Here is a 57671-nt window from a genome sequence, read left to right as displayed (position 1 = left end):
CCCGATTCCGGCGGTACCTGGACCTTGCCGCGCCTGGTCGGTATGGCCCGCGCCAAGGCATTGGCCTTGCTCGGCAACCGCTTGAGCGCTGAACAAGCCGAGCAATGGGGCTTGATCTACCGCTGCGTGGAAGACGCCGAACTGCGCGATGAAGCGCTGAAACTCGCCCAACACCTGGCCACGCAACCGACCTACGGTCTGGCACTGATCAAGCGCAGTCTGAACGCCAGCCTGAGCAACACTTTTGATGAGCAGCTGGAGCTGGAAAAAGACCTGCAACGCCTGGCCGGGCGCAGCGAGGATTACCGTGAAGGCGTCGGCGCCTTCATGGAAAAACGCAGCCCAAGCTTCAAGGGGCGCTGAGTCATGACTGCACTGAACATTGATGCGCGCATCGCGGTGATCGGCGCCGGGGCCATGGGTGCCGGGATCGCACAGGTCGCGGCGCAGGCCGGCCACACCGTACTACTGCTGGACAATCGCCCCGGCGCGGCGGCGCAAGCCATCGAGGGCATTGCCCGACAACTGGGCAAACGCGTCGACAACGGCAAGCTCTCGGCCGAATCGCGCTCGTCCACCCTCGCCCGCTTGCTGGCCGTGGAAGCCATCGAAGCGCTGGCGGATTGCGAACTGGTGATCGAAGCCATTGTCGAGAACCTTGAGGTCAAACGCGCCCTCTTCCGCCAACTGGAAGAGATCTGCGGTGTGCGCTGCATTCTGGCCAGCAACACCTCGTCGCTGTCGATCACCAGCATCGCCGCGCAGCTGAATCACCCGCAACGGCTGCTCGGCCTGCACTTCTTCAACCCGGCGCCGGTCATGGCGCTGGTGGAAATCGTCTCGGGACTGGCCAGCGATCCGGTCTTGGCCGCGTGCCTGTACGACACCGCCAAGGCCTGGGGCAAAAAACCGGTACACACCCGTTCGACACCGGGCTTCATCGTCAACCGTGTGGCCCGGCCGTTCTACGCCGAAAGCCTGCGCCTGCTTCAGGAAGGCGCTGCCGACTGCCCGACACTGGATGCGCTGATGCGCGATGCCGGTGGCTTTGCGATGGGCGCTTTCGAACTGACCGACTTGATTGGCCACGATGTGAACTATGCGGTGACCTGTTCGGTGTTCGACGCCTATTACGGCGACACGCGCTTCTTGCCTTCATTGATCCAGAAAGAACTGGTGGACGCCGGGCGTCTGGGGCGCAAAAGCGGCCAGGGCTTTTACAGCTACGCCGAAGGTGCCGTGCGGCCGCAGCCGACCACCCTCAGCAGCGAACAGACCGTTGAAACCTGTGTGGTCGAAGGTGATCTTGGGATCGCCAACGCGCTGATCCCACGCCTGCATGAACACAAGGTCGAGGTCATTCAGCGCGACGGCCAAGGCCTGCTGCGAGTCGGTGACGCGGTACTGGCGCTGAGCGACGGGCGCATGGCCTGTCAACGCGCCAAGGAAGACGGGTTGCGCAATCTGATCCTGCTTGACCTCGCATTCGATTACAGCAAGGCCAGCCGCATCGCGATCAGCTACGCAGCCGGCATAGAGCCATCCGCGCTCGATCACGGCATCGCGCTGCTGCAACGGGCCGGATTCACCGTCAGCGCACTCAGCGACAGCCCGGCCCTCGCCGTTTTGCGCACCGTTGCCATGCTCGCCAACGAAGCCGCCGACGCCGTGCTGCAAGGCGTGGCGTCGGCCGCCGACATCGATCTGGCGATGCGCGCCGGGGTCAACTATCCACAAGGGCCACTCGCCTGGGCGGATGCCATCGGCCTTTCGCACGTGCTCAAAGTGCTGGAAAACCTGCAAGCCAGTTACGGCGAAGAACGCTATCGGCCGTCGCTGCTGTTGCGTCGTCGCGTCGCCGAAGGGAGAACTTTTCATGACTAACCACGAAGCGATGAACTTGGCCAGCGACTGCGCAAAATCCCTGTTCGACCGCGACACCGCCAGTCAGGCGATGGGCATGCGCCTGCTCTCGGCGGCACCCGGCTGTGCCTGCGTCGGCATGAGCGTGCGTGCCGACATGATCCAGGGCCACGGTACCTGCCACGGCGGCTACCTGTTTGCGCTTGCCGATTCGGCGTTTGCCTTTGCCTGCAACAGCTACAACGAAGCCACGGTGGCCATCGGTTGCAGCATCGACTACATCGCCCCGGCACACCTGGGCGACACCTTGACTGCCGACTGCACCCAGCAAAGCCGCTCCGGTCGCACCGGCAACTACGACGTTCGTATTGAAAACCAACTGGGCCGGCTCATCGCGCTGTTCCATGGCAAATCCTACAAAGTGCGCGGCGCAGTACTGCCGCAGGAGAACCCGAATGAATGACGCCTTGATCATCGACGCGGTGCGGACCCCGATTGGTCGCTATGCCGGTGCCTTGAGCAGCGTGCGCGCCGACGACCTCGGTGCGGTGCCGCTGCGCGAACTGCTGCGCCGCCACCCGCAGGTCGACTGGACTGCTGTGGATGACGTGATTTATGGCTGCGCCAACCAGGCCGGCGAAGACAACCGCAACGTCGCACGCATGTCGGCGCTGCTGGCCGGATTGCCGGTCAGCGTACCCGGCACCACGCTCAATCGTTTGTGCGGTTCCGGCCTGGATGCGATTGGCACCGCAGCACGCGCCATTCGCTGTGGCGAGGCCGGGCTGATGCTGGTCGGCGGCGTCGAATCGATGTCCCGCGCGCCGCTGGTGATGGGCAAAGCCGAGCAGGCATTTTCCCGTGACGCGCAGATGTACGACACGACCATCGGCTGGCGCTTCGTCAATCCGCTGATGAAGAAAGCCTACGGCATCGACTCCATGCCAGAGACGGCAGAGAACGTCGCCGAGCAGTTCAACATCTCCCGCACCGACCAGGACGCCTTCGCCCTGCGTAGCCAGCAACGTGCCGGCGCGGCCCAGGCCAGCGGCCGTCTGGCTAAAGAAATCGTCGCGGTAGAAATCCCCCAGCGCAAAGGCCCGGCCAAAGTCGTCGAGCACGATGAGCACCCACGCGGCGATACCACGCTGGAACAATTGCAGAAACTCGGCACGCCGTTCCGCGAAGGCGGCAGCATCACCGCCGGCAACGCCTCCGGGGTCAACGACGGTGCCTGTGCGCTGCTGCTGGCCAGCCCCGAAGTTGCCAAACGCCACGGCCTGAAGGCGCGCGGCCGGGTGGTCGCCATGGCCACCGCCGGCGTCGAGCCGCGCATCATGGGCATCGGCCCGGTGCCAGCGACCCGCAAGGTGCTGGAACTGGCCAACCTGAGCCTGGCCGACATGGACGTGATCGAACTCAACGAAGCCTTCGCCGCGCAAGGCCTGGCCGTACTGCGCGAGCTGGGCCTGAGCGATACCGATCCACGGGTCAACCCTAACGGCGGCGCGATTGCCCTCGGTCATCCGCTGGGCATGAGCGGCGCACGGCTGGTGACCACCGCCTTGCATGAACTGGAAGAACGTCAAGGCCGCTACGCCCTGTGCACCATGTGCATCGGCGTTGGCCAGGGTATTGCGCTGATCATTGAGCGCTTATCCGACTAAAGAACCGCGATTCCCGGGGAGCCGAGAGGTATCCTTGGGGCATGCACTCAAAGCCCCGCCGTAGCGGGGCCGGAACACAACAATAATTCGAGTGAAGTTATGAACATGCCAATTGCCAAAGCCGTGCTTGATCCTGTGCTGGACCCGCTGGAAACCGCCAGCATCGACGAATTGCGTCAACACCAGCTGGATCGCCTGCGCTGGAGCCTGAACCACGCTTACAACAATGTGCCGCTGTACCGTCAGCGCTTCGATGCCCTGGGCGTGCACCCGGACGACCTCAAATCGCTGGAAGACCTGGCGAAGTTTCCGTTCACCACCAAGACCGACCTGCGCGATAACTATCCCTACGGCATGTTCGCCGTGCCGATGAACGAGGTGGTGCGCCTGCACGCCTCCAGCGGCACTACTGGCAAACCGACCGTCGTCGGTTACACCCAGAACGACATCGACACTTGGGCCAACGTGGTCGCCCGCTCGATTCGCGCGGCCGGTGGTCGTCGCGGTGACAAAGTGCATATTTCCTATGGCTACGGCCTGTTCACCGGCGGTCTCGGTGCCCACTACGGTGCTGAACGCCTGGGCTGCACGGTGATTCCGATGTCCGGCGGCCAGACCGAGAAACAGGTGCAACTGATTAAGGATTTCCAGCCGGACATCATCATGGTCACACCGTCCTACATGCTCAACATCGCCGATGAAATCGAGCGCCAGGGCATCGACCCGCACAAACTGGCCCTGCGCCTGGGCATCTTCGGCGCCGAGCCGTGGACCGGCGAACTGCGCAGCGCCATCGAAAACCGCCTGGGCATCACCGCGCTGGACATCTACGGCCTGTCGGAAATCATGGGACCGGGCGTCGCCATGGAATGCGCTGAAACCAAGGACGGCCCGACGATCTGGGAAGACCACTTCTACCCGGAAATCATCGACCCGATCACCGGCGAAGTGCTGCCGGACGGGCAGATGGGTGAGCTGGTGTTTACGTCGCTGAGCAAAGAAGCGTTGCCGATGATCCGTTACCGTACCCGCGACCTGACACGCCTGCTGCCGGGGACTGCGCGGCCGATGCGACGGATCGACAAAATCACCGGACGCAGCGATGACATGCTGATCATTCGCGGGGTTAACGTGTTCCCGACGCAGATCGAGGAGCAGGTTCTGAAAATAAAACAACTTTCAGAATCTTATGAGATCCATCTGTATCGCAATGGCAACCTGGACAGCGTGGATGTGCATGTGGAGCTCAAGGCCGAACATCAGCATTTGAGCGATGAACAGCAGAAGGCTGTTTGTGGCGAGTTGAGTCGGCATATCAAGACGTATATCGGGATCAGTACGCGGGTTGTTTTGCAGCCAATGCATTCGATCAAGCGCTCTGAGGGCAAGGCTTGTCACGTGATGGACAAGCGCCCGAAAGCATGACTGCTGCACCTTTATGGCCCCGCTTATGCGGGGTTTTTTTTGGGCTGAACGTACACGCCCCTGTAGGAGCTGGCTTGCCAGCGAAGACGACCTGGCAGCCGACCATTTTCAATCGGGTGTACATATCCATTTCTGCGGTAACGACAGCTGGCGGTTTCGCTCTTACAGCGAGTCCCTTTTCCAAACGCCGAAAAGGAACCAAAAGGCTTTGCCCCTCCATTCGGTACCTCGCCAAGGCTCGGCATGCCCTCACTCCGGCATTGCTCCGGGGGCCCGCCGCCATCGGCCATCCATGGCCGGGGGCGGCTACCGCGGCATCCATGCCGCGGTGCCCCCTACACAACGCCTGCGTTCGGCCTCTGGGAAAGGGGCAACAGATCAAGATCAAAAGCCGAAGCAACAGCAACTGCAAGATCAACAGCTTCGCGAGCAAGCCCGCTCCCACAGTTGGACAGGGTACATCCCTGAGAGATGGGTCGGCTGCCAGACCGCCTTCGCTGGCAAGCCAGCTCCTACAGTAGATCGGCGTACGGCTTTTGCTTCTCACCACTCATCAGGCCGAGCGTTAGCTCGCCTGCAGCTTTTGATTTTGACGCACCGCCCCCTCGAGAGGCCGAGTGGAGGTTCTGCGCAGTGGGCAACCCGGCATGGATGGCCGATGGCGGCGGGCCCACGGAGCAGGACCGGAGCGAGGGCATGCCGAGCCTGGGCGAGGCACCGAACGAAAGGGGCAAGAGCCCTTGGTTACTTGGGGCTTTTCCAAGTGACTCGCTGTAAGAGCGAAACCGCCAGCCGCCGTTACCGCAGAAACGGATATGCCCCCCAACAATTCAGCCCCCAAAAACAACCACTCATCCCAAAGCGATACAAAAACACATACGACACCATATTTTATGTTTGATATTAAATTCTGTATCGCTTATAAAGTTCTCCATGCCATCAAACAGATTCACGGCGGGAGACCCCCATGTACGCACAGCTCGTAGAAACCGGCGTAAAGCGCATCAAAGACCTGTCGGAGATGTCCGAACAGGAACGCGCCTTCCAGGAAAAAATCGATTCAGAAATCAAGATCGAAGCCAAAAACTGGATGCCTGATGCCTATCGCCAGACCCTGATCCGGCAGATTTCCCAGCACGCCCACTCGGAAATCGTCGGCATGCTGCCCGAAGGCAACTGGGTCACCCGCGCGCCAACGCTCAAACGCAAACTGCAATTGATGGCCAAGATTCAGGACGAAGCCGGCCACGGCCTGTACCTCTACAGCGCCATGGAAACCCTGGGTGCCGACCGCGATGAAGAGATCGCCAAGCTGCACAGCGGCAAGGCCAAGTATTCGAGCATCTTCAATTACCCGACGCTGAACTGGGCCGACATGGGCGCGGTGGGCTGGCTGGTGGACGGTGCCGCCATCGTCAATCAGGTGGTGCTGCAGCGCACCTCGTATGGCCCCTACTCCCGGGCCATGGTGCGGATCTGCAAGGAAGAAAGTTTTCACCAGCGCCAGGGCTACGAAATCCTCCTGACCATGATGCGCCACGGTAATCAGGCGCAAAAAGACATGGTCCAGGACGCGATCAACCGCCTGTGGTGGCCGGCGCTGATGATGTTCGGCCCGAGCGACGAACACTCGCCGAACAGCGCACAGTCCATGGCCTGGAAAATCAAGCGCCAGAGCAACGACGAACTGCGCCAGCGCTTCATCGACCAGACCATCCCGCAACTGGAGCTGCTGGGCTGCACCTGCCCTGACCCGGACTTGAAGTGGAACGCCGAAACCGGCCACTACGACTTCGGCGAGATCCAGTGGAGCGAATTCTACGAAGTGCTCAAGGGCAACGGCCCGTGCAATCAGGAACGCGTCGCCACCCGCCGCAAGGCGATTGAAGACGGTGCCTGGGTTCGTGAAGCAGCCGTCGCCCACGCCCGCAAACAACAGAACAAGAACGCCGCCTGATCGGCCACCTGATGTGGAGTCATTGAAATGTCTGAATGGACCCTTTTTGAAGTCTTCGTGCGCAGCAAGCACGGCCTCAACCACAAGCACGTCGGCAGCGTGCACGCCGCCGATACCACCATGGCCATCGAGAATGCGCGCGAGTTGTACACCCGGCGCAGTGAAGGCGTGAGCCTGTGGGTCGTGCCGTCGGCGTTGATCACCGCTTCGTCGCCGGATGAAAAAGACCCGCTGTTCGATCCGTCGGACGACAAGGTCTACCGCCACGCCAGCTTCTACGAGCTGCCGGTCGAAGTCGGGCACATGTGAGGTCGACCATGAATAACCAGACTGATCTGATCGAATACCTGCTGCGCCTCGGCGACAGCGCTCTGATCCAGGGCCAGCGCCTGTGCCAATGGTGCGGCAAGGCCCCGGCGCTGGAAGAAGAACTGGCGTTGATGAACGTCGGCCTCGACCTGGTGGGTCAGGCGCGCAACTGGCTGGAATATGCCGCCGAACTGCTGAACGACGGCCGCAATGCCGATGACCTGGCGTTCCGCCGTGACGAGCGCGCCTACCGCAACCTGTTGCTGGTGGAACAGCCGAACGGCGATTACGCGGTGACCATCCTCAAGCAGTTTCTCTATGACGCCTGGCATCTACAAGTGCTCAGCGGCCTGAGCCAATCCAGTGATGAGCGCATCGCCGGGATTGCCGCCAAAGCCGTCAAGGAAGTCACCTATCACCTGCGCCGCTCCGGCGAATGGGTAGAGCGTCTGGGAGACGGCACCGAGGAAAGCCATCGCCGGATGCTCGCCGCGATCCCCGAGGTTTGGCGCTTCACTGTTGAACTGATCGCCGCCGACGACAGCGAACAACGCCTATGCGACGCCGGCATCACCCCGGACACCACGCAAGTCGCCGCCGCCTGGCAAGCCAAGGTCAACGCAATTTTCGCCAGCGCCACCCTGCCCGTGCCGGCCGCGCCCAGCCATTTCTACCTGAATGCACGCAAGGGGCTGCACACCGAACACCTCGGCATTCTGCTGGCCGAAATGCAGTTCCTGCCACGAGCGTACCCCGATGCGACCTGGTGAGTTGATCGCCAGCGATCTAGGTGCCCGGCCGGCGCAACCGACCGACTTGGCCGCCGCGTGGGCGACCCTGGCGCAGGTCATGGACCCGGAAGTGCCGGTGGTCAGTGTGGTCGACCTCGGTATCGTGCGCGATCTCGACTGGCAGGCCGGGCACTTGCACGTGGTGGTCACGCCGACCTACTCCGGCTGCCCCGCCACCGAAGTGATCGAAAGCGATATCCGCGAAGCCCTGGAACTCGCCGGTTTCAAGGCTCCGCAACTGGAACGCAAATTGACCCCGGCGTGGACCACGGACTGGATCAGCGCCAGCGGTCGTGAACGCTTGCGCGCCTACGGCATCGCACCGCCCGAGGGCAGCACCAGTAAGCGCAGCCTGCTCGGCGAAAGCCCGGTGATCGTCTGTCCGCAGTGCGGCAGCGCCCACACCGAAGTGCTCAGCGAGTTCGGTTCCACCGCGTGCAAGGCGCTGTACCGCTGCGTCGATTGCCGGGAACCGTTCGACTATTTCAAGTGCATCTGAGCGGCAATCGGCCGTCCCAGCTGGAGAACAACAATGAGTAAATTTCACAGCCTGACCATCAAGGACGTGCGCACCGAGACCCGTGATGCGGTGTCCATCGCCTTCGAGATTCCGCAGCACCTGCAAGACAGTTTTCACTTCACCCAGGGCCAGCACCTGGTGATGCGCACGCAGCTGGATGGCGAAGAAGTGCGCCGCTCCTACTCGATTTGCACCGGGGTCAACGATGGTGAACTGCGCGTCGCTATCAAGCGTGTGGCTGGCGGGCGATTTTCGGCGTTTGCCAACGAGCAATTGAAAGCCGGACAGAGCCTGGAAGTCATGCCGCCCGCCGGACACTTCTGCGTCGAACTCGATCCGGCTCGCCATGGCAACTACCTGGCGGTCGCAGCCGGCAGTGGTATCACGCCGATCCTGTCGATCATCAAGACCACCCTGGAAACCGAACCGCACAGCCGCGTCACCCTGCTGTACGGCAACCGCTCCAGCTCCGGCGCGCTGTTTCGCGAGCAACTGGAAGACTTGAAAAACCGCTTTCTGCAGCGCCTGAATCTGATCTTCGTGTTCAGCCGCGAGCAGCAGGATGTCGACCTGTACAACGGCCGGATCAACGCCGAGAAATGCGAGCAACTGTTCAGCCGCTGGCTCGACGTCAATGCCCTCGATGCGGCCTTCATTTGCGGCCCGCAGGAAATGACCGAAACCGTGCGCGACAGCCTCAAGGCCAAGGGCATGGCGCCGGAACGCATCCACTTCGAACTGTTTGCTGTCGCCGGTAGCCAGCAAAAACGCGAAGCCCGCGAGGCCGCCCGGCAAATCGATGCAGCGGTCAGCCAGATCACCGTCATCAGCGACGGCCGTGCCCTGGCGTTCGACCTGCCGCGCAACAGCCAGAGCATCCTCGACGCCGGCAATGCCCAAGGCGCCGAACTGCCCTACTCGTGCAAAGCCGGCGTGTGCTCGACCTGCAAGTGCAAGGTCATCGAAGGCGAAGTGGAAATGGACAGCAACCACGCCCTGGAAGACTACGAAGTGGCCGCCGGCTACGTGCTGTCGTGCCAGGCATTTCCGATCAGCGACAAAGTGGTGCTGGATTTCGACCAGCTCTAATCCAACACCAACCCCGTAGGAGCTGGCTTGCCAGCGAAGAGGCCCTTGAAATCACCGTTGATTTTCAGGCCGCCTTCGCTGGCAAGCCAGCTCCTACAGGGGAGTAACACCGTTCCACCTCACAACAAAAACAACAAAGGACGCCACCATGAGCCCCCAAGACGTAGAACTCATCCGCCAGAACCCGGATTTCATCCAGTTGGTACGCCGCAAACAGAACCTGTATTGGTCGCTGTCGCTGATCATGCTGGTGATCTATTTCGGCTTCGTTTTGCTGGTGGCGTTTTCCCCCGCCACCCTCGGCCAATCCCTGAGCGGCGGCGTGACCACCGTGGGCATGCTGGTGGGTGTGGTGATTGTGGCGCTGGCCTTCGCACTGACCGGTTTCTACGTCTATCGCGCCAACAACGTGATCGATCCGCTCAACGAAAAACTGAAACAGGAGTGCGCCCGATGAGCCGTCTTCACGCGTTATTCCTGCTGCCACTGGCCTTTGTCGCTGACTTTGCGGCAGCGGCCGACGGCGCGTCCCGTCCGCTGAACTGGAACGCGATCGGCATGTTCCTGGTGTTTGTGCTGTTCACCCTCGGCGTGACGCGCTGGGCCGCGTTGCGCACCCGTTCCGCCAGCGATTTTTATACCGCGGGCGGTGGCATGACCGGTTTCCAGAACGGCCTGGCGATTGCCGGCGACATGATTTCCGCGGCGTCCTTCCTCGGCATCTCCGCGATGATGTTCCTCAATGGCTATGACGGTTTGCTGTACGCACTGGGCGTGTTGGCGGGCTGGCCGATCATTCTGTTTTTGATTGCCGAACGCTTGCGCAATCTGGGCAAATACACCTTCGCCGACGTGGTCTCCTATCGCCTGGAACAAACCCCGGTGCGCCTGACCTCGGCCTTCGGCACCCTGACCGTGGCCCTGATGTACCTGGTGGCGCAGATGGTCGGTGCCGGCAAGCTGATCGAGCTGCTGTTCGGCATCGATTACCTCTACGCGGTGATGCTGGTGGGCGTGTTGATGGTGTTTTACGTCACCTTCGGCGGCATGCTCGCCACCACGTGGGTACAGATCATCAAGGCCGTCATGCTGCTGTTCGGCACCACGTTCATGGCCTTCATGGTGCTCAAGCACTTCGGTTTCAGCACTGAAGCGATGTTCGCCGGCGCCACCGCGGTGCACGCCAAGGGCAATGCAATCATGGCCCCCGGCGGCTTATTGTCGAACCCCATCGATGCGATCTCGCTGGGACTGGGCATGATGTTCGGCACCGCCGGTCTGCCGCATATCCTGATGCGTTTCTTCACCGTCAGCGATGCCAAGGAAGCGCGCAAAAGCGTGTTCTACGCCACAGGTTTTATCGGCTACTTCTACTTGCTGCTGATCATCGTCGGCTTCGGCGCGATCGTCATGGTCGGCACCGATCCAGCATTCCGCGATGCCAGCGGTGCGATCATCGGCGGCGGCAACATGATTGCCGTGCACCTGGCTCAGGCCGTGGGTGGCAACCTGTTCCTCGGCTTCATCTCGGCGGTCGCCTTCGCCACCATTCTGGCGGTAGTTGCGGGATTGGCATTGTCCGGCGCTTCGGCGGTATCCCATGACTTGTATGCCTGTGTGATGCGCAAAGGTCAGGCCACAGAGCAGCAGGAAATCCGCGTCTCGCGAATCGCCACGCTGTGCATCGGCGTCCTGGCAATCATCCTCGGCCTGTTGTTCGAATCGCAGAACATTGCCTTCCTCTCCGGCCTGGTGCTGGCCATCGCCGCGTCGGTGAATTTCCCGGTGCTGTTCCTCTCGATGTACTGGAAAGGCCTGACCACCCGTGGCGCGGTGACCGGCAGCCTGACGGGGTTGATCTCGGCGATTGTCCTGCTGGTGCTGAGCCCGGCGGTGTGGGTCAACGTGTTGCATCACGACAAGGCCCTGTTCCCTTACTCCAACCCGGCGCTGTTCTCCATGAGCCTGGCGTTTGTAAGCGCCTGGGTGTTTTCCGTCACCGACACCTCACCCCGTGCGGCCCTTGAGCGCGGCCGTTATCTGGCGCAGTTCATCCGTTCCATGACCGGCATCGGTGCCTCTGGCGCCAGCAAGCACTAATTAACGATCGATCTGATGTCAGGGAACAAAAATAATGAAGCCCGCGCGTACAGCATCCTGTGAATCACTGTTTTCGATAGTCGCCGCATTGAGTCTGCCCATGGTTGCCCCAAGCGCCATGGCTGACTTCGTCGACGACAGCAAGGCCCGTATTGAAATGCGCAACTACTACATCAATCGCGATTTCCGCCAGGTCAACGCGCCGCAATCCAAGGCCGAGGAATGGGCGCAAGGCTTCACGGCGCGCATCGAGTCCGGATATACCGACGGGACCTTCGGCTTCGGTCTGGATGCGCTCGGGGAGCTGGGGTTGAAACTCGACTCCAGCCCGGATAGCCGTGGCACCGGGCTGCTGCCCTTTGGGCCGACCAGCCATGAACCTGCGGACGAGTACAGCGAATTGGGGCTGACCGGCAAGCTGCGTGTATCCAAAAGCGTGTTGAAGCTCGGCACCCTGCAACCCTTGCTGCCCGTAGTGACTTACAACGACACCCGCCTGCTGAGTTCGACCTTTGCCGGCGGCTTGCTGACCAGTCAGGAAATCAACGGCCTGACCGTCAATACCGGGCGCCTGACCAAGGTCAATCTGCGGGACTCTTCCAACAACCAGGACGTCGGCTACCTTGCCGCCAGCAGTGATTACTTCAACTTCGCCGGTGGCAGCTACGCCTTCAACCCGCAACTGAGCCTGAGCTATTACTACGGCGAGCTCGATCAGATTTATCGCCAGCAATTCGCCGGACTGGTGCATACCCTGCCCCTGGGCAACGGTTTCAACCTGCGCAGCGACATCCGCTACTTCGACAGCCGCGGCGATGGCGCCGAGCGTGCCGGGCGTATCGACAACCGTAACTTCAACAGCATGTTCAGCGTGTCCCATGGCGCCCACAAGGTCAGTGCCGCGTACCAGCAGTTGTCCGGCGACAGCGCCTTTCCATTCCTCAACGGCGGCGATCCGTACGTGGTCAACCTGGTGACCTTCAACACCTTCACCCGCGCCGATGAAGATTCCTGGCAGCTGCGTTACGACTATGACTTCGTGGCCCTGGGCGTTCCCGGCCTGACCTTCATGACCCGCTACACCGATGGCGACCACGTCAAAGCCGGCAACGTCGACAACGGCCGCGAATGGGAACGCGACACCGATATCAGTTACGTCATCCAGAGCGGCGTACTCAAAAACGTCAACTTTCGCTGGCGCAACGTGACCTTCCGCTCCGGCAATGGCTTGACCACCGACCTCGATGAGAATCGGCTGATTGTCGGTTACACCTTGGCGCTTTGGTAACCCATGACTCGTGCGGTTGCGGCCGCACCCACTTTTTTCATACCCAACTTTCACAACATGCGGAGCAATCGTGATGCCTCACGCCCCTACCCTGCAAAGTTTCATCGCCGGTCGCTGGATCGGCCAACAAGGTGCCCAAGTGCTGCGCAGCGCCATCGACGGCCATGAAATTGCGCGTACCCACGAAGAGCGTCCGGACTTCGCCGAAGCCGTCGAGCACGGTCGCCGTCAAGGCATCAGTGGCTTGATGGCGCTGGACTTCCAGCAACGCGCCCAGCGTCTCAAGGCACTGGCCTTGTACCTGAGCGAGCGCAAGGAACAGCTCTACGCGATCTCCCACCACAGCGGCGCGACCCGTGCCGACAGCTGGATCGATATCGAAGGCGGTAACAGCACCCTGTTCACCTACGCCAGCCTCGGTTCGAGGGAATTGCCGTCGGGCAACATCGTCCACGAAGGGCCGGCGATGCAGCTGAGCAAACTCGGCACCTTCGCCGGCACGCACATTCTGGTGCCACGCGGCGGCCTGGCCGTGCACATCAACGCCTTCAACTTCCCGATCTGGGGCATGTTGGAAAAGTTTGCACCGAGCTTCCTCGCCGGCATGCCGTGCATCGTCAAACCGGCCAGCGCCACCAGCTACCTGACCGAAGCCGTGGTGCGCCTGATGGATGAATCCGGCTTGCTGCCAGCGGGCAGCTTGCAGCTGATCATCGGCAGCACCGGTGACTTGCTCGACCGTCTGCAAGGCCAGGACGTGGTGACCTTCACCGGCTCCGCCGACACTGCCGCCAAACTGCGGGTCAACCCGAACCTGATCCGCAACTCGGTGCCGTTCAACGCCGAAGCCGACTCGCTGAACTGCGCGATCCTCGCCCCGGACGTGACCCCGGATGACGAAGAGTTCGAGCTGTTCATCAAGGAAGTCGCCCGCGAGATGACCACCAAGGCCGGGCAGAAATGCACCGCCATCCGCCGCGCCATTGTGCCGGCCAAACACATCGACGCGGTCGCTACCCGCCTGAGTGATCGCCTGAAGAAAGTCGTGGTCGGCGACCCGTCGGTGGAAGGCGTGCGCATGGGTGCCCTGGCTTCCCACGACCAGCAAAAAGACGTCGCCGAGCGTCTGGAAAGCTTATTGCAGAGCAGCGACATGCTGTTCGGTGCTCGCGATGGTTTCGAGCCGCGTGGTGAAAACGTCAGCCAAGGCGCGTTCTTTGCGCCGACCCTGTTGCAAGCCCGCGACCCGCATGCCGAAGGTGGCGCACACGACATCGAAGCGTTCGGCCCGGTCAGCACCCTGATGGCCTACGACGATCTGGACGAAGCACTGGCTCTGGCCGCTCGCGGCAAAGGCAGCCTGGTGGCGAGCTTGATCACCAAGGATCCACAGATCGCCGCCAAAGCGATCCCGGTGGCAGCGGCCTGGCACGGCCGTTTGCTGGTGCTGGATCGCGAGTCCGCTGCCGAATCCACCGGCCATGGCTCGCCATTGCCGCAACTCAAACACGGCGGCCCGGGTCGTGCCGGCGGCGGTGAAGAACTCGGCGGTCTGCGCGCGGTGAAACACTACCTGCAACGCGCGGCGGTACAAGGCTCGCCGACCATGCTGGCGGCGGTGACCGGTGAATATGTGCGTGGCGCCAAGGTCATCGAAACCGAAGTGCATCCGTTCCGCCGGTTCTTCCAGGACTTGCAAATCGGTGAATCGCTGCTGACGCACCGTCGCACCGTGACCGAAGCCGATCTGGTGAACTTCGGTTGCCTGTCCGGCGATCACTTCTACATGCACTTCGACGACATCGCCGCCAAGGAATCGCAATTCGGCAAACGTATTGCCCACGGTTACTTCGTGCTGTCGGCAGCGGCCGGTTTGTTTGTGTCGCCTGCGCCGGGACCGGTGCTGGCCAACTATGGTCTGGATACGTTGCGCTTTATTAATCCAGTGGGGATTGGCGACACGATTCAGGCGCGTTTGACGTGCAAACGCAAAATCGACCAAGGGAAGAAGAGCCCGCAAGGCATTCCGCAAGGGGTGGTGGCGTGGGATGTGGAAGTCACTAACCAACTGGGGGAACTGGTGGCCAGTTACGACATTCTGACCCTGGTCGTTAAACGCGAGGACTAAGCGATCCTGTAGGAGTGAGCCTGCTCGCGATGCAAACACCTCGGTGCAACTGGAAGACCGAGGTGATGCTATCGCGAGCAGGCTCGCTCCCACAGGGGGTTTGGGGTGGCTGTAAATTTGTGATCAGTGCTGGCGCAACCACTCGATAAACAGCGCAAACAGTTCCGATTGCGACCCGACTTCCAGCTTCAAATACAGATTTTTGCGGTGCATGCGCACCGTCTCCGGCGAGATGCTCATCTGGCTGGCGGTGGACTTCACGGAATGCCCCCTGAGCACCATGTGCGCCACTTCCCGCTCGCGCTCGGTCAGCACGTCGCAGCCAAAATTTTCGAAAGCGGACTGCACGCGTTGCTTCAGATCGTCACTTTCAATGACTGCGCTATGTACCAGGCCGCGACGGCCAAACTCGCTGATGAACTCCCGAACCAATGGCTCAACCGCGCGCAACAGGTTCAGTTGTTCCGCCCGCAGGCTTTCCCCGCCAAACCCCTGAAACAGGCTCACCGACACCTGGCTGTCATGGCCGGTATCGATCAGGTAAAAACTGTCTTCCGAACACCCGGCCTTCAAGTAATAAGTCTTGTAGTACTCGCTGTCGAAGAAGTTGTCCGGGGCGATTTCCTCCAGGTGATAAAACCCTTCGGCCAACCCCTGCTCCACCGCCAGGCAAAACGGGTCAAGCAAGTAGCCACCGGAAAAATAGCGGTCGATGATCGAGTCCCGATACTCCTCCGGTATACCGCGCTGGTACAGCAACTGCGGCGCACGGTCCTTGTGTTCGAGGCTGATCATCACCGACTCGATGGACACCAGATGCCCGAACGCCGACGCCAGGTATTGCAGCGCATCAGGCGCGTCGGCATGGGCGAATGCTTCGCGCATGTCGCCGTGCCATTTATGCAAGGCTCCGAAGGGCAATGCGATCAACGTATCGTCGTTGGGTTTGCTCATGCCCCGCAGTCTAGCGGGAGAACCGACGCCGGGTAACCGCCGATTGACCGAACTCATTGCCCAAAGTACTGACCGCTTTTCTCAAGCTCGGCCGCCACTTCAAGAATGCACACCCGCAGGATCTCGACGATTTCGTCGACCTGGGCGCATGTCAGGATCAGCGGCGGCGACATGACGTTGAGGTGCATGATCGGCCGCACCAGCAAACCTCGGGCCTGGGCCCGAGAGTGAATCATCTCGCCAATGTTGACCTCATCGGCGAACAACGCCTTGGTGCGTTTGTCGGCCACGAACTCCACACACGCCATGAACTTCTGGCAGCGCACATCGCCCACCAGCGGCAGGTCGCTGAGGGTCGCCAGCCGCTCTTCCAGATAAGCGCCGACCACGTCGACATGCTCCAGCAGCTTTTCGCGCTCGATGATCTCGATGTTTTTCAGCGCCGCCGTGCAACACACCGGGTGGCCGCTGTAGGTGAAACCGTGGGTAAAGCAGCGGCCCTTGCCCGGCTCGGCGATGACTTTCCAGATACGGTCGGAAAAGATGCACGCGCCCAATGGCAGATAAGCGGAAGTCAGGCCTTTGGCCGTGGTAATGATGTCGGGCTGCACATCAAACAGATCATAAGAAGCGAAGAACTTGCCCAGACGACCAAACGAGGTCACCACCTCATCGGCGACAAACAGAATGTCGTAGCGCTGGCAGACTTCCCACATGCGTTTCAGGTAACCCTTGGGCGGAACAATCACCCCACCGGAGCCCATGATCGGCTCGGCAAAGAAGCCCGCGACCTTGTCCGCGCCGATGGCCAGGATCTTGTCTTCGAACTCCTGGACCAGAAACTCGAGAAACTGTGCCTCGTCCATTCCGTCCGGTGCCCGGTACGGATTGGGGTTGGAGACGTGGTGAATCCTGTCGTTGGCGTAATCGAATTCCGGCACGCGGTCGGCGGCCTTGTTGCCGATCGACATCGTCAGGGTGGTGGAGCCGTGGTACGCATTAAAACGGGCGATGACGTGCTTCTTTTCCGGTTTGCCACGGCAGTTCTGGTAGTACTGAATCAGTCGGTACGCAGTGTCCACGGCGGTCGAGCCGCCGGTGGTCAGGAACACGTGATCGAGATCGCCGGGGGCCAGGCTGGCGAGCTTTTCGCACAACTGGATGGCGACGTTGTTGGACATGTCGGAAAACGGATTCGAATAAGCCAACTGGCGCACCTGATCGGCAATCGCCAGCGCCATTTCTTCGCGGCCCAAGCCGATGTTGGTGCACCACATGCCGCCGACCGCATCGAGAAAACGATTGCCCTGAGCGTCGTAAATGTAGGCGCCGTCACCGGCCACAATGTTCAGCGCGCCCTGTTCGGCGTGCTCGTCGAACATGTGATAGCCGTGCATGTAGTGGGCCTTGTCGGCCTTGATCAAACGGGCATCATCAACCGCTGGCAGTACTTTCAACGTTGGAGTAGCCATACAAAAACCTCAAACCGAAGGGGTTAAACGATCAGATCCCGCTCTTCACCGTGCTCCAGACGCGAGTGATGGCGCGCATCTCCTTCGCGTCCTGAGTCTTTTGCGGAAACAGCCGCTGGCGGGTTTCGTCATCGGGGTAAATCGCCGGATTGCTGCGCACATCGGCATTCAACAACGGCGTGGCCGCTGCATTGCTGTTGGCGTAATGGATGTAGTCGGTCACGTCGGCCATCACTTGTGGCTGCATCAAGTACTCAAGGAATTTGTGCGCGTTGGCCACGTGCGGCGCATCGGCGGGGATGTACATGTTGTCGAACCAGATCAGCGAACCTTCCTTGGGAATGAAATAGGCCAGTTTGATTTTCAACTTGGCTTCTTCGGCGCGGGCCATGGCGGTGGCGTAATCGCCCGACCAGGTCATGGCCATGCACACATCGCCATTGGGCAGGCTGGTCAGGTAATTGACCGAGTCGAATTTTTTAATGTACGGCCGAACGGACAGCAACAAGTCCTGCGCGGCTTTCAAGTCTTCAGGCGAAGCACTTCGCGGGTCTCGTCCCAGGTACTTCAAGGCCAGTGGAATGACTTCGGTGGGCGCATCGACCAGGGTTACGCCGCAATCGGCGAAACGCGAGACGATTTTCGGGTCGAAAATCATCGCCAGCGAGCCAATCGGCGCGTCCGGCATGCGCTCCTTGATCTTGTCGACGTTGTAGGTGATGCCGTTGCTGCCCCAGGTGTAAGGCGCGGAGTACAGGGTTCCGGCATCAAAGCCCTGCAAGTCCTGCAAGACTTTCGGATCCAGATTGGTCCAGCCCGGCAGCAACTTCTTGTCCAGCGGCTGGAACACTTTGGCTTTGATCAACGGTGGCGCAAGTGAGGCATTCAACACCACCAGATCGTAACCGGAGTGCCCGGTCAGCAACTTCGCCTGGACAGTTTCGTAAGCATCAAAGGTGTCGTAAATCACCTTGATACCGGAGGCTTTCTCAAAGTCGGCAAGGGTTTTTTCGCCGATATAGTCCGCCCAGTTATAAAGCCGCAGCGTATTACTGTCGCTCACGTCGGTGGCGGCTTGAGCATTCAGTGTCAGCGGAACAAGCAACAGACTGGAAATCACCATGAGGGCCTTGCGCATAGCAAATTCACCTTATCAAGCGAAGTCGGTTCTGGATGACCGGTTGCCCCCACTATTGAGCGATTGGGCCAACGGCACCATACCCCGAATGGGTGTGTGAGCCATTTCGCGGCCAGTGCTGCGGCAAAACATGGCAAAAAGCAGCAGTTTCGTTGACTCGTTTTGTCATAGCTCCCAAGCCGGCCGGGCGCTTAGAGTGGCTGCCGGACAAAAACAGGCGGGGCATTCCATGAGCGAGCTGATCAAACAAAATCGAAACGAAGGCGTTTTGACGCTCACGCTTGATCGCCCCGACAAGCTCAATGCGCTGAATAACAGCCTGTATACGCAGTTGGCTGATCTGCTGCTGGCCGCGGACGAAGACGCCAGTATCGGCGTGATCGTACTCACGGGCGGCACCACTTGTTTCACCAGTGGCAATGATCTGGCAGATTTTCTCGAGCATCCGCCGACGCATCTGGACAGCCCTGCGTTTCGTCTGATGAACGTCGTCATTCACCTGCAAACACCGTTGATCGCCGCCGTGTGCGGAGCAGCCATCGGCATTGGCACTACGCTGCTGCTGCATTGCGATCAGGTGCTGGTGACGCAAAACGCCAAGCTGCGCGTGCCATTTGTGAACCTGGGCCTGTGCCCGGAATTCGGTGCGAGCCTGTTGTTACCGCGCCTGCTCGGCCACGCCCGCGCCGCACGTCTGCTGCTGTGGGGCGACAGCCTCGACGGCGCCGCGGCGGTTGCGTGCGGACTGGCCAACGAACTGTTCGACGACGGGCAACAATGCCTCGACGCCGCACAGCACTTGGCTCGACGGCTGTTGGCATTGCCGCAGGATTCCGTGCGTCAGACCCGGCAGTTGCTCAAACAGGCGGCGTTGCCGGAGTTAAAAGCCACTATTCGTCAGGAAAACCTGTTGTTCATCGAGCGCCTCAAAACACCTGAAGCGCAAACAGCGTTGACCGCCCTCCTTATTCGCAGTACAGAAAAGCATTCACCAAGAGGAAAGCCGTAATGAACACCCCGGATATTTTTGTTGTCAGCGCCGCACGTACCGCCATTGGCACCTTTGGTGGTTCGCTCAAAGACGTTCCGCTGGTCGACCTGGCGACCACGGCTGTCAAGGCCGCCCTGCAACGCTCCGGCGTAGACCCGGCGCAAGTTGGCCATCTGGTGATGGGCAGCGTGATCCCGACCGAAACCCGCGATGCGTACATCTCCCGGGTCGCCGCGATGAACGCCGGCATCCCGAAAGAAACCCCGGCCTACAACGTCAACCGCCTGTGCGGTTCCGGCCTGCAAGCGATCATCAATGCCGCGCAGACGCTGATGCTGGGCGATGCCGACATCGCCATCGGTGCGGGCGCCGAATCCATGAGCAGTGGCCCGTACCTGATGCCTGCCGCCCGTTGGGGTGCGCGTATGGGCAACGTCCAGGCCATCGACTACATGCTGGGCATCCTGCATGACCCGTTCCATGGCATCCACATGGGCATCACCGCCGAGAACGTCGCCGCACGCAACGGTATCACCCGTGAGATGCAAGACGCGCTGGCCCTGGAAGATCAGAAGCGCGCCGCGTTCGCGATTGCCAATGGCTACTTCAGCGAGCAAATCGTCGGGGTAGAAATCCGTGATCGCAAGGAAACCAAGCTGTTCAGCGTCGACGAACATCCTCGCGCTACCTCCCTGGAACAACTGGCGGGCATGAAGCCAGCGTTCAAGAAAGACGGCACGGTAACTGCCGGCAACGCATCCGGCCTGAACGACGGCGCCGCAGCGCTGGTCATGGCCACCGGCGCCGCCGTGCAAGCCAACAACCTGCGCCCGATGGCCCGTCTGGTCAGCTACGCCCACGCCGGTGTTGAACCGGAACTGATGGGGCTCGGCCCGATTCCTGCCACACGCCTGGCACTCAAGCGTGCTGGCCTGACCGTCGCCGACATGGACGTGATCGAAGCCAACATCGCCTTCGCCGCCCAGGCCTGTGCGGTCAGCCAGGAACTCGACCTCGACCCGGCCAAGGTCAACCCGAATGGTTCGGGTATCTCCCTCGGTCACCCGGTCGGTGCGACTGGCGCGATCATCGCCACCAAAGCCATCCACGAACTGCATCGCACCAACGGCCGTTATGCGCTGGTGACCATGTGCATCGGTGGTGGTCAGGGTATTGCAGCGATTTTCGAACGCGCTTAAGTGTCAACGCGATGCCCGGTGCAATGCCGGGCATCGCAGCCGCTTGATGATTTCCTTCATCAACTGGTCGCAATCCATCAATACCGCCCCTTCCTCGCGCCCTAGATTAACTCCCAGAGCCAGTTGCCGTGCCGTGCGGCCAGCCCCTGTGGAGATCGCCCCATGCAAAACTTCCAAGCCCGCAAACAGCAAAGCCCCGTCGAGGGTTGGGATCATCAGGACCCGGAAGAAGCCTTCACCCTGCCCTCGCGTTATTTTTACGACGAGACCTTGTTCAAGGCCGAGCGCGACAACATTTTCATGCACGCCTGGCACGTCGCCGGGCACGTGAGTGAATTCGCCGAACCGGGCCAGTACGTGGTGACGGACCTGTTTGATCAAAGTGTGGTGGTGGCGAAGAACCGTCAGGGGCAGATCCACGCGTTCCACAACGTTTGCCAGCACCGTGGCAATCGCTTGCTCGAAGAACGTCGCGGCACCACCGGCGGCGTGGTGCGCTGCGCCTATCACTCGTGGTGCTACGAAATGGACGGCAGCCTGCGCAGCGCACCGCGTTGCGAAAAGATGAAAAACTTCGAGTTGCAGCAGTTCAACATCCCGCAGATCCGCACTGAAGAAATGGGCGGTTTCATTTACTTCAACCTCGACCCGACGGCACCGTCGTTGCGTGATCTGTTCCCCGGCGCCAATGAGGAAATGCACCGGGTGTTTCCGGACCTTGCCAACATGCGCCTGATAGAGGAGCAGAACGTGATCGTGCCGGCCAACTGGAAGGTGATCATGGACAACTCCATCGAGGGTTATCACTTCAAGCTGTCCGGGCCGTGCCACATCGACCTGGCGAAGTTGATCGACTTCAAAGGCTATCAGTTGACCAAACGCGATAACTGGTGGACTTACATCGCCCCGGCCAACCTCTCGGTGACCGAAGCTTATGGCGTGCCGTTAAAACCCGACGTCAACCCGGATGAATGCTTTTTCAACATCGGCATGTGGCCGAACAACACCTTTTACACCTTCCCGTTCTCGGAGTTTCTGGGCTCGTTCATCATGATCCCGCTGGACGCCGAGCGCTCGCTGCTGCGTTTTGGCTACTACACCAACAATGCACAAACTGCTGCGGTCAGCGAATCCTGCATGAAATGGATGAACGAGGACCTGGGACCAGAAGACATCGCGCTGAACATCTCGGTGCAAAAAGGCCTGCATTCGCTGGGCTACGACCAGGGCCGATACATGATCGATGCCCAGCGCAGTAATGAGAGTGAACACCTGGTGCATCACTTCCATCGGCTGGTGTTCAACGGCATACATGGGCCGTCCGCCGTCTGAGCCAACATCGCACCCCTGTAGGAGTGAGCCTGCTCGCGATAGCGGTGAATCAGTCGACAGGTGTGCTGCCTGATACACCGCTATCGCGAGCAGGCTCACTCCTACAGGTTTTGTGGGGCGATCTTTCATTTATGGAGTACAGCGAACCATGGCCGATCATGCGTTTGACTACCTGATTGTGGGCGCCGGGTCTGCGGGCTGCGTGTTGGCCAACCGCCTGGGCGAAGACCCGAGCGTGCGGATTCTGCTGCTTGAAGCCGGCCCGGCGGACAAAAGCTGGACCATCGACATGCCCTCGGCCGTCGGTATTGTGGTCGGCGGAACGCGCTACAACTGGAGCTACACTTCGCAACCAGAACCGTATCTGGACGGTCGCCAGATCGGAACGCCCAGGGGCCGGACGCTGGGCGGTTCATCGTCGATCAACGGCATGGTGTACATCCGTGGCCATGCCCGGGATTACGACGGTTGGGCCGAACAAGGTTGTGATGGTTGGAGCTATCAGCAGGTGCTGCCGTACTTCAAACGCGCGCAAACCCATGCCGACGGTGCAGACGATTACCGAGGGGCGTCGGGGCATCTGCACGTTACGCCGGGCGATACCGAAACGCCGTTGTGTGCGGCGTTTCTCGCGGCGGGCGCCGAAGCCGGGTATGGCCTGAGCAACGATTTGAATGGCTATCGTCAGGAGGCCTTCGGGCCGGTGGATCGCACCACGCGCAACGGACGACGCTGGAGCACATCGCGGGGTTATCTGAGCGAGGCTCTGGCGCGCGGCAATGTGCGGGTAGTCACTGACGCGCTGGCATTGCGCATTTTGTTCGATGGTAAACGCGCCATCGGGGTTGAGTACGAACAGAGCGGTAAGACTCATCACGCCCGCGCCCGGCGCGAAGTCGTGCTGACGGCTGGCGCGATCAATTCGCCACAGTTGTTGTTGCTGTCGGGCATCGGCCCTGCGGCTGAATTGCGCGACCTCGGAATCACCGTGAAGCATGACCTGTCCGGTGTCGGCAAACGACTCAACGACCACCCTGACACGGTCGTGCAGTACCTGTGCAAGCGGCCGGTATCGCTTTATCCGTGGACTACCGCGCCGGGCAAGTGGTGGATCGGCGCGCGCTGGTTTGTCACCCATGACGGGCTGGCGGCGAGTAACCATTTCGAGGCCGGCGCTTTCATCCGCTCGCGAGCCGGGGTCGAACACCCCGATTTGCAGCTGACCTTTATGCCGCTGGCGGTCAAACCCGGTAGCGTCGATCTGGTGCCGGGGCACGCGTTTCAAGTGCACATCGACCTGATGCGCCCCACCAGCCTGGGCAGCGTGACCCTGAACAGCGCCGACCCTCGACAGCCGCCGCGCATCCTGTTCAATTACCTGAAAACCGAGCAGGATCGAGCCGACTTGCGTGCCGGGGCACGACTGGTGCGCGAGATCATCGGGCAACCGGCGATGGCCGCGTTCAAAGGTGAAGAACTGGTCCCCGGCCCCGCCGCGCAAAGTGACGAAGCGCTGGACGCCTGGGCCAGACGCGTCACGGAAACCGGCTACCATGCCAGCGGCACCTGCAAGATGGGCCCGGCCGGCGACCCGCAAGCGGTGGTCGACCCGCAATTGCGTGTGCACGGTCTTGATGGACTGCGCGTGGTGGACGCGTCGATCATGCCGGTGATCGTCAGCGGCAATACCAACGCGCCGACGGTGATGATCGCGGAAAAGGCCAGCGATATGATCCGCGGACTGCAACCACTGCCGCCCATGGACGCGCCGGTATGGATTCATCCGCAATGGCAAACACGGCAACGATGATGTTTGAACGCAGAGATCACTCATGAGCAATCAACTGTCCGACAGCGCAAAGCACCCCGAAACCCGCTTCACCTGGCGGCGCGGTGACAGTGCGCCGTTGCGGGTCGCGGTGTTGCTGTTGCCATCGTTTTCCAATTTCGGCCTGGCCGCTGTGCTGGAACCCTTGGCCATCGCCAATTGGCTGACCCAACGGCCGATTTTCGAATGGACCTTGCTGTCGCTGGACGGCGAACCGGTGCAGGCCAGCAACGGCTTGATCACCGTGGCGAACCACGGCCTGCGCGCCGATCAGGGGTTTGATGTGTGCGTGGTGATCGCCAGTTTCGATGTGCACAAACACAGCCGCAACCTGGCGCTCAAGAGCTGGCTGCGCAAACAGGCGTTGTTCGGCGCGGTGTTGATGGGCGTGGAAACCGGCACTGAACTGCTCGCCGCCGCCGGCGTGCTCGATGGCTATGAAGCAGCGGTGCATTGGGACAATCTTCAGGGTTTTCAGGAAAGTTATCCGCGGGTGCTCGCCAAGCCACAGCTCTACACCCTGGAACGCCAGCGCATGACCTGCGCCGGCGCGACGACAACGCTGGACATGCTGCTGAGCTGGATCGGGCAAAGCGTCGACAGCGATCTGGCTCGGGAGATCGGCATGCACCTGCTGATGGGGCAGGTGCGTGCACCGGCGGACAATCAACTCGACAGAGGTCTGACTAACTCCGGGATGCAAGGCAGCAAGATTCGCCGCGCGGTGCAGTTGATGGAAAAGGCGCTGGAAGAACCGCTGGACTGCGAGGCAATTGCCAGCCAGGTCGGCCTTTCGCGCCGGCAACTGGAGCGCCAGTTCAAGCATCAGACCGGGCTGTCGCCGCTCAAGTACTACATCACTTTGCGCCTGGCCAAGGCACACAGCCTGTTGCAACAAACCCGCTTGAGCGTGGCGCAAGTGGCGGCGTGTTCCGGGTTCGGTTCGCTGGAGCATTTCTCACGCACCTATCGCGCCCGTTTCGGCTGCCCACCGAGCGAAGACCGCAGCCAGGTCTGGACCGCCCCGGTGATGCGCCAGCCGTTAAGCAAGGCGCATCGTCAGGTCGAGGCCGACTGAACTCACGCCCGATACCCGACCTCCTCTTCATCAAGAATGCCCATTAACGCGTTGAAATGCTTGTCGGCAAAGCCCGGATAGTCGAGCCATTGCCGGCAGGTCTTGCGCGCTATTTCATCGCTGGCGATGCGCAACTCGCGCCCGGTTGAAAGCGCGGTGATGTAGGTCTCGCAAGCGCGTTCGAAGTAATACAGATCATCGAACGCCTGAGCGATGGTCGGCGCGGCGACCAGCACGCCATGGTTGCCCATCAACAGAATCGGTTTGTCCCCCAGCAGATGGCTGACGCGCTCGGCCTCATCCCCAAGGCCCATGCCGTCGAAGCCGTCGTCGATGGCCACCCGTTCGAAAAAGCGCATCGAATTTTGCTCAATCGGTGGCAACCGTGAATCCGCCAGACATGCCAGCGCGGTCGCGTATTTCGAATGGGTATGCAGAATGCAGCGGGCGTGCGGCTGGTTGCGATGCAAGGCACTGTGCAAGGCCCAGGCAGTGATGTCCGGCGCGTCTGGACGGTCGAGGCTGGCAGGGTCGTCGGCATTCACCAGCAGCAGGTCACTGGCCTTGATCGTGGAAAAATGCTTGCCGTAAGGGTTGATCAAAAACTCTCGACCGTCCCCCGACACCGCCACGCTGAAGTGATTGGCGATGGATTCGTGCAGGTTCAAGCGCGCGGCCCAGCGAAAAGCGCAGGCCAGGCGGATTCTCAGTTGCTCGACAGCTTGATTCATCGCATCCCCTCTCGGCTCGTTTAGCGGTTGCTGGCAGTGTAGAGCGCCGGGTTGCGCGCACTTGACGGGAAGCGACACGGGTTGCCGTTATGACACGGCCGCACAATCGTGGGAAAACGGCGCGCTTATGCCGCGTTTGATCAAGAGCAGCGCCAGCGCCACCGCCATAGTGGCGGCCACGACCCACTGAGCTGGAGACGCAAATGCAGCAGATTCCGTTGTTTATCGCCGGTGTTTGGCAAGCGCCACAGGCGGTGCGATACCGCGATGTGATCAATCCGGCCACCGATGATGTATTGGCGCAAGTGGCCGTGGCCGGTCCCGTGGACACACAACGGGCGATCAACGCCGCGCGGGTGGCGTTCGACACCGGGCCGTGGCAGACGATGGCGGTGACCGAACGGGCGCAACTGATGCAACGGATCGCCGACTTGATCGAACAGGACGCCTCGAATCTGGCACGTCTGGAAACCCTTAACGCCGGCAAGACCTTGGTTGAAAGCCTTGGCGACATCGGCAATGTAGTCGCCACGTTTCGCTACTACGCGGCCTTGCTTGAAACCGAAAGCGCCAGCGTCAACAGCCATGCCCCGGCCCATGTCATCAGCTTCAACCAGCGCGAACCGGTGGGCGTGTGCGCCTTGATCGCGCCATGGAATTACCCGTTGCTGCAAGCGGTCTGGAAAATCGCCCCGGCCCTGGCCGCCGGCAACACCGTGGTGTTCAAACCCAGCAGCCTGACGCCCCTGACGGCGCATCGACTGACTGAATTATTGATTGAAGCCGGTCTGCCGGACGGCGTGTTCAATTTACTCTGCGGCCCCGGTGAGGTCGGTGAATTACTCGCCGCCAGCCCTGACGTGGACCTGGTCTCACTGACCGGCGGCGCCGGTGCCGGCGGCAAGGTGATGCGCGCGGCCACGGGCAATTTCAAACGTGTGGCGCTGGAGTTGGGCGGCAAGAATCCGAACATCGTGTTCGCCGACGCCGACTTCGAAGTGGCGCTGGACCAGGCGCTCAATGCGGTGTTTTTCAATGCCGGGCAGATCTGTTCCGCCGGTTCCCGGTTGCTGGTGGAGGACGGCATTCACGAGCGTTTTGTCGACGCCTTGCAGCAACGCATCCAGAAGATTCGCCTGGGCGATGGCCTTGATCCGCTGACGCAAATGGGCCCGCTGATTTCTGCCAGCCAGCGCGACCAGATCCTGACGATGATTGCCGGTGCCGTCGAGCAAGGCGCGAGGTTGCGAACTGGCGGCACAATTCCCGAACAGTTCGAACGCGGCTTCTGGTTGCGCCCGACTTTGCTCGATAACGTGACCTGCGAGATGCAGATCGCCAAGGAAGAAATTTTCGGCCCGGTGATCACTGTCGAGCGTTTCAGCGGCGAAGCCCAGGCGCTGCAGTTGGCCAATGACACGCCTTATGGCCTGGCAGCCGGCGTCTGGACCCGGGATATCGGCAAGGCCTACCGCATGGCCAAGCGGCTGCGGGTCGGCACCTTGTGGATCAACGACTACAACGCCGCGTTCCCGCAGGCGCCGTGGGGTGGCTACAAGTCCAGCGGCATAGGGCGCGAGTTGTCGCGGGCCGGGCTGGATGAGTTCACCGAGCTCAAGCACATCTACCTCAATACCGAACCGGCGCCACTGAACTGGTTCGGTGTCTGACGCTACCTCCAAGGAGTCGTCCCTATGAAAGCCTTGCTCTTGCTTGCGTCGATCACCCTGCCGCTGCTGGCACACGCGGCGGAACCGGAGTCCTGCGCCACGGTGCGTTTTTCCGATGTCGGCTGGACCGACATCAGCGTCACCACCGCCATCGCCAGCGAAGTACTGGAATCGCTCGGCTACAAAACCAAAACCACCCTGCTGTCGATTCCCGTGACCTATCGCGCGCTGTCCTCTGGTAAAGAGCTGGACGTGTTCCTGGGTAACTGGATGCCCACCACCGAAAACGACATCAAGCCCTTCCGCGACGCCGGCACTGTGGAAACCGTGCGCGCCAACCTGCAAGGTGCCAAATACACCTTGGCAGTGCCCGACTACGTCTACGACGCGGGGCTGCACGACTTCGCCGACATCGCCAAATTCAAGGACAAACTCAAAGGCCAACTCTACGGCATCGAACCCGGCAATGATGGCAATCGCCTGATCCAGAGCATGATCGACAAAGACGCCTTCGGCCTGAAGGATTTCAAAGTCGTGGAGTCCAGCGAAGCGGCAATGCTCTCGCAACTCAAACGCTCCACGCGAAAAAACGAGTGGATGGTGTTCCTCGGCTGGGAACCGCACCCGATGAACACCCGCAATAAGATGAAGTACCTCAGCGGTGGCGACGAATACTTCGGCCCGAACTACGGCCAGGCCACGGTCTATACCAACGTGCGCAAGGACTACCTGAAGGAATGCAGCAACGTCGGCAAACTGCTGCAGAACATGGAGTTCACACTGGCCATGGAAAACCAGTTGATGGACGCGGTGTTGAATCAGAATCAGAAACCAAGAGCGGCGGCGAAGGCGTGGTTGAAGGCCAATCCGGAGGTGCTGGAGGCTTGGTTGACAGGGGTGAGCAGTCGGGATGGGCAGGATGGGATTAAGGTTGCCAGTGCACGGTTGGCTCCTCGATCAGTTAAGCCATAACACTCTCTGTAGCAGCTGGCGAAGCCTGCGTCCGGCTGCGCAGCAGTCGTGAAATCAGACGATGCGGTGTTTCAGGAAGACCGCAATCTCAGGTTTCACGACTGCTGCGCAGCCGGACGCAGGCTTCGCCAGCTGCTACAAAAATTGCGTTACCGCAGAAATGCAGACGCATCCTGACGCTCTCATTACTTAAACAATTAATCAGCTTTTCCTTCCGCTGGGGTGACCTGACGACCGGCAGCAAAAATCAATTGCCAGCAAATATTACCTACGTCATATTACACCCGTAATAAACACCCGTTTTCACAGGTAACCCCCCATGACCAGCATGACCAGCCTTGAACCCGACCTTGCTGTCCCGGTGAGCACACCCAAGCCTCCTCTGCTCAAGCGGTTGATCCTGCTGACGGCGGTTATCGCTGCCCTGGGGTCTGCCGGGTTGTATGCGACTCACTGGTGGACGGCTGGTCGTTTCATTGAAGAAACCGACGATGCCTACATCGGCGGCGACGTCACGGTGATCGGCCCGAAAGTCGCCGGATATATCGAGGAAGTGCTGGTCACCGACAACCAGGCAGTCAAGGCCGGTGATGTGTTGATACGCCTTGACGCTCGCGACTACCGCGCGAATCTGGCCAAGGCCGAAGGCGCGGTCGCCGCCGAAGAAGCCTTGCTGGCCAATCTCGACGCCACCGAACAATTGCAGTACGCGGTGATCGGCCAGGCCCGCGCCGGGATCGATGCCGCTGGCGCGGAAACCTCCCGCTCCCGTGATGACAATGCCCGCTACAAGAAACTGGTGAACAGCAACGCTGTCTCGGTGGAAAGCGCACAACGGGCCGATGCCACGTTCAAGACCGCTCAGGCGCACAGTTCACGGGCCCAGGCCGAATTGCTGGCCGCGCAACGTCAGTTGAACGTGATCGACACCCAGAAACAGCAAGCCCGTGCCGCGCTGATGCAGGCTCGAGCCGAACGGGATCTGGCGCAATTGAATGTGGGTTACACCGAACTGAAGGCGCCGGTGGATGGCGTGATCGGCAATCGCCGGGCGCGGGTCGGCGCGTATGCGCAGGCGGGTTCGCAGTTGCTGTCGGTGGTGCCGTCCAGTGGTTTGTGGGTGGATGCCAACTTCAAGGAAGATCAGCTGGCGCGGATGATTCCGGGCCAACGGGTGATCATCCATGCGGACGTGCTTTCGGGGCAGGAATTCCATGGTCATCTGGGCAGTCTCGCGCCCGCTAGCGGCTCGCAGTTCAGCGTGCTGCCACCGGAGAATGCCACCGGCAACTTCACCAAGATCGTCCAGCGAGTGCCGGTGCGTATCGTCCTCGATCCGGCCGACGGTGTGCTCGGTCACTTGCGTCCGGGCCTGTCGGTGACGGCTGAAGTCGACACCCGCAAAAGCGCTGTAACTCCAGCCGTGGCCAGCGCACCATGAGCCGCGCCCTCGCCGTTCCTGCGCAACCGTTCAATGCCGCCGACATGGCGACGGCGACCAAGGTGTTCGCCTTCGCCAGCATGTGTATTGGCATGTTCATTGCGCTGTTGGATATTCAGATCGTTTCGGCCTCCTTGCGTGACATTGGCGGCGGGCTCTCGGCCGGCACCGACGAAACGGCGTGGGTGCAGACCAGCTACCTGATTGCCGAAATCATCGTGATTCCACTCTCGGGCTGGCTGTCGCGAGTATTTTCGACTCGCTGGTTGTTCTGCGCTTCAGCGGTCGGTTTCACCTTGGCCAGCCTGTTGTGCGGCGTGGCCTGGAACATTCAGAGCATGATCGCTTTCCGTGCGCTGCAAGGCTTTCTCGGCGGTTCGATGATCCCGCTGGTGTTCACCACGGCGTTCTTTTTCTTCACTGGCAAACAACGAGTGATCGCGGCTGCAACCATCGGCGCGGTGGCCTCGCTGGCACCGACGCTGGGGCCGGTGATCGGTGGCTGGATCACCGAGATTTCATCCTGGCACTGGCTGTTCTATATCAACCTGGTACCGGGGATTTTCGTCGCCGTGGCCGTGCCGATGCTGGTGAAAATCGACCATCCGGAATTGTCGCTGCTCAAGGGCGCCGACTACCTGAGCATGGTGTTCATGGCGCTATTTCTCGGCTGCCTGGAATACACCCTCGAAGAAGGCCCGCGCTGGAACTGGTTCAGCGACAGCACCATTCTCACCACCGCCTGGATCAGCGGTCTCGCCGGGCTGGCATTCATCGGCCGGACCTTGCACGTCGCTAATCCGATCGTCGATTTGCGCGCCTTGAAGGACCGCAATTTCGCCCTCGGCTGTTTCTTCTCGTTCGTCACCGGCATCGGCCTGTTCGCCACCATTTACCTGACGCCGCTGTTTCTCGGCCGGGTGCGGGGCTACAGCGCGCTGGACATTGGTCTGGCGGTTTTTTCCACCGGGGTGTTCCAGATCATGGCGATTCCGTTGTACGCCTTTTTGGCCAATCGAGTCGATCTGCGCTGGATCATGATGACCGGCCTGGGTCTGTTCGCGTTGTCGATGTGGGATTTCAGCCCGATCACCCACGACTGGGGCGCCAGAGAACTCATGCTGCCGCAAGCGTTGCGCGGAATTGCCCAGCAACTGGCAGTGCCGCCAGCGGTGACGTTGACCTTGGGCGGACTGGCGCCGGCACGGCTCAAGCATGCGTCGGGGTTGTTCAATCTGATGCGTAACCTGGGAGGCGCCATTGGCATCGCCGCTTGCGCGACCATCCTCAACGACCGCACCAACCTGCATTTCACCCGGTTGGCGGAACACCTCAACAGCACCAACGAAGCATTGAATCAGTGGTTGTCGCAGGTCGGCAACAACTTCGCCGCCCTCGGCCACAGCGGTGACACTGGCGTCACCGCGAGCCTGCATCAGCTATGGCTGTTGACCTACCGCGAAGCCCAGACACAAACCTATGGCGACGCGTTTTTAATGATCATGGTCTGCTTCATCATCGCCACGGCGATGGTGCCCCTGATGCGCAAGGTGCAACCACCGGCCGCGCCGAGTGCCGATGCTCATTGAGAACGCTCCGGGGGCCTATATATCCCGTTTTCGACGGATAGCTTATTTTTTTATCCCCAGCATCCGCCGCCAATCATAGGGAAAATGAACACTCAACGGCAGTTGATCGATTCTCCAGCGTGCCGGAAGTGGTTGATCAAACCTGGCAGCAACCTGCAATCCCATTTCGCTCGTGGTGAATGGCCCGCGCAGAGCTATCGGCGTGCGAGCAGCACTGTCTACGGCCTGCACCACGTGAGCATCCAGCCATGCTCCGTCCGGCATATGCACTTTCAGTGGCTGACCTATCTGCGCGTAGTTGATGTTAAGCGGCTCCAGGTAAATCAACAGCAGTGGGTCGGCCAACCGCTCCAGACGCATCAGCAACGTTCCTGGGCCGACGTTCTCACCAGGAGTAACAAGCACTTCTGCTATCCGACCACTCTGCGGCGCCGTCACTGACAAGGCTGACAACCGTGTCTTCAGCCATTGCTGTTCAGCATTTTGCTGGATCACCTCCCGATCAAATCCTTGAGGCAATTGATGAGCTAACTGCTCACGACGCTCGAAAGCCAACAAATCCGATCGAAACCCATCGCGTTCGGTCTGTGCGGCCAGCACTTCACCTCGAGTGGCAGCGCCTTGCTGCACAAGACTGTCCAACTGCTGAACACGTTGCTCTGCCCTGCCCACCTTGGCTCTGAGCAATTGACGCTCTTTCATGCCCAAATCAGAATCGCCTGGCCGCGCAGCTTCAACGGGCATTGCGGCAAGTTGCAACAGTCGGGCACGCCACTCCGGATTGTCGAGGTTGACCAGCGGTTGATCCGCCTGCACGTGCTCCCCCGCCGTGACGAACAGCTGCTCGACCCGACCGGCATCTCGTGAGCGCACCTCCTGAATGGGCAAGAGCAGCTGCGCCGGTGCGTCAATCATGAAGAGGCCATACAACAGCTTGCCGACAAGCCAGAGTAACGGGCTGGCCACCAGGAACAGGATCAGATACCAGCGTAGGCGAAAGGCCAAACGCTTGCCCGGAGCGTAGAGCACATTCAGTCCTTGCTCCTGAGTGGGGTTTTGCTCTTTAGGGCTATCGAAACGAATCTTCATGAGCCTCTCACCGTTTGGGGAAGTCGCGCCAGGCTTGCCAATCGATACCGGCAAGACCCTGAGGTTGTAACTGGTTACGCCACACCGCTACCTGGCGTTGCAATTGTTCAGCGGAGGCGCCCGCCCAGCTCTCGGTGGATGGCAACTGCGGCTCAGTGCTCTGAGCCAGACGAAATTGCAGATCTGTCCAACGTTGCGCAATCTCCCCTGCCAATTGCGCACTGTGTTGTGGGTTATGGGTGTAAATCATCAGGCTGACCTGACGTACCCCGATTGCCGGGAGCGCACAAGGCACACAGGGATGTCCGGACTGAGCCGCAACAAACCAGCGATGGTGGCTCGAAATTTCTACTGGCCATTGGCTTGCCACTGATGCCGCACGTAACGTGTCGAGCCAGTCTTTCAGGCGTTGATCGGGTACCGGCATACCGAGCTGTTCGACTTCGAGATCCAGATGAAGGCTGGCAAACAGAAGTCCATTAAGCTTTCCCAATAAATCCGTCAGTTGCTTGCGATGCTGCGGTTGAATCCAGTTTGGGTCGCCGAGTAGCAGACTCACTTGCAGACCACTGCGTGCAGCATCCTGGAGCAATTGTTCAAGCAATTGGCGGGTCGCCGACAGATTGGTCACCTGGACGGCGTTGAGGCCGAGATAGATTTTCTGCATCCCGGCTGTGCGCAATGCTTGCAGTTCCGCCTGACGACGCATGGGATCCAGTAACGCTTCGCTGTTCCAGACATAGGTGGCCTGAAGCCATTTTTTCGGCTCCATCGGAGCATTTTGACGCCGTGCCGCGGAGGTTGAGGCAACACCTGTCGCAGAGGGTTGCGGCTTGATCATCGGCGACCACTCCAAACGTTCGTCACCCAATAATGCAGCAAATTGTGGGCTGTCTTCGGTGAAGAGATTCAACTCGGCCTGACGCAACCAAGCGGCATGCCACGCCGCAATCAATTGAAATCCTGACTGAAAATAAACGCGTTCGGTGGTTGATAGGGCATTGAAGTTTCCATTCGCGTCCAGCGTACTCCGAGCCTTTTCCTCATTGAGAGCCAACGCGGCGGTATGCCATTGCTGACTGCGCTGCATGATCAACGCTTGCGCAGTGTTTTGGGCGCGCAATGCCTTGCTCAGCTCCAGACCCAACGAACGTTGTTCGGCCTCAACACGGTTGGTCGCCGCTTCGTAGCGTGCGTCGGCGACTTGTTGGCGAGCCCGCGTATTACCGACCAAGTCGAAAGGCGTAGAGAAATTGAGGCTGGCCAGCAAGCCGCTGCCCGCTTTGTTCGAATCGCTGCGATACTCCCGAGTGCTGGCCAGAGCGACATCGGAATCAATAGACGAGTACCAGGGGTTGTCTCGCTCTCTGTCGGCCAAATCTCGAAGGCTTTGCTTTTCCGTGACCCTTGGATGCTGATTCAACAGCGCCTGCCATTGAACCAATGGTTGTGGTTGTGGCGCGAGAGGCTCGGCTACTGCCTGGGCGCCTGCAGGTAACCCGCTCATGCTGATGCTAGCCAAATCTTCGCGTACGTCGACTTCGATTTTGGCCAGCGCCTTGCATCGGGTTGAAAGCCCTTCCCACTCATCTAACTGCAACTGACCTTCGGAAGTGCGCGACATGCCTTTTTCCATGCGCAGGCGAATCGCCTGACCAGCTTTCTTGGCCGCGGGAACGAGCGCATCACAAAAAGCTGATTCCTGTTGCACGCGCCACCAATCAGCGTAAGCGCTACGCAATGCCAGACGCTGGCTAGCAGCCTCTAAAGCAACCCGCGATTGCTGTCGTTGGCGTTCGTACTGATTGGTTTGCAGTAGGTCGAGCTGACGCTTAAGGCTGCCCAACAGAGGATGGCGTACACCAAGACTCAAATTTCGACCGTTATAATCATCGCGCACGTCTGAGGTGACCAACTCGTCAAAATGCCCGACGCCAGCACCGGCGAACACTTGCCATCCGGCCCGGTCCTGGTGAAGTTTGGCTTCTGCGTCCAGGGCTCGAAGGTCAGCTTGGCCTGCACGAAGCAGAGGATCTGATTGTTGCTTATCTATCAACTCTTGAAGAGTCAGCGGTTGAGCCAGCAACGAAGTAGATGACAGCGATAAAGTTAGAGCCAGTAGTACCGATCGCATTTTAAAACCTTGTGGCTTTTTTCAAGACCCACCATGGCGCCATGCTGCTTTCCTCATGGCCACGACGGAACACCTCATTGAGCATGGCAACCGCACTCCAGCAGCGCATGATCAACATGAATAGAGGATAAATCGGCACTAGCAACGCTAAGCGCAGGTCCTGCCGAGGTCGATCGGAGACGATTAACAGCAAGGCCCCGAACAATATTGCGGTGATCGTCAGATACAGCAGATAGACCAGAGACGACAAGACCAACAGCGTCGAGCCAGGCAGGGTAAACAAGGCCACTAAGGTGTAGCCAAGAATGATGAACGGCAGCACCAATTGGAAAAAGAAGCCACTGACGAGCACCATCAAAAAGCTCCGCCAACCTAATAGAGTCGGATTAATACTGTGGCTGTGCTTGCGGACGTACAGGAAAAAAAGGTCACCGTCCCAACGTAGCCTCTGCATGAGAAACTGCTTGAACGTCGTTGGAGCATCGGTATGGCCGATGGCTTCTGGTTCAAATGGGATTCTTAAATTATGACGCCCGAAATAACTTTTGATGCGCAGTGTTATATCGAGGTCTTCCGCTGTGTGAGTATCCCAGCCACCAATTTTTACAAGAAAACTGCGACGGAACGCGCCGAAGGCACCCGAGATGTTATTGACCAGATTCCACTCGGCCAAACCGATTTTCGACATATGGATCGAAAGCAAGTACTCCAGCGCTTGCATCGCCGCGGTCATGGAACTCCAGGCATTACGGACTCGCAAGCTGCCAGCCACCGCTGGCACCGACGGGTCCGCAAAATGCCGCACGATGGCACTGACCATATTGTTGTCAAACGACGTGTCACCATCCAGGGCCATCACAATCTCACCGCTGGCATGGGCCAGACCGGCATTCAATGAAGACACTCGGCCGCCACGCTGCCACTTGGCAATCGGACGAAGATGCCGCCGTGGATACAAACCAGGGTCTACCCGAAAGTCCCGTACCGCATGCAATGTAGGCTGGTTCAGGGTAGCGCCATCCACCACCGGTATCATCTCGATGTGTCCGGGGTAGGTTTGTTCGCACAGGCTTAACAGTGTCTGCTGCACATCCATCCCTTCGCTGTAACAGGTGATGATGCAAGACACTTTCGGTTGATAAAGGCTGTGTTGTGGGCGGTGGGACTGGCGTCGCACGAACCAGCGCAATACGCCCAACAACACCATAGTATTGAACGGCAGCTCAAGCAGCAGAAAATACGGAAAGAGCATATAGAACAATCGGCTCACACCACCTGGTCCCGCCAGTTGATTGAGTATTTCCTGAGTCTGATCGAAGAGTGGATTCATTGCAGCCTCAAGCCAGTTCGCTGGCTAGACGGGCCAGCAACAATTCGCCGTCCTCCTGTTCAAGCAGATCCTGCGGCGCAGTGAAGCTGACGACACGAAGAGATATCTGGCTGACCTCGGGTCCCGAGAACAACTCGGCGACCTTCGCCAGACGTTGTTTGACACTCAGCAGCCCTTCGGCCCCAGTGTGCGGGAGCATGAGCCAGAGGAACTCTTCCGAGCTTCGAGAGCATCGATCGGTTTCCCTGACTGTTTCCTGCAAACGATCGACCAGACTGTCGACGAAGGCATGCCCGCGGTGCTCGCCAAGTCGAAGCAGTGTATCGGTCAAGTTGACGAAGCGCAGACCAATCAGTGAAAACGCCGGCTGTTGATAGCGGCGTACGATCTGGATTTGCCAAGTGAGCAGGTCATAGAAATCCTTACCGCCCAATAAATTGAGTTGACCGAAGTGATTGGCCCCGCCAAGTTCATTGTTAAAGCCTTGGCGGCAGCGTAAACGTCCTGCTTCAGTCAAGCGGTAGTGCCTGATTTCACGCACCCGCAGCTTGTCGGGTGCATGCGCCAAGCCACAATCCAGGCAACGCGCCTGAACATCGGCATCAACGAAAAATGCCTGACATGACCGGCAGCGGTAGTTCTCGAGCGGTCGATCATAGTCGCTGCCAATGTGTCGCAATCGGTTCAGACAGTTAGGGCAAAGTAACATCCCGTCTTTCAGAAAGTTCTCTTGGGCACCCACATGGCCACAGGTAAAGCAGTGCAGTGAAGGCTGACGTGAAATGTCCAGGGCCTGGCATTCGGCGCATACATCAACATAGTTCAAACGGCCCGAACCGCAGCCTGAACAGAGTCGGACGCGATCAACCAGCACCCCTTCTTCCAGCCAGTTTTGCTGGGCCATCAGTGTCAACCAGACGAACGTATTGGCCTTCTCATCCTCGGCCAAAACCTCCAGCAATGGGTAGCGATAATGCTGAGGCACCTCTGGGTCGCGCAGTGCATGCACTTCTGCGCTGGGGCGAAACCACAACCACGAAAGCACCCGGCTTTCAAATCGATCAGACGCCCCCCCGCTATTAAAGAGTCTGAACCGTGCTCTCCACAATCTCCAAAGTGGCGTTACTTCCTGCAGATCAGTAGGAGGAGCACCATCGCCCAGAGCTTCGCACCAACCGTCCAAATCACGGCAGCAGTAAATCAAACTGAATCGATAAGAAGTATCTATACGCAGCTTACGAAGCAATTGCCCAGCAGAGACACCTGGCATGTCAAGCAACAACACATCAAACGCTGGAACGGCTAAAAGGCTGTCCAGATCGGCAAAGCGTTCCAGTTCCAAGAAACCAAAACCCGAAGTGAAATTGCCAAGAACTGCAATGCGTGGAGTTGAAGTGGGCATGATGTGGTCCCTATGGCAGACAAATAGCTCGCAGCCAGCAAAAGCGAAAAACAGTAGCATTTCGCCATATGATCGTCTAACTCAAAACGAGCCTTATAAGATCATTTAAGAGTCATTTTTGATTCCATATGTGTACTGCCGAGCCCTGCCGTTTAGAATTCGGCCCATTCATACTTTCATCCTCAAATACTGTGCAGCAGCATGACCCAAGTCATTTGGCTAGATGTTTAAATGATCTAATATGCGCGCCCGCCTGGCTGTGGCATTTCAAGAAGCACTACCAATGCCCAGTAGGAGTGACAATCATGAGGTGGGTAATTAAGTATGCGCGAGCCGTAAAGGTTGGTAGCTGGATAATAGGGGCAGTTTTGATCGTGATTGCTGTTATCGGGGTGGCCGACCGTTATCACCGTCAGCGCGCTTTAATGTTGGAGGGGCAACAAATATTGCTGGCTCATCGAAGCGGCTGGGTCTATGCCACCTTGGTACGCCAGTTGGCAACCCATAAACTGCAATATTCACTGCTTCTGGCAAACCCCCTACCGACCGGGTGTCTGCCAGACCAATACATTAACGAACAACATCGCGCCACAGAGACCCAAACTGACGGTAGCGAAGAGCTGTCTCAGTACACATTGCGAATACCCATACGTCAAGTGGCCGCAATGCCCAGTCCGCTAGCGCCAAAAATGCGCCTGACGGAGGGCGGCATTCAGATGACCAGTCGACAACTTCTGGGTTACAGCTGCAGTGGGCCTTACGCGGTGATCCGGGAAACACAGACCCTGTTACAGCCATTGCCGCTGCCACCGCGGTCGGCCATCGGACCGGAGTTTGTCGATACGCTTATCGTGCATGTCGCCGTGAGCCACGGCCATGAGCCCCCCTTGTATGTCGATATTCAATTCACCGACGACAAGGTAGATCTGATGCCTGCCACAGCCGGCGACTGGCCCACCACACTCCTTTCCGAGGAACAGGGCGAGGAGCGCTTTGTCCGGAACATAGAGGATCCTCAAAATGCCCTGCACCTGCATTTCTACAGTGAACTCCTGACATCGAATTTCCTGTCGCTGTTCCTGAGCTGGAATGGTCTCGCTTTATTAATGCTGGCTGGCATGCTTGCCAGTGTTTTGCTGATCATTTGGCTGGCGGGGCAATTGATTGATGCCTACGGGGTACAGCATAGAGCCGCAACCCGCGACTTTCTTACCGGGTTGTACAACCGACGGGGCGCGATGGCGTTGGCGGAGGCGGAATTGGCCAGGGCCACGCGTACGCCCAGTTCGTTGTGTGTATTGATGCTGGATATTGACTACTTCAAACGGGTCAATGACACCTACGGCCATGACGGGGGAGATGAGGTGCTGAAGTTTTTTGCCCAGCTACTTATCCTGGCTGTACGCCAACATGACCTGGTCGCCCGCCTCGGCGGGGAAGAGTACCTCATCCTACTGCCGGATACCGATCTGACCGGCGCACAATCGATGGCCGAGCGGTTGTTGCAGGTCTTGCGCGACTCGACGCTCGACTATGCCGGAACAAGCATTGGCGTCACCTGTAGCATAGGTATCACAGCTTGGCGTGGGCCGGAAGACAACATTCAGGCCATGCTTATCCGTGGCGATCTTTTGCTTTACCAAGCAAAACAGCAAGGCCGTGACCGTTATGTGAGTGATGGATGTTTATCAAGTATCAATTGAGGAGCACAACGAACCATAAAAATTCAAGCTTGGAACATCTGCTTCATCATCGCCACGGCGATGGTGCCCCTGATGCGCAAGGTGCAACCACCGGCCGCGCCGTCAGCGGATGCTCACTGATCAGGCTTGAGGCATTTTGCGAAAGCCAATCGCCAGACGGTTCCAAGCGTTGATGGTGGTAATGGCCACGGTCAGGTCGACCAGTTCCTTTGGACTGAACTCGGACACAGCCACTTCGTAGTCCTCATCCGGCGCATGGGTCTGGCTCACCAGCGTCAAGGATTCAGTCCAGGCCAGTGCCGCGCGTTCACGCGGGGTGAAGAACGGCGTTTCGCGCCAGGCCGACAACGTGTACAGACGGCGCTCGTCTTCACCGCCCTTGCGGGCATCGGCGCTGTGCATGTCGAGGCAGAAGGCGCAGCCATTGATTTGCGAAGTGCGCAGCTTGACCAGTTCGATCAGGGTCTTTTCCAGCGGCAGTTTTGATACAGCGGTTTCCAGGGCGATCATGGCTTTGAGCGCATCAGGGGAAGCGGTGTAGAAATCAATACGAGGTTTCATGGTGGACTCCGATAGCAAGTGAGGGTGGAGCTAAGTTAGCCCCGCCGGCCCTTCTGACAAATAGCCAATATTCCAGAAGTCGAGGAGGCCATTGGAGACCAATGAGAAATTAGCCGGGTCTGAAATTGCCATCGCGAGCAGGGCTCACGCCTACAGTTGACCGTATTCCTTCTGAAGAAACTCGATCAACTGTGGGAGCGATCCGCGCAGCGGCCATCCACCACAGATCACTAAGCCCTATTACGCAACCACTGCAAAAACCCCTTCCTCTCCACTACCTTCGGCACTTCCTGAGTCAACGTCTGCGCCTTGTTCAAGCGGAAATCCAGCAGCGCCTTCATCGATTCGCCAATGTCATGCCGCGCATCCAGGCAGGGCTTGAGGTAGTCCTTCTCGATCCGGTACAAGCTACAAGCAGTCTTGGCGATGAAGTCGGCCGGCAACGCGGTGTCCGACAAGATCCCGCCCTCGCCGATCACCTCGCCCGGGCCCATGCGCCCCGATTCAAATTTGACCCCGGCACGGCTCAGCTCCACCGTAACGACTCCGGACTCGATGATGAACAAATGATCGCTGACCTCCCCCGCTGGCAGGATGATTTCTCCGGCGCGGAAGTTTTGCAGGGTCATGTGCTGGCTGAAAGTCTCTTTCTCTTCTTGACGCAGGGTCGAGAAAATCGCCGAACTTTCCAACAATGCCCGTGGCCGGGACAAGCCACCAAGCTCATTCGATTCGACGGTCGACAACAGGCTGACGCCCGCCGCCTGCAAATGCCGATAGGACAGATCGAACAGCAAGTTTCGCACCATGCGTTTCTGATCCATCGAGACCACGAAACCACTGATTTCGTATTCCACGCCAGTAGCGCTGGAACCCTTGAGTGCAACGCACGGTGCAGGTTTGTTCAACAAAAAGCGGCAGCCCTGCATTGCCCGCTCCAGCGCATCGATCACCGTTTGCGGACGCGCGTGGGGGCTCAGTTGCAGACTGATTGATACGCCAAAAATGTCGCTCGGCCGACTGAAGTTGATGATCTTGGCCTTGGCCGCCAGCGAGTTGGGGATCACCGCCATGCTGCCTTGGGCGGTTTGCAGGCGCGTGGCGCGCCAATCGATGTCGATGACTCGACCTTCGGTGCCGTCGATGGAGATCCAGTCATCCAGTTGATAGGGTTTGGTGGTGTTGAGGACAATCCCGGAGAACACGTCGCTGAGGGTACTTTGCAAGGCCAGGCCGACGATGATCGCAAAGGCGCCGGAGGTTGCCAGCACGCCTTTGACGGGCAGATCGAGGACATACGCCAGCGCCGCGATAATCGCGATCAGGAAGATCACCGCGCCAAGCAGATCCTGGAGCAAACGCCCGGTGTGCCCAACCCGCTGCATCATCACCGAGCCGATCAGCACCGTCAGGGTCCGCGCGCCGAACAGCCACCACGCAATCTGCAAACCGGTGGCCGCCAGGTGCAACGGCACGTTGTCGGCCCAAGGGGCGACCTCCAGCGGGTTCAAGCCTTCGTTGAACAGCAGGACGCTGAACAACGAGAAAATCACCAGCCTGACGAGGAGCTTCCAGTTACTGCCGCTGGCGGTAATCAATCGCCACAGCCCCAGATCGATCAGGATCAGGACCAGTGCGCAGACCAACGGATGATCGGTGAAAAAAGATTGCATCGAGCAACTCCAGCGAGGGCCAATGGCGCGAAGATCTCACACATTGGGCACAGTGTAGGAGGGTTTCATGCAAAACAAATGTGGGAGCGAGCCTGCTCGCGATAGCGGTGTGACAGTCACTGAATAGGTGTCTGTTATACCGCTATCGCGAGCAAGCTCGCTCCCACAGGGGATCTAAGTTGTCAGCAGTTATTTGCTGTTGGTCAGGGTGTTGTAGCTGGTCATCAGGTTGCGATAGTCCGGGATGTGGTTGGAGAACAAGGTGGCCAGCCCTTCCACGTCGTTACGCCAGTCGCGATGCAGTTCACAGGCCAGGCCGAACCATGTCATCAACTGCGCGCCGGAGGCCGACATGCGGTCCCAGGCCGATTGTCGGGTCAGTTCGTTGAAGGTGCCGGAAGCGTCAGTCACCACGAACACCTCAAAGCCTTCGGCCAGCGCCGAGAGTGCCGGAAAAGCCACGCAGACTTCGGTTACCACGCCGGCGATGATCAGTTGTTTCTTGCCGGTGGCCTTGATCGCCTTGACGAAGTCTTCGTTGTCCCAGGCGTTGATCTGGCCAGGACGGGCGATGTAAGGCGCATCCGGAAACAGCGCCTTGAGCTCAGGCACCAGTGGGCCGTTGGGACCGGTTTCGAAACTGGTGGTGAGGATGGTTGGCAGTTTGAAGTACTTGGCCAGGTCAGCCAGGGCCAGCACATTGTTTTTGAAACGGTCCGGTTCGATGTCGCGCACCAGAGACAGCAGACCCGCCTGGTGATCAACCAACAAAACGGCGGCGTTGTTCTTGTCGAGACGTTTGTAAGAAGTGGTCATTGCAGTAGTCCTCGCGTGTTATCGATGCCGAGTGGGAACTCGGCGTGGGGTATCCGCTTAACGCTGGGAGTCCAGCACTTCGTGTTCATTCGCCACTTGCTGAGCCTTGAGGTAGCTTTCGATCAGCAATTGATAATGCGGCATGGCCTGGGCGTAGACCGCGGCCCACTGCTCGGCATCCGGACGATTCCATGAGCCTTGCAGCTCAGAGAGCGTAGCCATAATGTCGATCGGCACCACCCCGGCTTGTGCCAATCGGGCAATTGTCAGATCGGTGGCCAGTTTCGAGTGGTTGCCGGAGGCGTCGACCACGGCAAACACTTTGTAGCCTTCATGCACCGCCGCAATGGACGGAAACGCCAGGCAAACACTGGTCAGCGTACCGGCGATCACCAGGGTTTTCTTGCCGGTGGCTTTCACCGCGGCATGAAACTCAGCATTGTCCCAGGCATTGATTTCACCTTTGCGCGCCACGTATCGGGCATGCGGCGCGGCTTCATGAATCTCGGGGATCAACGGCCCGTTCGGTCCTTGTGGGACAGAGGCCGTGGTGATTACCGGCATGTTCAGCAAGGTCGCGGCCTTGGCCAGGGCAATCGCGTTGGCGCGCAGTTGCGGCACGTCCATATCCTTGACGATCTGAAACAGCCCGCTCTGGTGGTCGATCAACAGCATTGCGCTGTCGTTGGGATCGATGGTCGGTTTTTGGCCGTTGAAGTTGGCCGCATTGATGGTACTCATGTGCGTTTCCTCTTTCGTTTGGGCAACAGCCATCCCTGGCCTGAGAACCGGCCTACGCATCCTGTGTAGAGCGGGTTGTTGAAGCGCTACGGGTTAACCGTGCATCTGGCCGAAGCGGCCGGACTGGAAGTCGGCGAAAGCCTGGTGAATTTCTTGCTCGGTGTTCATCACGAACGGGCCGTGACCGACAATCGGCTCGTCGATCGGATCGCCGCTGAGCAACAGCACCACCGCGTCCTGGCTGGCTTCAAGGGTCAACTGATCGCCATCGCGATCGAACAGGGCCAACTGACCTTCGCGCACCGACTCCTGGCCATTGACCTGAACCGTGCCGTGCAACACCACCAATGCCGTGTTGCGACCTTCGTGCAGGTCCAGGGTCAACAACTTGCCGCCCTTGAGACGCAAATCCCAGACGTCAATCGGTGTGAATGTGCGCGCCGGACCGGTGTGGCCGTCGAACTCACCGGCGATCAAGCGCAGGCTGCCGGCCAGGTTCTTGAGCGGGATGTTCGGGATGTCGCCATCGAGGATCGTCTGATAACCGGCGTCGGCCATTTTGTCCTTGGCCGGCAGGTTGACCCATAGCTGCACCATTTCCAGAGTGCCGCCGGATTTGGCGAAACCCTCGGAGTGAAACTCCTCATGCAGGATCCCCGAAGCAGCGGTCATCCACTGCACATCGCCAGGGCCGATCGTGCCGCCGCTGCCGGTGGAGTCACGGTGTTCCAGTTCGCCCTTGTAAACGATAGTCACGGTTTCGAAACCACGGTGCGGATGCTGACCAACGCCACGTCGTTCAGTGGTCGGGGTGAATTCGGCAGGAGCGGCATGATCCAGCAGCAGGAACGGGCTGATGTGCTTGCCCAGGTTGTCGTAGGAAAAAAGTGTACGAACCGGAAAGCCGTCGCCGACCCAATGGGAGCGTGGACTGGTGTAGATACCGATGATGTTTTTCATGGTGTCTCCTGATGAGGTGAGTGAAGCCATTGACAAAGCTTAAAACTCGAACCTTTGGTGCGCTAGACTGCAAAAATCAGCCTTTGCGTTCTATTTGGGGAACGATGATGGAAGACCTCAACACCCTTTACTACTTCACTCAAGTGGTGGAACACGGCGGTTTCGCCCCGGCTGGTCGGGCGTTGGACATGCCTAAATCGAAGCTCAGCCGACGCATCGCCGAGCTTGAAGAACGCCTCGGTGTTCGCCTGCTGCATCGCACCAGTCGCCATTGTTCGTTGACGGAAATCGGCCAGGCCTACTACCAGCGTTGCCTGGCCATGCGCGTCGAAGCAGAAAGTGCCGCCGAACTGATCGAACGCAATCGCTCCGAGCCTCAAGGCCTGGTGCGCATCAGTTGCCCGACGGCGCTGCTCAACTCCTGGGTCGGGCCCATGCTGACGCGCTACATGCTCAAATACCCGCTGGTGGAATTATTTATCGAGAGCACCAATCGCCGGGTCGACCTGATCCACGAAGGGTTCGACATCGCCCTGCGCGTGCGCTTTCCGCCATTGGAAAACACCGACATGGTGATGAAGGTTCTGGGCAACAGCACCCAGTGCGTGGTGGGTAGCCCGGCCTGGGCCGAACGCCTGTCGTCCCCCGCCTCCCCCGCCGACCTGAGCGGGTTGCCGAGCCTGCATTGGGGAGCCGCCCAGCGTGAATATCAGTGGGAATTGTTCGGTGCCGAAGGCGCCAGCGCACTGATTCGACATACGCCACGCATGGTCACCGATGATTTGCTCGCGTTGCGTCACGCGGTGGTTGCGGGTATTGGCATTGCGCACCTGCCGAGCGTAGTGGTGCGCGATGACATGGCGACCGGTCGGCTGGTCAACCTGGTGCCGGGTTGGGCACCGAAATGCGGAATCATCCATGCAATCTTTCCTTCTCGCCGTGGACTGCTGCCGTCGGTGCGTACGTTGATCGACTTTCTAGGAGAGGAGTTCAACCACGCTGACATCGCCTGATGTGACGCGACACGCGGCGCTGGCAGAGTTTTTATTTCGGACATAATATCGATCTGGATTACAACCATAATATCCGCACCGCCCGAGGACATGTCTATGCAAAGCCCCACCCGCGAAGCCACGCTCGCTCAATGGATTGCCCAGGAACACGCCATGCGCGCCCGGCTTGCCGGCCCTGGCAGCCTGTCCATGGCCGACGTCAGTGCGCTGTCGCCCGCCGAATTCTTCGAAGGCATCGGTAACGGTGAGCTGCCGTCGCCGCCGATTGGCGCGCTGATGGATTTCATCCCCATCGAATGGTCGGCCGGGATGTTTATCTTTCAGGGCACCCCGGACGCGCGCCATTACAACCCGCTGGGCAGCGTGCATGGCGGCTATGCTGCGACGTTGTTGGACTCGTGTATGGGTTGTGCGATTCATACGCAGCTGAAAAAGGGTCAGGGCTATACGACGCTGGATCTGCGCATCAGTTATGTGCGCGCACTGACGGGTGCCAGCGGGCCAGTACGCGCCGAAGGCAAGATCGTTCACTTGGGACGTTCGACCGCGCTGGCCGAGGGGCGGATTTATGATGTGGATGGGCGGTTGTATGCAACGGGGTCGACAACTTGCATGATTCTTGAGGCTCGGGGGTAAGGCGTCAGACCGCTTCGCGGCCAGCGGCTGACCAGCCTTAAAGGCATCGCACCTCGCTAGTCACGCTTGAGGTGCTGCCCGAGACTTTTCATGGCGTGCTGCAACTGATCGACGGCCTTGTCGATCAGCGCCGCGCGGCCTTCGGCGCAGGCTCGTTCCAGATCCTCGCAACACTCGATCAAACGTTCTGCGCGCACCATGCGCGCACTGCCCTTGATGCGGTGCGCCAGCTCCTGGAGGCGCGGGCGATTGTCACCGGCATGGGCTTGCAGCAGATGATTGCGGTCATCACGGTTGGTCTCGGCCAACTCGCGCAACAATTGATTGATCAGCGTGCGGTCTTCACCGACGTAAAGCTCCAGGCCGGTCAAGTCCATCTCACGGGAGGCTTGCGTGTCGACCGGGATCGGCGTCTCACTTGAAAATCGTGATGCCAGCCAGGCGCTCAAATCCACCAGCAGGATGGGTTTGAACAAGCAGTCGTCCATGCCCGCTTCCACGCATCGAATCTTTTCTTCAGGCTGCGCATTGGCGGTAAACCCCAGAATGAGGATGGACGGCAATCCATAGGCGCGCTCTTCATCACGAATTGCGCTCGCTAATTCATAACCGCTGAGCCCAGGCATATTGCAGTCGCTGATGACGACATCGAACTCATGGGCGCGCCATTGTTCGAGCCCTTGTTCACCATCCTCGGCCTCTATGACACGGTGCCCCAGATAGCTCAGCTGACGGTTCAGCAACAAGCGATTGGCCGGATAGTCATCGACCACCAAAATCGTCAGCGCTCGGGTGGATAGCGCTAATCCAGTGTCCACCGCATCACAGGGTGGCAAGGCTTTCAACGCCACCAGCGACAGACTGATGTCGGCCTGAGTGCCCCGCCCAAGGACGCTGTCGAGTACCAGCCGCCCCCCCATCATTTCGCACAGGGTGCGACTGATCACCAACCCCAGACCGGAACCCTTGCGGCCCGACTGTTGGCTGTTGCCGGCCTGGACGAACGGGCTGAACAAACGCTGCTGATCAACCGCGCTGATGCCGATACCACTGTCTTCGATATGTACGTTCACCGCCAGATGATCTGAAATCCCCGGCACCACCCGCAGTGCCAGGCTCACCTCACCGGCATGGGTAAACTTGATCGCGTTACTCAACAGGTTGGACAGCACCTGCTTAAAACGCGTGGGGTCGATCAACACGTCACGATCACTGCGCTCGTCCAGGTCAACTCGCCATGCCAGGTCTTTCTCCCGAGCCAGGCCTTCGAACACCCGGCACACCGATGCCACCAGCGCATGCAAATTGACACGCTCGGGCGCCAGGGACAAATGGCCGGATTCGATGCGGGCAATGTCCAGGATATCGCCGATCAATGCCAGTAACTGCTGCGCGGCAGTGGACGCTACCTCCAGGGCGGAACGATCGGCGACGCCCTCCTTCGCCCGCATCCCGGCCATTTCGAGCATGCCGATCAGGGCATTCATCGGCGTACGGATTTCGTGGCTCATGGTCGCCAGAAACGTGGTTTTCGCGCGATTGGCGTCGTCGGCGGCGTCCTTGGCGTCCTGCAATTGTTGCAACCACCGTTGACGTTGGCGGATCTGCCGGCGCTGCCAGGTGATCCAGCCCAAAGCCAGCAAGAGCAACGCGGCGGCGGCGGCAAAAGCCTGCAAAATGGCTGGGCGGTGACGAAGCCAATAGCTGTCATCCACCACCACATCATTGCCCCAGCGGGCGACCAGACCGTCCATTTCTTCGGGCGAGATGCTCAGCAACGCCTTGTTCAAGATCGATTGCAATTCCGGAGCACCGCGGTCCATTGCCATGGCGATGCGCGCCGGTTCGTCGCCCACGGTGCTGCTGATCCGTAAACGTCCCTGGTAATAGCGGGCAATCAGGTAACGTGTCATGAACAACGAACTGACTGCCGCGTCGGCCTGTCCGTTCATGACCAATTCCAGACCTTGCGCCGGGTTTTCAACATCTACCATGCGCACGCCTGGCACCCGCGACTGAATGAATGCGCGCACCGGGTGGTTGTGATAAATCGCCAGGCGTTTACCGGCCAAGCCATTCAGCGTCTTAGGACTATCGGGCGTGTTTGCACTGACTAGCGTGTACGGATTGGTCACATAGGGGCTGGTAAAGTGCAGATCCGAGACACCTTCGGTGGCCGGGATGATGGCGGGTATGACGTCGATCTCGCCAGCCTTGAGTCGCTGAATCTGTTGGTCAAGGGACCGGCCCCGTAGCACGTTGAAGTTCAAACCGCTGCGCTGGCTGATCAGCGTCAGCAATTGCGCGGTCAGCCCGCTGAATTGCCCCTCGGCATTGAAGAATGACAGCGGCGCAAAGTTCTCGACCACCCCGACATTCACCTGTGGGTGACGGTCCAGCCAATGCTGTTCACTGGCGCTCAAATTGACTCGCGACTGACTTAACCTGTTGACCCTGCCGGCGCTCCAGCGCTGATCAATAGCCGCCCGTTGATCCAAAGGGATCGCCGCCAACGTCTTGTCGATGATGTCCTTAAGAGGCAGGTTGTCCCTGGCCATGGCAAAGCCGAACGGGTTGGCGTCGAGCCCGGAAGGCCCCAACAACTGAACGTCATTGAGGTAATTATTGTTGATCAGGTAGTTGGCACTGATGAGGTCCCCCAGGTACACGTCATCTTGCCCGTACGCCACCGCGCCAAGTGCATCGAGCGCGGATGGATAACGTTGCAGACTCGCCGCGGGATAAAACGTTTCGACCGTTCGCGCAGGCAGATAGTCATCGACCATGGCGATGCGTTTACCCGCCAGATCCTCGGGCATGCGCTCGTCCAGTCGGGTAACCAGCATCGGCTGATCTTCTGCATAGGAACTGGACAAGATCAACTCGGGGTCGGCCGCTTCGAAATTGTTCGAGGTCCCGAGTAGATCAAGCGCATCGAATTTCAGAGCCTCCATGGCCGCTTCCCGCGTACCATAACGCCGAACTTCAATCGGGATGTCCAACATTTGTGCAATCAATTGGGCGTAGTCGGCGGTGATGCCTTCCAGCTCATCATGATTGCGCGTGACTTCGAAAGGTGGGTAGTCCGGCCCGCTCACCCCAAGGCGCAGCACACGCTTGTTGCGCAGCCATTGCCGGTCCTTTTCATCCAATTGGAACTCGTAACCCTCCACCGTCGAACGCCCCAGCAGCTGCAAGGACTTCGGCTCGTTATCCTGGGCGGCCAGCGTCGGCGGTACCAGGCATAGCATCAAGGCGCACAACAGAATACGCACGTTCAGGCCCCCTTAGATCAAGTGATTGCGTATGGCGAAATCGCGCAGGTGAACTGCCGCCTTCACGCCGAGCTTTTCGATCAAACGGGTCTTGTAGGTACTGACTGTCTTGTGGCTCAGGTGCATCGCCTCGGCGATGGCCTTGTTTGTGGTCCCCCGGGCCAGGTACTGGAGGATGGTCAGCTCGCGGTTGGAGAGTTTATCGATCATTTGTTTTTCGCTTTGCTGCAGCGCGTCCATTGATACGCTGGGCAGTTGCGCGAAATAGGTGTACCCGGCCATCAACGCGTGAATGGCCTTGTGCAATTGACTGAGGTCGTTGGTCTTGGCGACATACGCCAGGGCCCCGGCGCGCATGCAACGCTCCTGGAAAAACAGCGGGTCAAGAGACGTGAATATCAGAACCACACACGTCAAGTTGCTGGCTTTGATGCGCTCCAGTACGTCCAGCCCGTTACCGCCGGGCATCACCAGGTCCAGAATCACCAGACTAACATTGTGCTCACGGAGTATCACCGATGCCTCACCGACGCAGGAGGCTTCATGAATCCGTTTGAAACCTTCCCGTTCAAGTACCAGTTTGACTGCGGCGCGAACCACCGGATGATCGTCCACAATCAGCACTGACTTCATGGCAACTCCCTGTGCAAAAAATCGACGATGAGGCCACGAATGCCCGCCGGAAATGTCCGGAATGCCCGCAGCATCTGCGAGAAAACTCTTACATGGCCAGGAGATGGAAACCACCTGTCAAAAATGACAGTTCCGACGAACGGTCGCCTCGGTTCAACTCACCATTTGCGGGTATCGCACCGTCAGGAGATGTCGCGTAAGGATCGACGCTCGACATCAGGCGCTGGATGCACATCAGATCAGGAAGCGCCACAGGACTCACATGAATCGTCTGTTTTACGCGCAAAGGCATCGACGCCGATTGCGCAGGCTGGTCGTTGAAAATCAGGGTATGACGAACCTGGCGGTTGTCGAGGAAGAACCCGCGCAGGTCCAGTGATCCAGCGGCTAGAGAGGCATTGATGACCACCAGGTCGAACGGTTCGCAACCGTACTCGACCAGGGTCAATAGTTCTTCAAGGTTTTGAACCGGTGCCACCCGGTAGTAGCCCAAATGGTTGAACAGGCGCTCGACCTTCATCCGGTGAAAGTGTTGCTCGTCGGCAATCAGGATTCGTAATGCTTTGTTCGTCAAAGTGAGGTCCGCCGGGTACCAAGGTGGGGCGCAAGACTACGGAAGCCTGATACCGGTTTATGTAGGACTTTTCCTGAAAATTCGGTTTCCCTTTCTGATTTCAACGAAGGCTCATGGCCAGATCTGTGATTCGTCGCGCGGTTGCAGCCAGTGCAAAAACCCCCCAATCGGGCGCCCGCCTCGTTAGGAAACGTCGCAAGTTTTGGCGGAAATTTCCCAAACATCGAGCGGCTCCAGCAGCATGCCAAGGGTCTGTCGATCCAGCGTGCGGATCAGGCTCAGTTGGCGTCGGTGGTTGGCGTAAATTGTCTCTGCCTTCGGCAGACCGCGTCGCGAATCGTAAATCACCCCGTGACGAATCTGAGAGTTTCTCTGAAAAAACCTCACCGGATCGATACCCGATGTCGCCAATAGCTCACCGTTGATGATCATCAGATCAAAGTGTTCGGGGGGCTCCGAGGAGTAGTGAGTCAACGCCAACAGTTCCTGGAGCGAGGTCGTCAGCGTGAAGGCGCGATAGCCTAGTTCGTTAAGGGTTTTCTCGATGTTTCTGCAACGAATGTACTGTTCTTCGGCGATCAGGATTCGCCAGCATTTATAGGACATGGGATCCAACGGTCGCGACAAAGGTAAGAGCTGTTGGCTCAAGTAAACGTCACGCGCATGAAAACATCCTGAGCCCTTGTAGGAAACGTCTTAAAGTGAACGAATTGATTTCAAGTTCTTACAAGAACGCCATTTCGGGATGACTTGACGCGGCGTTTTTTGTTGCAAGTTCCCTCACCACAGAGAGGAAATTGCTACCGGACGATCTACTGCCAGCCAAACCGGCGGATGTAGAACCCCTTCACCGCCTGCGTCAACGCCATGTATGCCAGTAAAATCACTGGCAGAAACACGAAGTACAACGATGGCAGCGCCTGCAGCTTGAAGTAGTGCGCCAACGGCCCCATTGGCAGAAAAATGCCCACGGCCATGATGATCCCGGTCATCACCATCAACGGCATCGCCGCGCGGCTTTGCAGGAACGGGATTTTCGGGGTGCGGATCATGTGCACGATCAGGGTCTGGGTCAGCAGCCCGACCACGAACCAGCCGGACTGGAACAAGGTCTGGTGATCCGGGGTGTTGGCGTTGAACACGTACCACATCAGCGCAAAGGTAGTGATGTCGAAGATCGAACTGATCGGCCCGAAGAACAGCATGAAGCGCCCGACACCCGCTGGCTGCCAGCGCTGCGGTTGCTTGAGCATTTCTTCATCGACGTTATCGAACGGAATGACGATCTGCGAAATGTCATAGAGCAGGTTTTGTACCAGCAGGTGCATCGGCAGCATCGGCAGGAACGGGATGAACGCGCTGGCCACCAGCACCGAGAACACGTTGCCGAAGTTCGAACTGGCAGTCATCTTGATGTACTTGAGCATGTTGGCGAAGGTGCGGCGCCCTTCCAGCACGCCTTCCTCCAGCACCATCAGGCTTTTTTCCAGCAAAATAATGTCGGCCGCTTCCTTGGCAATGTCGACGGCGCTGTCCACCGAAATACCGATGTCGGCGGTGCGCAGGGCTGGAGCGTCGTTTATGCCGTCACCCATGAACCCGACCACGTGGCCGTTGCCCTTGAGCAAGCGCACGATGCGCTCCTTGTGCGACGGCGTGAGTTTGGCGAAGACGTTGGTGGTCTCTACCGCCACGGCCAGTTGGGCGTCGCTCATGCGTTCGATGTCGTTGCCCATCAGCAGGCCCTGCTGCTCCAGGCCGACTTCGCGGCAGATTTTCGCGGTCACCAGTTCGTTGTCGCCGGTCAGCACTTTCACCGCTACGCCATGAGCCGCCAGCGCTTTGAGGGCCGGTGCGGTACTTTCCTTGGGTGGATCGAGGAACGCCACGTAACCGATCAGTGTCAGTTCCTGTTCATCGGCCAGGCTATACGTGTCGCGGCCTTCGATCATTGGCCGCGCAGCCACCGCGACGACCCGCAGCCCTTCGGCGTTGAACGTCGCGGTCACCTGGCGAATCCGCGCCAGCAGTTCATCGCTCAGCGCCTCATCAACGACGTCGTGACGCACCCGCGTGCACACCGCAAGCACTTCCTCCACCGCACCTTTACAGATCAACAGATGAGCATGCTCGCGCTCGGCAACCACCACCGACATGCGCCGGCGGGTGAAATCGAACGGGATCTCGTCGATCTTGCGAAACGCTGTGCCAACCTTGAGTTCACGGTGGATTTCCACGTGTTCCAGCACGGCCACGTCCAGCAGGTTTTTCAGGCCAGTCTGGTAGTAGCTGTTGAGGTAGGCCATTTCCAGCACGTCGTCGGAGTCGTTACCCCAAACGTCGACATTGCGGGCGAGGAAGATTTTGTCCTGGGTCAGGGTGCCGGTCTTGTCGGTGCACAGCACGTCCATGGCACCGAAGTTCTGGATCGCATCCAGGCGTTTGACGATGACTTTTTTACGCGACAGAAACACCGCGCCTTTGGCCAGGGTCGAGGTGACGATCATGGGCAGCATTTCCGGGGTCAGGCCCACGGCAATCGACAACGCGAACAGCAGTGCCTGGGTCCAGTCGCCTTTGGTGAAACCGTTGATGAACAGCACCAGCGGCGCCATCACGAACATGAAGCGGATCAGCAGCCAGCTGACTTTGTTGACCCCGGTCTGGAACGACGTCGGCGCACGATCAGTGCCACCGACCCGTTGCGCCAGGGCACCGAAATAGGTGTCGTTGCCCGTGGCGAGAATCACCGCCATCGCCGTGCCGGAGACCACGTTGGTGCCCATGAACAGAATGTTGTCGAGGTCCAGCGGGTTGCTCGTGTCGTTGTCTTGCTGGCGCGGAAATTTTTCCACCGGCATCGATTCGCCGGTCATCGCCGCCTGACTGACGAACAGGTCTTTGGCGCTGAGCACCCGGCAATCGGCGGGAATCATGTCACCGGCCGACAACACGACCAGGTCGCCCGGCACCAATAGTTTGATCGGCAACTCAGTGCGCAGTGCGTCGCGGCGCAGGACCGTCGCGGTGTTACTCACCATCGCCTGCAACGCGTCGGCGGCCTGGTTGGATTTGGTTTCCTGCCAGAACCGCAGCAACGTCGAGAGCACCACCATGGAGAAAATCACGATGGCGGCTTTCATGTCCTCGGTCAGCCAGGAGATGACTGCGAGCAGCGTCAGCAACAGGTTGAACGGGTTTTTGTAGCAGTGCCACAGGTGAGTCCACCAAGGCAGCGGCTGCTCATGCTCGACCTCGTTGAGGCCGAAACGCTCGCGCAGTGCGGCGGCTTCGAGGTCGCTCAGGCCTGCGGTGTGAGAGCCGAGTGTTTCCAGCAATTGGCCGGTGTCGCTGTTGGCGGCACTCACCAGGGTTTGCGCCAGCGTCGGTGGCACTTCACGGCTGACCGTGGTGTCGGTGAAGGTTTCCAGCAACGCCAGACGACGGAAGTGCCGGACGATATGGCGGGTGCGCAGGAATCCGGCGAAGAACTCTTTGAGCAGGGTCAGGTTCAAGGCGTTGCCCCCCAGGGTCAGCCGGGAAACCTTCGAGCAGGCGTGTCGAGTCGCGGCGGTGACGACAAGGCAGTCGCCATCACACGACAGTGTGTCGATGAGAGGACATCGGGAATCGCGCCACGACTGGCTCGACCGGGAGGCCGCAGCTCGCTGTACGGCGAGACAACGGCACAAAAAAGCTGCGCGTTATCTTGCCGAGACGGTGCCGGTTACTGAAACCGGCCGACTACTGTCACTCGAACAAGTACCCACTGTGGGTCTCCGCTATTGATGAAAACGCGCGAAGCTTATGCCCCGACTTTTTGAAGAGTAAACGAAGGAACGGCGTGGGGTGAGGGAATCGCGGGGTTCTTCAGGAAGGGTTCAGCTTCAACATTTGTGCTGTTCTTTAGGGCTCCATCGCGAGCAGGCTCACTCCCACATTGGCCCTGCATACACAGTTCCATTGTAGGAGTGAGCCTGCTCGCGATGGCGGCCTGACAGGCGCCAAAAATTTAACTGGCAGTCGCCAACAACAAGTCCACCACCGACCGCCCATTCCCTCGATGCTTGCCATGTTCATACAACGAACCGGCAATCTCATCCGCCCGAATCGGCAGGACCGACAACAATGTGTCGCTCAACCCATGGCTCGCCTGGCAGAAGCCCTGCATGTAGATGCCGGCCTTGCAGCGCTCATCAGTGATCAGCTTGTAGTTTCGATCCACCTCGTAATCACCCAGGTACTGCTCCATTGGTGCCAGCAACTTACGGTGCATCTGCCGCTCATAACCGGTGGCCAACACCACGGCGTCGTAATGACGAACCGTGACTTCACCGGTGGCATTGTTGCGCACCGCCAGTTCGATACCGTGTTCAGTGGCCGTGGCTTTTTCGATGGTGGTCAAGGTGCGGAACGCATGGCGTGCGATGCCCGAGACTTTCTGGCGATAGAAGATACCGTAGATGCGTTCGATCAGGTCGATGTCCACCACCGAATAGTTGGTGTTGTGGTACTCGTTGACCAGGCGTTCACGCTCGCTGTGGGCTTGCTGGAACACCAGGTCGGTGAACTCCGGCGAGAATACTTCGTTGACGAACGGGCTGTCATCCGCCGGTTTCAGCGCCGAACCGCGCAGGATCATGTCGACTTGCACCGAGGGGAAGCTGTCGTTCAAGTCGATGAAGGCTTCCGCTGCGCTCTGCCCGCCGCCGATGATGGCGATGCTCATCGGATGGTTGCTCACACACGGTTGCCTGGCCATTTGCGCCAGATATTGCGAGTGGTGGAACACGCGGCTGTCATCCTTGAGCAACTTGAACGCCTGCGGAATGCGTGGTGTACCGCCAGCACTGACCACCACTGAACGGGTGGTCCGCACGTGTTGCTGACCGTCGGCATCGCGCGAAATCACCCGCAACGCTTCGACTTGCTGGCTGTGCAGCACCGGCTCGATGGTCAGCACTTCTTCGCCGTAACGGCTCTGCGTTTCAAATTGCGCGGCGACCCAGCGCAGGTAGTCGTTGTATTCCATGCGGCATGGATAGAAGGTGCCGAGGTTGATGAAATCCACCAGACGACCGTGATGCTTGAGGTAGTTGACGAAGGAGTACGGGCTGGTCGGATTGCGCAGCGTCACCAGGTCCTTGAGGAACGAGATCTGCAATTCGCTCTGGGTCACCAGGGTGTTGCCGTGCCAGCGGTAGTCCGCCTGCTTGTCGAGAAACAGAACATCCAGCTCGCCCTGACTCGGCCCGCGCTCTTGCAGAGCGATGGCCAGCGCCAGGTTCGAAGGGCCGAAACCGACGCCGATCAGGTCGTGAACGATGGGCGATGCAATTGCCTGTGTCATTTCCAGTGTCCTCTGGATGAACCCCCGTGCGGCGGGGAGTAAGCCTAAGTGACCCGGCCGGCCTTGGGCAGGTCAGCAAGTCGTCTGTTGAGTAGGAACGAGGACAGTGAAATAAAATTTAACGGGAAAGGATCAATGGGCGTCCCACTGGCGCATCCGTACCCGGCAATGCTTCATCGCATTGACGATATGCTTTTCCACCAGGGCTCGCGAAATGCCCAAGCGTTCGGCGATCTCCGGGTGGGACAGCCCCTCGATCTTGCGCAGCAGAAAACTATCGCGACACAGCGGTGGCAATTGCGCCAAGGCACGCTGGAGCATTTGCAGGCGCTGGCCGTGATCGAGGCAGTTGTGCGGAGATGGCGTGAAGTAGCGTTCTTCGGTGTCGAGCACTTCCAGCGACTCGACCTGACGCAAGGCATTGCGCCGATGATCGTCGATCACCAGATTGAGTGCGGTGCGGTACAGAAACGCCCGGGGCTGTTCGATGGGCGTGTCGCTGGAACGCTCCAGGACCCGCACATATGCGTCATGCACCACATCTTCGGCCACCTGGCGGTTGCCTAGCTTGGCGTTCAGGAAACACACCAGCTCGCGATAGTAGTTTTCCAACATGACTCCCGGCCGCACGGGTGCGGTTTTTGTCCTTGAGCCCCCTCGTCGACCGCCGAAATAGGCAGTGGCACGATAGTGGCAGTTCGAGGTGCGTAATTTATAGTAATTCTCATGTAGATTTAAAGTATTGCTTTGTCTTGCCCGAGAAATAGTCTTGAGCTACAGGTGTAACCCTATGTGTCCACACCTAAATTCCCCGCCCCACTCCTCGTTTACAGGACAGCTCCCCGTCTCTGTCGACTCCCCGACAGCGTTCGGCTGTCGCCATTGTCTGCGCGCAGGTTGAACGACGGGCCGATACCCATTGGCCGGAACCCTGCATGAAACGTCCCCGACACACCCGACGCGCCCTGCTTGTAGCACTTTGTCTGATCCCCGTTATCGCCGTCGCCGCCTGGCAGGTCATCCCGCCCGGCCGCGATAAACTCGCCACCGTGGCCGTCAGCCGTGGCGATATTGAAAGCAGCGTCACCGCGTTGGGTACGCTGCAACCTCGACGTTATGTCGATGTCGGTGCTCAAGCGTCCGGGCAGATCCACCAAATTCACGTGGAGGTCGGCGACGTAGTCAAGGAAGGACAGCTGCTGGTGGAAATCGACCCGTCCACACAACAGGCCAAACTCGACGCCGGGCGTTTCTCCATCGAAAACCTCAAGGCGCAGCTTCAGGAGCAACGGGCTCTGCACGAGCTCGCCCGGCAGAAATACCAGCGCCAGCAGAACCTCAAGGCCGGCGGTGCCACCCGTGAAGAAGACGTGCAAACCGCTCAGGCCGAATTGCGCGCCACACAGGCGCGCATCGACATGTTCCAGGCACAGATCCGTCAGGCGCAAGCCAGCCTGCGCAGCGATCAGGCCGAACTGGGCTACACCCGCATCTACGCACCGATGTCTGGCACCGTGGTCGCCCTCGACGCCCGCGAAGGCCAGACCCTCAACGCACAGCAGCAGACACCATTGATTTTGCGCATCGCCAAACTGTCACCCATGACCGTTTGGGCCGAAGTTTCGGAAGCTGACATCGGCCACGTCAAACCCGGCATGAATGCCTGGTTCACCACCTTAAGCGGTGGCAGTCGTCGTTGGAGCAGCACCGTGCGGCAGATTCTGCCTGTACCGCCCAAGCCACTGGATCAGACCAGTCAGGGTGGCGGCAGCCCGGCCAGTTCGAGCAAAAGCGGCAGCGCGCGCGTAGTGCTGTACACCGTGTTGCTCGATGTCGATAACGCTGACAATGCATTGATGGCAGAAATGACGACGCAGGTGTTTTTCGTTTCCGACCAGGCAAAAAACGTCCTCACCGCGCCCATTGCGGCGTTGCAAGGTGGCGCAGAACCAGGCAACCAGACTGCGCAAGTCGTGGCCAAAAACGGCAGCGTCGAGCAGCGCGAAGTTCGCACCGGAATCAGTGATCGCCTGCGGGTGCAGATCCTCGGTGGCTTACAGGAAGGCGATCACCTGCTTATCGGCCCTGCCGACGGGAGCGGCGGTTGAATGCAGACGCCCCTGATCTACCTGCAAGACATCCGTAAAGCCTACGGTGGCGGCGATTCACCGCACGTTCATGTGCTGCGCGGCATCGACCTGTCGATCCATGCGGGAGAGTTCGTGGCGATTGTCGGCGCCTCCGGGTCC

Annotated in this window: 48 protein-coding genes (2 of these 48 cut by a window edge); 28 read left to right on the top strand and 20 right to left on the bottom strand. The window is 59.3% G+C overall.

The window, feature by feature from the left end; genetic code table 11:
* From paaG to paaZ, 14 genes are all read left to right on the top strand, one after another.
* A protein-coding gene (gene paaG / locus KGB06_RS09465; RefSeq protein ID WP_223514487.1) for a 2-(1,2-epoxy-1,2-dihydrophenyl)acetyl-CoA isomerase PaaG crosses the window boundary here: on the top strand, nt 1-363 show its 3' end. 429 nt of this gene lie to the left of the window's left edge; the window shows 363 of its 792 coding nt (coding positions 430-792); its start codon lies off the left edge, out of view; the stop codon is at nt 361-363.
* Between the two features lie 3 nt (nt 364-366).
* Entirely contained in the window at nt 367-1884 is a 1518-nt protein-coding gene (gene paaH, locus KGB06_RS09460; RefSeq protein ID WP_223514468.1) for a 3-hydroxyacyl-CoA dehydrogenase PaaH, read from the top strand.
* On the top strand, nt 1877-2326 hold the full coding sequence (paaI, locus tag KGB06_RS09455) for a hydroxyphenylacetyl-CoA thioesterase PaaI (RefSeq protein ID WP_223514466.1): 450 nt from the start codon (nt 1877-1879) through the stop codon (nt 2324-2326). The genes paaH and paaI overlap by 8 nt, the downstream gene beginning before the upstream one ends.
* Nucleotides 2319-3530, top strand: coding sequence for a 3-oxoadipyl-CoA thiolase (pcaF, locus tag KGB06_RS09450; RefSeq protein WP_223514463.1), 1212 nt, complete (start codon nt 2319-2321; stop codon nt 3528-3530). The genes paaI and pcaF overlap by 8 nt, the downstream gene beginning before the upstream one ends.
* A gap of 99 nt (nt 3531-3629) precedes the next feature.
* On the top strand, nt 3630-4955 hold the full coding sequence (paaK, locus tag KGB06_RS09445; RefSeq protein WP_223514460.1) for a phenylacetate--CoA ligase PaaK: 1326 nt from the start codon (nt 3630-3632) through the stop codon (nt 4953-4955).
* 967 nt (nt 4956-5922) lie between these two features.
* Nucleotides 5923-6912: a 1,2-phenylacetyl-CoA epoxidase subunit PaaA gene (paaA, locus tag KGB06_RS09440; protein WP_223514457.1), complete on the top strand. Its 990-nt coding sequence runs from the start codon at nt 5923-5925 to the stop codon at nt 6910-6912.
* A gap of 27 nt (nt 6913-6939) precedes the next feature.
* Nucleotides 6940-7221: a 1,2-phenylacetyl-CoA epoxidase subunit PaaB gene (gene paaB, locus KGB06_RS09435; RefSeq protein ID WP_223514454.1), complete on the top strand. Its 282-nt coding sequence runs from the start codon at nt 6940-6942 to the stop codon at nt 7219-7221.
* Between the two features lie 8 nt (nt 7222-7229).
* Nucleotides 7230-7991, top strand: a complete 762-nt coding sequence (gene paaC, locus KGB06_RS09430) for a 1,2-phenylacetyl-CoA epoxidase subunit PaaC (protein ID WP_223514451.1) — start codon at nt 7230-7232, stop codon at nt 7989-7991.
* Nucleotides 7978-8511 carry a 1,2-phenylacetyl-CoA epoxidase subunit PaaD gene (paaD, locus tag KGB06_RS09425; protein ID WP_223514449.1) on the top strand — a complete coding sequence of 178 codons (534 nt, stop codon included), beginning with the start codon at nt 7978-7980 and terminating at the stop codon, nt 8509-8511. The genes paaC and paaD overlap by 14 nt, the downstream gene beginning before the upstream one ends.
* A gap of 33 nt (nt 8512-8544) precedes the next feature.
* On the top strand, nt 8545-9621 hold the full coding sequence (gene paaE / locus KGB06_RS09420) for a 1,2-phenylacetyl-CoA epoxidase subunit PaaE (RefSeq protein ID WP_223514446.1): 1077 nt from the start codon (nt 8545-8547) through the stop codon (nt 9619-9621).
* Between the two features lie 148 nt (nt 9622-9769).
* On the top strand, nt 9770-10078 hold the full coding sequence (locus KGB06_RS09415) for a DUF485 domain-containing protein (protein WP_223514443.1): 309 nt from the start codon (nt 9770-9772) through the stop codon (nt 10076-10078).
* Nucleotides 10075-11721, top strand: coding sequence for a cation acetate symporter (locus KGB06_RS09410; protein ID WP_223514440.1), 1647 nt, complete (start codon nt 10075-10077; stop codon nt 11719-11721). Before KGB06_RS09415 ends, KGB06_RS09410 begins: the two co-directional genes overlap by 4 nt.
* A 34-nt stretch (nt 11722-11755) precedes the next feature.
* Nucleotides 11756-13009 carry an OprD family porin gene (locus tag KGB06_RS09405; protein WP_223514438.1) on the top strand — a complete coding sequence of 418 codons (1254 nt, stop codon included), beginning with the start codon at nt 11756-11758 and terminating at the stop codon, nt 13007-13009.
* Nucleotides 13010-13082: 73 nt separating this feature from the next.
* Complete coding sequence (gene paaZ, locus KGB06_RS09400) at nt 13083-15137, top strand: phenylacetic acid degradation bifunctional protein PaaZ (RefSeq protein ID WP_223514436.1); 2055 nt, start codon at nt 13083-13085, stop codon at nt 15135-15137.
* A gap of 123 nt (nt 15138-15260) precedes the next feature.
* On the opposite strand, the gene KGB06_RS09395 is transcribed toward paaZ, so the two are convergent.
* From KGB06_RS09395 to KGB06_RS09385, 3 genes are read right to left on the bottom strand one after another with little or no spacing between them, the layout of a single operon-like run.
* Nucleotides 15261-16148 carry a helix-turn-helix transcriptional regulator gene (locus KGB06_RS09395; RefSeq protein WP_223514434.1) on the bottom strand — a complete coding sequence of 296 codons (888 nt, stop codon included), beginning with the start codon at nt 16146-16148 and terminating at the stop codon, nt 15261-15263.
* Nucleotides 16145-17563, bottom strand: a complete 1419-nt coding sequence (locus KGB06_RS09390; protein WP_223514432.1) for an aminotransferase — start codon at nt 17561-17563, stop codon at nt 16145-16147. The genes KGB06_RS09395 and KGB06_RS09390 overlap by 4 nt, the downstream gene beginning before the upstream one ends.
* A gap of 31 nt (nt 17564-17594) precedes the next feature.
* Nucleotides 17595-18701, bottom strand: a complete 1107-nt coding sequence (locus tag KGB06_RS09385; protein ID WP_223514430.1) for a polyamine ABC transporter substrate-binding protein — start codon at nt 18699-18701, stop codon at nt 17595-17597.
* Nucleotides 18702-18930: 229 nt separating this feature from the next.
* Here KGB06_RS09385 and KGB06_RS09380 point away from each other — a divergent pair, with 229 nt between their 5' ends.
* The 5 genes from KGB06_RS09380 (at nt 18931) to KGB06_RS09360 (ending at nt 25129) form a co-directional block, all read left to right on the top strand.
* On the top strand, nt 18931-19710 hold the full coding sequence (locus tag KGB06_RS09380) for an enoyl-CoA hydratase-related protein (RefSeq protein WP_223514428.1): 780 nt from the start codon (nt 18931-18933) through the stop codon (nt 19708-19710).
* On the top strand, nt 19710-20891 hold the full coding sequence (locus KGB06_RS09375; protein ID WP_223514427.1) for an acetyl-CoA C-acyltransferase family protein: 1182 nt from the start codon (nt 19710-19712) through the stop codon (nt 20889-20891). Before KGB06_RS09380 ends, KGB06_RS09375 begins: the two co-directional genes overlap by 1 nt.
* Before the next feature lie 162 nt (nt 20892-21053).
* Nucleotides 21054-22223 (top strand): aromatic ring-hydroxylating oxygenase subunit alpha, encoded by a 1170-nt coding sequence (locus KGB06_RS09370; RefSeq protein ID WP_223514419.1) that lies wholly within the window; start codon nt 21054-21056, stop codon nt 22221-22223.
* A 148-nt stretch (nt 22224-22371) separates the two neighbouring features.
* Nucleotides 22372-24033, top strand: coding sequence for a choline dehydrogenase (locus KGB06_RS09365; RefSeq protein WP_223514417.1), 1662 nt, complete (start codon nt 22372-22374; stop codon nt 24031-24033).
* Between the two features lie 22 nt (nt 24034-24055).
* A complete protein-coding gene (locus tag KGB06_RS09360; RefSeq protein WP_223514415.1) occupies nt 24056-25129 on the top strand; it encodes a GlxA family transcriptional regulator in 1074 nt (357 codons plus the stop codon).
* 2 nt (nt 25130-25131) lie between these two features.
* Here the strand turns inward: KGB06_RS09360 and KGB06_RS09355 are convergent, their stop codons facing one another.
* Nucleotides 25132-25860 (bottom strand): class II aldolase and adducin N-terminal domain-containing protein, encoded by a 729-nt coding sequence (locus tag KGB06_RS09355; protein WP_223514412.1) that lies wholly within the window; start codon nt 25858-25860, stop codon nt 25132-25134.
* Nucleotides 25861-26063: 203 nt separating this feature from the next.
* Between KGB06_RS09355 and KGB06_RS09350 the strand changes: the two genes are divergently transcribed.
* From KGB06_RS09350 to KGB06_RS09335, 4 genes are all read left to right on the top strand, one after another.
* Nucleotides 26064-27530, top strand: coding sequence for an aldehyde dehydrogenase family protein (locus tag KGB06_RS09350; protein WP_223514410.1), 1467 nt, complete (start codon nt 26064-26066; stop codon nt 27528-27530).
* Nucleotides 27531-27554: 24 nt separating this feature from the next.
* Nucleotides 27555-28502: a choline ABC transporter substrate-binding protein gene (locus tag KGB06_RS09345; protein WP_223514406.1), complete on the top strand. Its 948-nt coding sequence runs from the start codon at nt 27555-27557 to the stop codon at nt 28500-28502.
* Nucleotides 28503-28821: 319 nt separating this feature from the next.
* Nucleotides 28822-29943, top strand: coding sequence for an HlyD family secretion protein (locus tag KGB06_RS09340; protein WP_223514403.1), 1122 nt, complete (start codon nt 28822-28824; stop codon nt 29941-29943).
* Nucleotides 29940-31532, top strand: coding sequence for a DHA2 family efflux MFS transporter permease subunit (locus KGB06_RS09335; protein ID WP_223514400.1), 1593 nt, complete (start codon nt 29940-29942; stop codon nt 31530-31532). The genes KGB06_RS09340 and KGB06_RS09335 overlap by 4 nt, the downstream gene beginning before the upstream one ends.
* A 42-nt stretch (nt 31533-31574) precedes the next feature.
* Here KGB06_RS09335 and KGB06_RS09330 read toward each other — a convergent pair whose 3' ends face one another.
* The 4 genes from KGB06_RS09330 to KGB06_RS09315 form a co-directional block, all read right to left on the bottom strand.
* Nucleotides 31575-32621: an HlyD family secretion protein gene (locus KGB06_RS09330; protein WP_223514398.1), complete on the bottom strand. Its 1047-nt coding sequence runs from the start codon at nt 32619-32621 to the stop codon at nt 31575-31577.
* A 7-nt stretch (nt 32622-32628) separates the two neighbouring features.
* The gene (locus tag KGB06_RS09325) at nt 32629-34707 is read right to left on the bottom strand and encodes a TolC family protein (protein ID WP_223514396.1); all 2079 of its coding nucleotides are present in this window, start codon (nt 34705-34707) and stop codon (nt 32629-32631) included.
* A 49-nt stretch (nt 34708-34756) separates the two neighbouring features.
* Nucleotides 34757-36007 carry a glycosyltransferase family 2 protein gene (locus KGB06_RS09320; RefSeq protein WP_411741841.1) on the bottom strand — a complete coding sequence of 417 codons (1251 nt, stop codon included), beginning with the start codon at nt 36005-36007 and terminating at the stop codon, nt 34757-34759.
* Nucleotides 36008-36092: 85 nt separating this feature from the next.
* Nucleotides 36093-37487, bottom strand: coding sequence for a diguanylate cyclase (locus KGB06_RS09315; protein ID WP_223514393.1), 1395 nt, complete (start codon nt 37485-37487; stop codon nt 36093-36095).
* 374 nt (nt 37488-37861) lie between these two features.
* Between KGB06_RS09315 and KGB06_RS09310 the strand changes: the two genes are divergently transcribed.
* Complete coding sequence (locus tag KGB06_RS09310; protein WP_223514484.1) at nt 37862-39190, top strand: GGDEF domain-containing protein; 1329 nt, start codon at nt 37862-37864, stop codon at nt 39188-39190.
* Between the two features lie 120 nt (nt 39191-39310).
* On the opposite strand, the gene KGB06_RS09305 is transcribed toward KGB06_RS09310, so the two are convergent.
* The 5 genes from KGB06_RS09305 to KGB06_RS09285 form a co-directional block, all read right to left on the bottom strand.
* Entirely contained in the window at nt 39311-39751 is a 441-nt protein-coding gene (locus KGB06_RS09305; RefSeq protein WP_223514391.1) for a carboxymuconolactone decarboxylase family protein, read from the bottom strand.
* Between the two features lie 230 nt (nt 39752-39981).
* On the bottom strand, nt 39982-41424 hold the full coding sequence (locus KGB06_RS09300; RefSeq protein WP_223514390.1) for a mechanosensitive ion channel domain-containing protein: 1443 nt from the start codon (nt 41422-41424) through the stop codon (nt 39982-39984).
* A gap of 189 nt (nt 41425-41613) precedes the next feature.
* The gene (ycaC, locus tag KGB06_RS09295) at nt 41614-42240 is read right to left on the bottom strand and encodes an isochorismate family cysteine hydrolase YcaC (protein WP_223514373.1); all 627 of its coding nucleotides are present in this window, start codon (nt 42238-42240) and stop codon (nt 41614-41616) included.
* 57 nt (nt 42241-42297) lie between these two features.
* Nucleotides 42298-42981, bottom strand: a complete 684-nt coding sequence (locus KGB06_RS09290; RefSeq protein ID WP_223514370.1) for an isochorismatase family protein — start codon at nt 42979-42981, stop codon at nt 42298-42300.
* A gap of 93 nt (nt 42982-43074) precedes the next feature.
* On the bottom strand, nt 43075-43941 hold the full coding sequence (locus tag KGB06_RS09285; RefSeq protein ID WP_223514367.1) for a pirin family protein: 867 nt from the start codon (nt 43939-43941) through the stop codon (nt 43075-43077).
* Nucleotides 43942-44048: 107 nt separating this feature from the next.
* Here KGB06_RS09285 and KGB06_RS09280 point away from each other — a divergent pair, with 107 nt between their 5' ends.
* Together KGB06_RS09280 and KGB06_RS09275 are read left to right on the top strand one after the other, a co-directional pair.
* On the top strand, nt 44049-44954 hold the full coding sequence (locus KGB06_RS09280; RefSeq protein WP_223514364.1) for a LysR substrate-binding domain-containing protein: 906 nt from the start codon (nt 44049-44051) through the stop codon (nt 44952-44954).
* A 96-nt stretch (nt 44955-45050) separates the two neighbouring features.
* Entirely contained in the window at nt 45051-45590 is a 540-nt protein-coding gene (locus KGB06_RS09275; RefSeq protein WP_223514361.1) for a PaaI family thioesterase, read from the top strand.
* Nucleotides 45591-45646: 56 nt separating this feature from the next.
* Here the strand turns inward: KGB06_RS09275 and KGB06_RS09270 are convergent, their stop codons facing one another.
* From KGB06_RS09270 to KGB06_RS09240, 7 genes are all read right to left on the bottom strand, one after another.
* Nucleotides 45647-48865: a transporter substrate-binding domain-containing protein gene (locus KGB06_RS09270; protein ID WP_223514359.1), complete on the bottom strand. Its 3219-nt coding sequence runs from the start codon at nt 48863-48865 to the stop codon at nt 45647-45649.
* A gap of 12 nt (nt 48866-48877) precedes the next feature.
* A complete protein-coding gene (locus tag KGB06_RS09265) occupies nt 48878-49498 on the bottom strand; it encodes a response regulator transcription factor (protein WP_223514356.1) in 621 nt (206 codons plus the stop codon).
* Nucleotides 49499-49586: 88 nt separating this feature from the next.
* Nucleotides 49587-50072 (bottom strand): response regulator, encoded by a 486-nt coding sequence (locus tag KGB06_RS09260; protein ID WP_223514353.1) that lies wholly within the window; start codon nt 50070-50072, stop codon nt 49587-49589.
* Between the two features lie 183 nt (nt 50073-50255).
* Nucleotides 50256-50678 carry a hypothetical protein gene (locus KGB06_RS09255; RefSeq protein ID WP_223514351.1) on the bottom strand — a complete coding sequence of 141 codons (423 nt, stop codon included), beginning with the start codon at nt 50676-50678 and terminating at the stop codon, nt 50256-50258.
* A 206-nt stretch (nt 50679-50884) separates the two neighbouring features.
* Complete coding sequence (mgtA, locus tag KGB06_RS09250; protein WP_223514348.1) at nt 50885-53587, bottom strand: magnesium-translocating P-type ATPase; 2703 nt, start codon at nt 53585-53587, stop codon at nt 50885-50887.
* Between the two features lie 497 nt (nt 53588-54084).
* A complete protein-coding gene (locus KGB06_RS09245) occupies nt 54085-55422 on the bottom strand; it encodes a lysine N(6)-hydroxylase/L-ornithine N(5)-oxygenase family protein (protein WP_223514330.1) in 1338 nt (445 codons plus the stop codon).
* Nucleotides 55423-55554: 132 nt separating this feature from the next.
* Complete coding sequence (locus tag KGB06_RS09240) at nt 55555-56037, bottom strand: sigma-70 family RNA polymerase sigma factor (RefSeq protein ID WP_317849374.1); 483 nt, start codon at nt 56035-56037, stop codon at nt 55555-55557.
* Nucleotides 56038-56357: 320 nt separating this feature from the next.
* Between KGB06_RS09240 and KGB06_RS09235 the strand changes: the two genes are divergently transcribed.
* Together KGB06_RS09235 and KGB06_RS09230 are read left to right on the top strand one after the other, a co-directional pair.
* Nucleotides 56358-57530, top strand: a complete 1173-nt coding sequence (locus tag KGB06_RS09235; RefSeq protein WP_223514325.1) for an efflux RND transporter periplasmic adaptor subunit — start codon at nt 56358-56360, stop codon at nt 57528-57530.
* Nucleotides 57531-57671, top strand: partial view of a MacB family efflux pump subunit gene (locus tag KGB06_RS09230; RefSeq protein WP_223514322.1) — the 5' portion only. 1833 nt of this gene lie beyond the right edge of the window; 141 of the gene's 1974 nt are visible here — the first part of the coding sequence; its start codon is at nt 57531-57533; its stop codon lies beyond the right edge, outside the window.

The organism is Pseudomonas sp. GL-B-19 (genome assembly GCF_019956415.1).
In the GTDB taxonomy this organism is placed as follows: Bacteria; Pseudomonadota; Gammaproteobacteria; order Pseudomonadales; family Pseudomonadaceae; genus Aquipseudomonas.
Note: the sequence above shows the minus strand (reverse complement) of the source record. Positions and strands in the feature narration are given on the sequence as shown.

Excerpts from the sequence above, each read along its gene's own strand:
- KGB06_RS09350 (WP_223514410.1), top strand. The coding sequence starts at position 26,064 with ATGCAGCAGATTCCGTTGTTTATCGCCGGTGTTTGGCAAGCGCCACAG.
- paaE (WP_223514446.1), top strand. The coding sequence starts at position 8,545 with ATGAGTAAATTTCACAGCCTGACCATCAAGGACGTGCGCACCGAGACC.
- KGB06_RS09330 (WP_223514398.1), bottom strand. The coding sequence starts at position 32,621 with ATGAAGATTCGTTTCGATAGCCCTAAAGAGCAAAACCCCACTCAGGAG.
- KGB06_RS09380 (WP_223514428.1), top strand. The coding sequence starts at position 18,931 with ATGAGCGAGCTGATCAAACAAAATCGAAACGAAGGCGTTTTGACGCTC.
- KGB06_RS09335 (WP_223514400.1), top strand. The coding sequence starts at position 29,940 with ATGAGCCGCGCCCTCGCCGTTCCTGCGCAACCGTTCAATGCCGCCGAC.
- KGB06_RS09245 (WP_223514330.1), bottom strand. The coding sequence starts at position 55,422 with ATGACACAGGCAATTGCATCGCCCATCGTTCACGACCTGATCGGCGTC.
- paaB (WP_223514454.1), top strand. The coding sequence starts at position 6,940 with ATGTCTGAATGGACCCTTTTTGAAGTCTTCGTGCGCAGCAAGCACGGC.
- KGB06_RS09280 (WP_223514364.1), top strand. The coding sequence starts at position 44,049 with ATGGAAGACCTCAACACCCTTTACTACTTCACTCAAGTGGTGGAACAC.
- KGB06_RS09385 (WP_223514430.1), bottom strand. The coding sequence starts at position 18,701 with ATGCGCAAGGCCCTCATGGTGATTTCCAGTCTGTTGCTTGTTCCGCTG.
- KGB06_RS09240 (WP_317849374.1), bottom strand. The coding sequence starts at position 56,037 with ATGTTGGAAAACTACTATCGCGAGCTGGTGTGTTTCCTGAACGCCAAG.
- KGB06_RS09320 (WP_411741841.1), bottom strand. The coding sequence starts at position 36,007 with ATGCTCTTTCCGTATTTTCTGCTGCTTGAGCTGCCGTTCAATACTATG.
- KGB06_RS09375 (WP_223514427.1), top strand. The coding sequence starts at position 19,710 with ATGAACACCCCGGATATTTTTGTTGTCAGCGCCGCACGTACCGCCATT.
- pcaF (WP_223514463.1), top strand. The coding sequence starts at position 2,319 with ATGAATGACGCCTTGATCATCGACGCGGTGCGGACCCCGATTGGTCGC.
- KGB06_RS09365 (WP_223514417.1), top strand. The coding sequence starts at position 22,372 with ATGGCCGATCATGCGTTTGACTACCTGATTGTGGGCGCCGGGTCTGCG.
- KGB06_RS09410 (WP_223514440.1), top strand. The coding sequence starts at position 10,075 with ATGAGCCGTCTTCACGCGTTATTCCTGCTGCCACTGGCCTTTGTCGCT.
- KGB06_RS09290 (WP_223514370.1), bottom strand. The coding sequence starts at position 42,981 with ATGAGTACCATCAATGCGGCCAACTTCAACGGCCAAAAACCGACCATC.
- KGB06_RS09340 (WP_223514403.1), top strand. The coding sequence starts at position 28,822 with ATGACCAGCATGACCAGCCTTGAACCCGACCTTGCTGTCCCGGTGAGC.
- KGB06_RS09305 (WP_223514391.1), bottom strand. The coding sequence starts at position 39,751 with ATGAAACCTCGTATTGATTTCTACACCGCTTCCCCTGATGCGCTCAAA.
- KGB06_RS09265 (WP_223514356.1), bottom strand. The coding sequence starts at position 49,498 with ATGAAGTCAGTGCTGATTGTGGACGATCATCCGGTGGTTCGCGCCGCA.
- KGB06_RS09315 (WP_223514393.1), bottom strand. The coding sequence starts at position 37,487 with ATGCCCACTTCAACTCCACGCATTGCAGTTCTTGGCAATTTCACTTCG.
- KGB06_RS09370 (WP_223514419.1), top strand. The coding sequence starts at position 21,054 with ATGCAAAACTTCCAAGCCCGCAAACAGCAAAGCCCCGTCGAGGGTTGG.
- paaH (WP_223514468.1), top strand. The coding sequence starts at position 367 with ATGACTGCACTGAACATTGATGCGCGCATCGCGGTGATCGGCGCCGGG.
- paaD (WP_223514449.1), top strand. The coding sequence starts at position 7,978 with ATGCGACCTGGTGAGTTGATCGCCAGCGATCTAGGTGCCCGGCCGGCG.
- KGB06_RS09395 (WP_223514434.1), bottom strand. The coding sequence starts at position 16,148 with ATGAGTTCGGTCAATCGGCGGTTACCCGGCGTCGGTTCTCCCGCTAGA.
- KGB06_RS09275 (WP_223514361.1), top strand. The coding sequence starts at position 45,051 with ATGCAAAGCCCCACCCGCGAAGCCACGCTCGCTCAATGGATTGCCCAG.
- KGB06_RS09255 (WP_223514351.1), bottom strand. The coding sequence starts at position 50,678 with ATGTCCTATAAATGCTGGCGAATCCTGATCGCCGAAGAACAGTACATT.
- KGB06_RS09345 (WP_223514406.1), top strand. The coding sequence starts at position 27,555 with ATGAAAGCCTTGCTCTTGCTTGCGTCGATCACCCTGCCGCTGCTGGCA.
- KGB06_RS09360 (WP_223514415.1), top strand. The coding sequence starts at position 24,056 with ATGAGCAATCAACTGTCCGACAGCGCAAAGCACCCCGAAACCCGCTTC.
- paaA (WP_223514457.1), top strand. The coding sequence starts at position 5,923 with ATGTACGCACAGCTCGTAGAAACCGGCGTAAAGCGCATCAAAGACCTG.
- paaI (WP_223514466.1), top strand. The coding sequence starts at position 1,877 with ATGACTAACCACGAAGCGATGAACTTGGCCAGCGACTGCGCAAAATCC.
- KGB06_RS09355 (WP_223514412.1), bottom strand. The coding sequence starts at position 25,860 with ATGAATCAAGCTGTCGAGCAACTGAGAATCCGCCTGGCCTGCGCTTTT.
- paaZ (WP_223514436.1), top strand. The coding sequence starts at position 13,083 with ATGCCTCACGCCCCTACCCTGCAAAGTTTCATCGCCGGTCGCTGGATC.
- KGB06_RS09285 (WP_223514367.1), bottom strand. The coding sequence starts at position 43,941 with ATGAAAAACATCATCGGTATCTACACCAGTCCACGCTCCCATTGGGTC.
- paaC (WP_223514451.1), top strand. The coding sequence starts at position 7,230 with ATGAATAACCAGACTGATCTGATCGAATACCTGCTGCGCCTCGGCGAC.
- KGB06_RS09300 (WP_223514390.1), bottom strand. The coding sequence starts at position 41,424 with ATGCAATCTTTTTTCACCGATCATCCGTTGGTCTGCGCACTGGTCCTG.
- KGB06_RS09235 (WP_223514325.1), top strand. The coding sequence starts at position 56,358 with ATGAAACGTCCCCGACACACCCGACGCGCCCTGCTTGTAGCACTTTGT.
- KGB06_RS09415 (WP_223514443.1), top strand. The coding sequence starts at position 9,770 with ATGAGCCCCCAAGACGTAGAACTCATCCGCCAGAACCCGGATTTCATC.
- paaK (WP_223514460.1), top strand. The coding sequence starts at position 3,630 with ATGAACATGCCAATTGCCAAAGCCGTGCTTGATCCTGTGCTGGACCCG.
- KGB06_RS09405 (WP_223514438.1), top strand. The coding sequence starts at position 11,756 with ATGAAGCCCGCGCGTACAGCATCCTGTGAATCACTGTTTTCGATAGTC.
- KGB06_RS09390 (WP_223514432.1), bottom strand. The coding sequence starts at position 17,563 with ATGGCTACTCCAACGTTGAAAGTACTGCCAGCGGTTGATGATGCCCGT.
- ycaC (WP_223514373.1), bottom strand. The coding sequence starts at position 42,240 with ATGACCACTTCTTACAAACGTCTCGACAAGAACAACGCCGCCGTTTTG.